The organism is Burkholderia sp. AU30280, from assembly GCF_020420125.1.
Taxonomy (GTDB): Bacteria; Pseudomonadota; Gammaproteobacteria; order Burkholderiales; family Burkholderiaceae; genus Burkholderia.
Map to the genome: position 1 here is coordinate 1 of NZ_JAIZRY010000010.1, position 56,526 is coordinate 56,526.

General features: G+C 65.8%; 54 protein-coding genes, 1 tRNA gene and 1 pseudogene (1 of these 56 only partly in view). 32 read left to right on the forward strand and 24 right to left on the reverse strand.

What is annotated here, in order from left to right:
- Positions 1-223 precede the first annotated feature (223 nt).
- The 4 genes from fusA to LGN17_RS22530 form a co-directional block, all read right to left on the reverse strand.
- Positions 224-2,335 carry an elongation factor G gene (gene fusA, locus LGN17_RS22515; protein WP_175950945.1) on the reverse strand — a complete coding sequence of 704 codons (2,112 nt, stop codon included), beginning with the start codon at positions 2,333-2,335 and terminating at the stop codon, positions 224-226.
- Positions 2,336-2,552: 217 nt separating this feature from the next.
- On the reverse strand, positions 2,553-3,053 hold the full coding sequence (locus tag LGN17_RS22520) for a DUF192 domain-containing protein (protein ID WP_175950946.1): 501 nt from the start codon (positions 3,051-3,053) through the stop codon (positions 2,553-2,555).
- 159 nt (positions 3,054-3,212) lie between these two features.
- Positions 3,213-3,428, reverse strand: a complete 216-nt coding sequence (locus LGN17_RS22525; RefSeq protein ID WP_011352970.1) for a hypothetical protein — start codon at positions 3,426-3,428, stop codon at positions 3,213-3,215.
- Positions 3,429-3,708: 280 nt separating this feature from the next.
- Complete coding sequence (locus LGN17_RS22530; protein ID WP_226198707.1) at positions 3,709-4,287, reverse strand: pseudouridine synthase; 579 nt, start codon at positions 4,285-4,287, stop codon at positions 3,709-3,711.
- 277 nt (positions 4,288-4,564) lie between these two features.
- Between LGN17_RS22530 and icd the strand changes: the two genes are divergently transcribed.
- Together icd and LGN17_RS22540 are read left to right on the forward strand one after the other, a co-directional pair.
- Positions 4,565-5,821 carry an NADP-dependent isocitrate dehydrogenase gene (icd, locus tag LGN17_RS22535; protein WP_006754594.1) on the forward strand — a complete coding sequence of 419 codons (1,257 nt, stop codon included), beginning with the start codon at positions 4,565-4,567 and terminating at the stop codon, positions 5,819-5,821.
- A gap of 280 nt (positions 5,822-6,101) precedes the next feature.
- The gene (locus LGN17_RS22540; protein WP_226198708.1) at positions 6,102-8,330 is read left to right on the forward strand and encodes an NADP-dependent isocitrate dehydrogenase; all 2,229 of its coding nucleotides are present in this window, start codon (positions 6,102-6,104) and stop codon (positions 8,328-8,330) included.
- 123 nt (positions 8,331-8,453) lie between these two features.
- On the opposite strand, the gene LGN17_RS22545 is transcribed toward LGN17_RS22540, so the two are convergent.
- Positions 8,454-8,678, reverse strand: coding sequence for a hypothetical protein (locus LGN17_RS22545; protein WP_006490888.1), 225 nt, complete (start codon positions 8,676-8,678; stop codon positions 8,454-8,456).
- A 669-nt stretch (positions 8,679-9,347) separates the two neighbouring features.
- Here LGN17_RS22545 and LGN17_RS22550 point away from each other — a divergent pair.
- Positions 9,348-10,955 carry a multicopper oxidase family protein gene (locus LGN17_RS22550; protein WP_226198709.1) on the forward strand — a complete coding sequence of 536 codons (1,608 nt, stop codon included), beginning with the start codon at positions 9,348-9,350 and terminating at the stop codon, positions 10,953-10,955.
- 182 nt (positions 10,956-11,137) lie between these two features.
- Here LGN17_RS22550 and LGN17_RS22555 read toward each other — a convergent pair whose 3' ends face one another.
- Positions 11,138-11,341: a cold-shock protein gene (locus tag LGN17_RS22555; RefSeq protein WP_006488945.1), complete on the reverse strand. Its 204-nt coding sequence runs from the start codon at positions 11,339-11,341 to the stop codon at positions 11,138-11,140.
- 545 nt (positions 11,342-11,886) lie between these two features.
- Between LGN17_RS22555 and clpS the strand changes: the two genes are divergently transcribed.
- The 4 genes and pseudogenes from clpS to LGN17_RS22575 form a co-directional block, all read left to right on the forward strand.
- Positions 11,887-12,201 carry an ATP-dependent Clp protease adapter ClpS gene (gene clpS, locus LGN17_RS22560; RefSeq protein WP_006398529.1) on the forward strand — a complete coding sequence of 105 codons (315 nt, stop codon included), beginning with the start codon at positions 11,887-11,889 and terminating at the stop codon, positions 12,199-12,201.
- Positions 12,198-14,498: an ATP-dependent Clp protease ATP-binding subunit ClpA gene (clpA, locus tag LGN17_RS22565; RefSeq protein ID WP_226198710.1), complete on the forward strand. Its 2,301-nt coding sequence runs from the start codon at positions 12,198-12,200 to the stop codon at positions 14,496-14,498. The genes clpS and clpA overlap by 4 nt, the downstream gene beginning before the upstream one ends.
- Before the next feature lie 104 nt (positions 14,499-14,602).
- The gene (locus tag LGN17_RS22570) at positions 14,603-15,982 is read left to right on the forward strand and encodes an amino acid permease (RefSeq protein ID WP_175024839.1); all 1,380 of its coding nucleotides are present in this window, start codon (positions 14,603-14,605) and stop codon (positions 15,980-15,982) included.
- Positions 15,983-16,144: 162 nt separating this feature from the next.
- Positions 16,145-16,357, forward strand: a pseudogene (locus tag LGN17_RS22575) (hypothetical protein); the annotation flags it as partial.
- A 47-nt stretch (positions 16,358-16,404) separates the two neighbouring features.
- Here the strand turns inward: LGN17_RS22575 and dut are convergent.
- From dut to LGN17_RS22600, 5 genes are all read right to left on the reverse strand, one after another.
- A complete protein-coding gene (gene dut / locus LGN17_RS22580; protein ID WP_175971213.1) occupies positions 16,405-16,851 on the reverse strand; it encodes a dUTP diphosphatase in 447 nt (148 codons plus the stop codon).
- Positions 16,852-16,905: 54 nt separating this feature from the next.
- A complete protein-coding gene (coaBC, locus tag LGN17_RS22585; RefSeq protein ID WP_175950955.1) occupies positions 16,906-18,117 on the reverse strand; it encodes a bifunctional phosphopantothenoylcysteine decarboxylase/phosphopantothenate--cysteine ligase CoaBC in 1,212 nt (403 codons plus the stop codon).
- Between the two features lie 67 nt (positions 18,118-18,184).
- Positions 18,185-18,685: a signal peptidase II gene (gene lspA / locus LGN17_RS22590; RefSeq protein ID WP_039368190.1), complete on the reverse strand. Its 501-nt coding sequence runs from the start codon at positions 18,683-18,685 to the stop codon at positions 18,185-18,187.
- 2 nt (positions 18,686-18,687) lie between these two features.
- Entirely contained in the window at positions 18,688-21,525 is a 2,838-nt protein-coding gene (gene ileS, locus LGN17_RS22595; RefSeq protein WP_226198711.1) for an isoleucine--tRNA ligase, read from the reverse strand.
- A gap of 105 nt (positions 21,526-21,630) precedes the next feature.
- Complete coding sequence (locus LGN17_RS22600) at positions 21,631-22,623, reverse strand: bifunctional riboflavin kinase/FAD synthetase (protein WP_096471573.1); 993 nt, start codon at positions 22,621-22,623, stop codon at positions 21,631-21,633.
- 122 nt (positions 22,624-22,745) lie between these two features.
- Between LGN17_RS22600 and purN the strand changes: the two genes are divergently transcribed.
- The 6 genes from purN (at position 22,746) to nadC (ending at position 29,741) form a co-directional block, all read left to right on the forward strand.
- Positions 22,746-23,408 (forward strand): phosphoribosylglycinamide formyltransferase, encoded by a 663-nt coding sequence (purN, locus tag LGN17_RS22605; protein WP_011352958.1) that lies wholly within the window; start codon positions 22,746-22,748, stop codon positions 23,406-23,408.
- Positions 23,405-24,670, forward strand: a complete 1,266-nt coding sequence (locus tag LGN17_RS22610) for an RsmB/NOP family class I SAM-dependent RNA methyltransferase (protein WP_175950959.1) — start codon at positions 23,405-23,407, stop codon at positions 24,668-24,670. Before purN ends, LGN17_RS22610 begins: the two co-directional genes overlap by 4 nt.
- 18 nt (positions 24,671-24,688) lie before the next feature.
- Positions 24,689-26,053 (forward strand): mechanosensitive ion channel family protein, encoded by a 1,365-nt coding sequence (locus LGN17_RS22615; RefSeq protein WP_226198712.1) that lies wholly within the window; start codon positions 24,689-24,691, stop codon positions 26,051-26,053.
- Between the two features lie 221 nt (positions 26,054-26,274).
- On the forward strand, positions 26,275-27,468 hold the full coding sequence (locus LGN17_RS22620) for an acyl-CoA desaturase (protein WP_175950961.1): 1,194 nt from the start codon (positions 26,275-26,277) through the stop codon (positions 27,466-27,468).
- Between the two features lie 255 nt (positions 27,469-27,723).
- Positions 27,724-28,860 (forward strand): quinolinate synthase NadA, encoded by a 1,137-nt coding sequence (nadA, locus tag LGN17_RS22625; RefSeq protein WP_226198713.1) that lies wholly within the window; start codon positions 27,724-27,726, stop codon positions 28,858-28,860.
- A complete protein-coding gene (gene nadC, locus LGN17_RS22630) occupies positions 28,857-29,741 on the forward strand; it encodes a carboxylating nicotinate-nucleotide diphosphorylase (RefSeq protein ID WP_226198714.1) in 885 nt (294 codons plus the stop codon). Before nadA ends, nadC begins: the two co-directional genes overlap by 4 nt.
- Positions 29,742-29,831: 90 nt before the next feature.
- Here the strand turns inward: nadC and nadB are convergent, their stop codons facing one another.
- The 4 genes from nadB to radC all read right to left on the reverse strand — a co-directional run bounded on the left by nadB (position 29,832) and on the right by radC (position 33,008).
- A complete protein-coding gene (nadB, locus tag LGN17_RS22635) occupies positions 29,832-31,418 on the reverse strand; it encodes an L-aspartate oxidase (protein WP_226198715.1) in 1,587 nt (528 codons plus the stop codon).
- A gap of 160 nt (positions 31,419-31,578) precedes the next feature.
- The gene (gene rpmG / locus LGN17_RS22640; RefSeq protein ID WP_006478046.1) at positions 31,579-31,746 is read right to left on the reverse strand and encodes a 50S ribosomal protein L33; all 168 of its coding nucleotides are present in this window, start codon (positions 31,744-31,746) and stop codon (positions 31,579-31,581) included.
- A gap of 17 nt (positions 31,747-31,763) precedes the next feature.
- The gene (gene rpmB / locus LGN17_RS22645; RefSeq protein WP_004186391.1) at positions 31,764-31,997 is read right to left on the reverse strand and encodes a 50S ribosomal protein L28; all 234 of its coding nucleotides are present in this window, start codon (positions 31,995-31,997) and stop codon (positions 31,764-31,766) included.
- A gap of 237 nt (positions 31,998-32,234) precedes the next feature.
- Positions 32,235-33,008 (reverse strand): RadC family protein, encoded by a 774-nt coding sequence (gene radC, locus LGN17_RS22650; RefSeq protein ID WP_226198716.1) that lies wholly within the window; start codon positions 33,006-33,008, stop codon positions 32,235-32,237.
- Here radC and LGN17_RS36545 point away from each other — a divergent pair.
- The 9 genes from LGN17_RS36545 to LGN17_RS22690 all read left to right on the forward strand — a co-directional run bounded on the left by LGN17_RS36545 (position 33,007) and on the right by LGN17_RS22690 (position 40,340).
- A complete protein-coding gene (locus LGN17_RS36545) occupies positions 33,007-33,132 on the forward strand; it encodes a hypothetical protein (protein WP_256093565.1) in 126 nt (41 codons plus the stop codon). The two genes, radC and LGN17_RS36545, sit on opposite strands and share 2 nt — an antisense overlap.
- A gap of 11 nt (positions 33,133-33,143) precedes the next feature.
- The gene (locus LGN17_RS22655) at positions 33,144-33,599 is read left to right on the forward strand and encodes an FKBP-type peptidyl-prolyl cis-trans isomerase (RefSeq protein ID WP_226198717.1); all 456 of its coding nucleotides are present in this window, start codon (positions 33,144-33,146) and stop codon (positions 33,597-33,599) included.
- Between the two features lie 2 nt (positions 33,600-33,601).
- The gene (gene ispH, locus LGN17_RS22660; RefSeq protein WP_011352949.1) at positions 33,602-34,582 is read left to right on the forward strand and encodes a 4-hydroxy-3-methylbut-2-enyl diphosphate reductase; all 981 of its coding nucleotides are present in this window, start codon (positions 33,602-33,604) and stop codon (positions 34,580-34,582) included.
- Between the two features lie 203 nt (positions 34,583-34,785).
- Positions 34,786-35,529 (forward strand): amino acid-binding protein, encoded by a 744-nt coding sequence (locus LGN17_RS22665; RefSeq protein WP_226198718.1) that lies wholly within the window; start codon positions 34,786-34,788, stop codon positions 35,527-35,529.
- A 211-nt stretch (positions 35,530-35,740) separates the two neighbouring features.
- On the forward strand, positions 35,741-36,691 hold the full coding sequence (locus LGN17_RS22670; RefSeq protein WP_011352947.1) for a branched-chain amino acid ABC transporter permease: 951 nt from the start codon (positions 35,741-35,743) through the stop codon (positions 36,689-36,691).
- Positions 36,692-36,709: 18 nt separating this feature from the next.
- Positions 36,710-37,879, forward strand: coding sequence for an ABC transporter permease subunit (locus LGN17_RS22675; RefSeq protein ID WP_226198719.1), 1,170 nt, complete (start codon positions 36,710-36,712; stop codon positions 37,877-37,879).
- A gap of 24 nt (positions 37,880-37,903) precedes the next feature.
- Entirely contained in the window at positions 37,904-38,680 is a 777-nt protein-coding gene (locus LGN17_RS22680; protein WP_011352945.1) for an ABC transporter ATP-binding protein, read from the forward strand.
- A complete protein-coding gene (locus LGN17_RS22685) occupies positions 38,680-39,396 on the forward strand; it encodes an ABC transporter ATP-binding protein (RefSeq protein WP_175971225.1) in 717 nt (238 codons plus the stop codon). The genes LGN17_RS22680 and LGN17_RS22685 overlap by 1 nt, the downstream gene beginning before the upstream one ends.
- Positions 39,397-39,668: 272 nt before the next feature.
- Positions 39,669-40,340 (forward strand): DUF2278 family protein, encoded by a 672-nt coding sequence (locus LGN17_RS22690; RefSeq protein WP_175950970.1) that lies wholly within the window; start codon positions 39,669-39,671, stop codon positions 40,338-40,340.
- A 24-nt stretch (positions 40,341-40,364) separates the two neighbouring features.
- On the opposite strand, the gene LGN17_RS22695 is transcribed toward LGN17_RS22690, so the two are convergent.
- The 3 genes from LGN17_RS22695 to LGN17_RS22705 form a co-directional block, all read right to left on the reverse strand.
- Positions 40,365-40,820 (reverse strand): GNAT family acetyltransferase, encoded by a 456-nt coding sequence (locus LGN17_RS22695; protein WP_226198720.1) that lies wholly within the window; start codon positions 40,818-40,820, stop codon positions 40,365-40,367.
- Between the two features lie 13 nt (positions 40,821-40,833).
- Positions 40,834-42,018, reverse strand: coding sequence for an acetylornithine transaminase (locus tag LGN17_RS22700; protein WP_096502305.1), 1,185 nt, complete (start codon positions 42,016-42,018; stop codon positions 40,834-40,836).
- Between the two features lie 293 nt (positions 42,019-42,311).
- The gene (locus LGN17_RS22705; RefSeq protein WP_039368138.1) at positions 42,312-43,343 is read right to left on the reverse strand and encodes a CDP-6-deoxy-delta-3,4-glucoseen reductase; all 1,032 of its coding nucleotides are present in this window, start codon (positions 43,341-43,343) and stop codon (positions 42,312-42,314) included.
- A 107-nt stretch (positions 43,344-43,450) separates the two neighbouring features.
- On the opposite strand from LGN17_RS22705, the gene LGN17_RS22710 reads away from it, so the two are divergent.
- Positions 43,451-44,488 carry an NAD-dependent epimerase/dehydratase family protein gene (locus LGN17_RS22710; RefSeq protein ID WP_226198721.1) on the forward strand — a complete coding sequence of 346 codons (1,038 nt, stop codon included), beginning with the start codon at positions 43,451-43,453 and terminating at the stop codon, positions 44,486-44,488.
- Here the strand turns inward: LGN17_RS22710 and LGN17_RS22715 are convergent.
- Both LGN17_RS22715 and LGN17_RS22720 read right to left on the reverse strand, forming a co-directional pair.
- Positions 44,471-44,659 carry a hypothetical protein gene (locus tag LGN17_RS22715; protein WP_226198722.1) on the reverse strand — a complete coding sequence of 63 codons (189 nt, stop codon included), beginning with the start codon at positions 44,657-44,659 and terminating at the stop codon, positions 44,471-44,473. The genes LGN17_RS22710 and LGN17_RS22715 overlap by 18 nt on opposite strands.
- A gap of 105 nt (positions 44,660-44,764) precedes the next feature.
- Complete coding sequence (locus LGN17_RS22720; protein WP_226198723.1) at positions 44,765-45,481, reverse strand: pseudouridine synthase; 717 nt, start codon at positions 45,479-45,481, stop codon at positions 44,765-44,767.
- 107 nt (positions 45,482-45,588) lie between these two features.
- On the opposite strand from LGN17_RS22720, the gene copC reads away from it, so the two are divergent.
- The 4 genes from copC (at position 45,589) to LGN17_RS22740 (ending at position 48,593) form a co-directional block, all read left to right on the forward strand.
- Positions 45,589-45,963: a copper homeostasis periplasmic binding protein CopC gene (gene copC, locus LGN17_RS22725; RefSeq protein WP_226198724.1), complete on the forward strand. Its 375-nt coding sequence runs from the start codon at positions 45,589-45,591 to the stop codon at positions 45,961-45,963.
- Positions 45,964-46,026: 63 nt separating this feature from the next.
- Positions 46,027-46,527, forward strand: coding sequence for a DinB family protein (locus tag LGN17_RS22730; protein ID WP_226198725.1), 501 nt, complete (start codon positions 46,027-46,029; stop codon positions 46,525-46,527).
- 183 nt (positions 46,528-46,710) lie between these two features.
- On the forward strand, positions 46,711-47,484 hold the full coding sequence (locus LGN17_RS22735; protein WP_226198726.1) for an SDR family oxidoreductase: 774 nt from the start codon (positions 46,711-46,713) through the stop codon (positions 47,482-47,484).
- 173 nt (positions 47,485-47,657) lie between these two features.
- Complete coding sequence (locus LGN17_RS22740) at positions 47,658-48,593, forward strand: LysR family transcriptional regulator (protein WP_226198727.1); 936 nt, start codon at positions 47,658-47,660, stop codon at positions 48,591-48,593.
- Between the two features lie 40 nt (positions 48,594-48,633).
- Here LGN17_RS22740 and LGN17_RS22745 read toward each other — a convergent pair whose 3' ends face one another.
- Positions 48,634-49,530: a LysR family transcriptional regulator gene (locus LGN17_RS22745; protein WP_226198728.1), complete on the reverse strand. Its 897-nt coding sequence runs from the start codon at positions 49,528-49,530 to the stop codon at positions 48,634-48,636.
- 106 nt (positions 49,531-49,636) lie between these two features.
- On the opposite strand from LGN17_RS22745, the gene LGN17_RS22750 reads away from it, so the two are divergent.
- Positions 49,637-50,527 (forward strand): alpha/beta fold hydrolase, encoded by an 891-nt coding sequence (locus LGN17_RS22750; RefSeq protein WP_226198729.1) that lies wholly within the window; start codon positions 49,637-49,639, stop codon positions 50,525-50,527.
- 148 nt (positions 50,528-50,675) lie between these two features.
- Here the strand turns inward: LGN17_RS22750 and LGN17_RS22755 are convergent.
- The 3 genes from LGN17_RS22755 to LGN17_RS22765 form a co-directional block, all read right to left on the reverse strand.
- Positions 50,676-50,760: transfer RNA gene (locus LGN17_RS22755), tRNA-Leu, on the reverse strand.
- Between the two features lie 96 nt (positions 50,761-50,856).
- Positions 50,857-52,014 carry an ABC transporter substrate-binding protein gene (locus LGN17_RS22760; RefSeq protein WP_226198730.1) on the reverse strand — a complete coding sequence of 386 codons (1,158 nt, stop codon included), beginning with the start codon at positions 52,012-52,014 and terminating at the stop codon, positions 50,857-50,859.
- A 64-nt stretch (positions 52,015-52,078) separates the two neighbouring features.
- Entirely contained in the window at positions 52,079-53,020 is a 942-nt protein-coding gene (locus LGN17_RS22765; protein ID WP_046544612.1) for a CysB family HTH-type transcriptional regulator, read from the reverse strand.
- Between the two features lie 215 nt (positions 53,021-53,235).
- Here LGN17_RS22765 and LGN17_RS22770 point away from each other — a divergent pair, with 215 nt between their 5' ends.
- The 4 genes from LGN17_RS22770 to cysD all read left to right on the forward strand — a co-directional run.
- Complete coding sequence (locus LGN17_RS22770; protein WP_175971236.1) at positions 53,236-54,915, forward strand: nitrite/sulfite reductase; 1,680 nt, start codon at positions 53,236-53,238, stop codon at positions 54,913-54,915.
- A gap of 25 nt (positions 54,916-54,940) precedes the next feature.
- The gene (locus LGN17_RS22775) at positions 54,941-55,483 is read left to right on the forward strand and encodes a DUF934 domain-containing protein (RefSeq protein WP_226198731.1); all 543 of its coding nucleotides are present in this window, start codon (positions 54,941-54,943) and stop codon (positions 55,481-55,483) included.
- Complete coding sequence (locus tag LGN17_RS22780; protein ID WP_226198732.1) at positions 55,480-56,226, forward strand: phosphoadenylyl-sulfate reductase; 747 nt, start codon at positions 55,480-55,482, stop codon at positions 56,224-56,226. Before LGN17_RS22775 ends, LGN17_RS22780 begins: the two co-directional genes overlap by 4 nt.
- A gap of 76 nt (positions 56,227-56,302) precedes the next feature.
- Positions 56,303-56,526, forward strand: the 5' end (the start) of a protein-coding gene (cysD, locus tag LGN17_RS22785; protein ID WP_226198733.1) for a sulfate adenylyltransferase subunit CysD. 739 nt of this gene lie beyond the right edge of the window; 224 of the gene's 963 nt are visible here — the first part of the coding sequence; it begins with the start codon at positions 56,303-56,305; its stop codon lies beyond the right edge, outside the window.

Genomic DNA, 56,526 nt, shown 5'->3' on the forward strand with positions numbered 1-56,526 from the left:
AACCCGTCCAGCAACCCAGTGCCTGAAGCGCCTTGCGATCGAGCAATTCTTCCTCCTGACCTCCTTAAAGTCAGGCGTCAGGTTACGCAATCGCTCTCAAACCCTCCACGATTTTCCGCGATGAACCTCAAAAAAGCCGCGTGTACGGCGCGCGCGAATGAAAAAAGGCCCGTCCGGGACCGGACGGGCCTTGCCTGCATGCGGCAGCGCGAGCGCGCCGCGCTTACTTCACTTTCGCGTTGATCACGCCTTCCGATACGTTGGCCGGCGTTTCCGCGTAGTGCTTGAACTCCATCGTGTAGGTCGCGCGGCCCTGCGTGGCCGAACGCAGCGACGTCGAATAGCCGAACATTTCCGCGAGCGGCACTTCGGCGCGCACGAGCTTGCCGCCGCCGCCCGCGATGTCCTCCATCCCCTGCACGATGCCGCGCCGGCTCGACAGGTCGCCCATCACGTTGCCCATGAAGTCCTCGGGCGTCTCGACCTCGACGGCCATCATCGGCTCGAGCAGCACGGGCTTCGCGCGGCGCATCGCTTCCTTGAACGCCATCGAGCCGGCCATCCGGAACGCGTTTTCGTTCGAGTCGACGTCGTGGTACGAGCCGAACGTCAGGTGCACCTTCACGTCGACGACCGGGTAGCCCGCGAGCACGCCGCTCTTCAGCGTTTCGGTGATGCCCTTGTCGACGGCCGGGATGAATTCGCGCGGAATCACGCCGCCCTTGATCTCGTCGAGGAACTCGTAGCCCTTGCCGGGGTTCGGCTCGAGCGTGATCACCGCGTGGCCGTACTGGCCGCGACCGCCCGACTGCTTGACGAACTTGCCCTCGACGTCGGACGCCGTCGTGCGCACCGTCTCGCGGTACGCGACCTGCGGCTTGCCGACCGTCGCTTCGACGCCGAATTCGCGCTTCATCCGGTCGACCAGGATTTCGAGGTGGAGCTCGCCCATCCCCGAAATGATCGTCTGGCCGGATTCTTCGTCGGTCTGCACGCGGAACGACGGGTCTTCCTGCGCGAGGCGGTTCAGCGCGAGGCCCATCTTTTCCTGGTCGGCCTTCGTCTTCGGCTCGACGGCCTGCGAGATCACCGGTTCCGGGAATTCCATCTTCTCGAGGATGATCGGCTTGGTCGGATCGCACAGCGTGTCGCCGGTGGTCGCTTCCTTCAGGCCGACGGCCGCCGCGATGTCGCCCGCGCGCACTTCCTTGATTTCCTTGCGCTCGTTCGCGTGCATCTGCAGGATCCGGCCGAGCCGTTCCTTCTTGTCCTTGGTCGCGTTGAGCACCGTGTCGCCCGATTCGACGACGCCCGAATACACGCGGAAGAAGATCAACTGGCCGACGAACGGGTCGGTCATGATCTTGAACGCGAGCGACGAGAACGGCTCGTCATCGCTCGGATGGCGTTCCGCCGGCTTCTCCGGATCGGCGAAGTCGTGGCCAAGGATGGCCGGCACGTCGACGGGCGACGGCAGGTAGTCGATCACCGCGTCGAGCATCGCCTGCACGCCCTTGTTCTTGAACGCGCTGCCGCACAGCATCGGCACGATCTCGTTAGCGATCGTGCGCTTGCGCAGCGCGGCCTTGATCTCGTCCTCGGTCAGCGATTCATGGTCGTGCAGGTACTTCTCGAGCAGTTCCTCGCTCGCTTCCGCCGCGGCCTCGACCATCTTCTCGCGCCATTCGTGCGCGAGCTCGACGAGATTCGCGGGAATCTCCTCGTACGAGAACTTCACGCCCTGGCTTTCGTCGTCCCACACGATCGCCTTCATCTTCACGAGATCGACGACGCCCTGGAAATGATCTTCCGCGCCAACCGGAATCTGGATCGGCACGGCGACGCCCTTCAGGCGCTCGCCGATCTGCCGCTGCACGCGGAAGAAATCGGCGCCGACGCGGTCCATCTTGTTGACGAACGCGATCCGCGGCACCTTGTACTTGTTGGCCTGGCGCCAGACGGTTTCGGACTGCGGCTGCACGCCGCCGACCGAGTCGTAGACCATGCACGCGCCGTCGAGCACGCGCATCGAGCGCTCGACTTCAATCGTGAAGTCGACGTGCCCGGGCGTGTCGATGATGTTGATCCGGTGCTCCGGATAGTTGCCGGCCATGCCCTTCCAGAAAGCCGTGGTCGCCGCCGACGTGATCGTGATGCCGCGTTCCTGCTCTTGCTCCATCCAGTCCATCGTGGCCGCGCCGTCGTGCACTTCACCGATCTTGTGGCTCACGCCGGTGTAAAACAGGATGCGCTCGGTCGTCGTGGTTTTGCCGGCATCGATGTGAGCGCTGATCCCGATATTGCGATAGCGCTCGATGGGGGTTTTGCGGGGCACGTGAACCTCCTTGGGTTCGGATCGTAAGCGGGCCGGCGGTGCCGGCCCGGGTGGACAAGCGAGACTTAAAGCATAGCGCTTGCGCGTGGCTTTTGCAGATGCGGCCGGCAATGGCGGAATCAAGCCGGGTGCCACCGCCGGCGGTCGAAAAAAAAGCCGGCGCGCAACGGGCGGCCGGCTTCGGTCGGTGCGCGGCGCGACGCCGCGGCGATGGCCGTTACTGGGCCTGCGGCAGGCCTTCGAGCTTCATGCCGGGCTTGATGCCCTTTGCCGCGAACCAGCCCTTGCTCATTTCGAGCGCATAGACGCCGTTGTTGCGCGGGCAGTGGTTGTCGGTCGTCTCGGCCTTCATCTCGTCGATGTCGGTAATCGTGCCGTCCGCGCGGATGAACGCGATCGACAGCGGGATCAGCGTGTTCTTCATCCAGAAGCAGTGCACCGCGTTCTCGTTGAACACGAACAGCATGCCTTCGTTCGGCGCGAGTTGTGAACGGTACATCAGCCCTTGTTCCCGATCGGGGTCGTTTGCAGCGACGGCCGCGTCGATCACGTACATGCCGGCGCGCAGCTTCACGCGCGGGAATTCGCTCGGCTGCTTGGCACCGGGCGGCATTTGCGCGCTGGCGGCCTGCATGCCGAGCGCCATGACGGCGAGCGCGGCGGGAAACACGGCGGCGCGCGCAAGGCGGCCGAGCGACGAACGCAGGGAGAATTGCACAGCAAGGCTCCTATCTGGAAAACAAGACCCGCATGGTACGCGATGCGCGCCGGCGGGCACAAAAAGAAAAAGGCAGATCGCCTTGCGGTGATCTGCCTTTCAACGCCGTAAGAACGGCAAGACTGCGTGTTCTTGACTGCGTTATTACAGCAAGCTTACTTAGTTCGAAGCAGCTGCCGGTGCTGCTGCGTCGCTTGCTGCAGCCTTCTTCGATGCCTTGTGGTGCTTCTTAGCTGCGTGGTGCTTCTTAGCAGCGTGCTTAGCCGGTGCCGAAGCAGCTTCAGCAGCAGCCGGAGCAGCTTCCGGAGCCGATGCTTGTGCGAAAGCAGCCGTTGCGAAGAGGCCAGCGACCAGAGCGGCGATCAGTTTGTTCATGTTGTGTTCCTCAGCTTTAGTTAATTAACCAAATGACCCGGCAATAGGAGTCATGTCGTCTAACGGTGCCATCCACCTTTCGGTTGACAGACGCTTCGAGAAATTTCTCATTGCGCTGCGGGCGCCGAATCGTATTCGATAAAAACGTCGCTTTCGTGACGCAAACACGGCTTCGGCTGCCAATGCCGGATAGCTAAGGTTGGCATCTGCGTGGTTTAACGCGCGATCTTCGCAGGCGGTTGACGAAAAAGATGACGAAAATTTGCCCGTCCCGAATTCGTCATCCGGCGGTCGCGAAACCGTCCCACGGCGCGCGCGGTGGCAGCGCGATTGTTTCTCCCGGTGCAATGCCGAGTGCGAATATATCCAGCGCGCCGACGCCGACGCGCACCAGGCGCAACGTCGGGAAGCCGACGGCCGCCGTCATTCTGCGCACCTGCCGGTTCTTGCCCTCGGTGATCGCAAGCTCGATCCACGTCGTCGGGATCGCGGCGCGGTAGCGGATCGGCGGATTGCGCGGCCACAGCGTGTCGGGCGGTTCGATGAATTCGGCGCGGCACGGGCGCGTCACATAGTCGCCGAGGTTGACGCCGCGCGCGAGCGCCTTCAGGTCCGCGGGCCCGGGCGCGCCCTCGACCTGCGCCCAGTAGCGCTTGACGAGCTTGTGGCGGGGCTCGGCGATACGCGCCTGCAGCGCGCCGTCGTCGGTGAGCAGCAGCAGCCCCTCGCTGTCCGCGTCCAGCCGGCCGGCCGCGTAGACGCCGGGCGTTTTTACCCAGTCGCCGAGCGATGGGCGCGTCTCGTGCGCGGAAAACTGGCAAATCGTGCCGAACGGCTTGTTGAGGGCGATCAGGTTCATGGCGGGGCGTCCGTCCGGCGCGCAGCGGGACGCGGCGGCGGGCGGTCTATGGCAAATGGCGGAATCTTAATGCATAATACGGAACGGCAAGTCCTCTGTCTTATATAAGACATAAGTGGGGTCTTGATACGCGGTGCCGCGCTTCGTGCCGAAGTGCCCGGTTGGGGCGCTAGAATAGCGGCTCGCTGTTGCCGTCACGGGGTGGCCATGCCGCGCCCCCGCCGCGCGCGCAGCTTCGACCAGCATCACCTGCTCAGCCACGTCACTGGAGTCGATCATGCCGTATCAGCACATCAAGGTTCCGGAAGGCGGTGACAAGATCACCGTCAACAAGGACTACTCGCTCAACGTTTCCGATCAGCCGATCATTCCCTATATCGAAGGCGACGGTACGGGCTTCGATATCACCCCGGTCATGATCAAGGTCGTCGACGCGGCGGTCGCGCATGCCTACAAGGGCAAGCGCAAGATCCACTGGATGGAGATTTTCGCGGGCGAGAAAGCGACGAAGGTGTACGGTCCGGACGTGTGGCTCCCGGACGAAACGCTGCAGGTGCTCAAGGAATACGTGGTGTCGATCAAGGGGCCGCTCACGACCCCGGTCGGAGGCGGGATCCGTTCGCTGAACGTCGCGCTGCGCCAGGAACTCGACCTGTACGTGTGCCTGCGCCCGGTGCAGTACTTCAAGGGCGTGCCGTCGCCGGTGCGCGAGCCGCAAAAGATCGACATGGTGATCTTCCGCGAGAACTCGGAAGACATCTACGCGGGCATCGAATGGGCCGCGGGCTCCGAGCAGGCGAAGAAGGTGATCAAGTTCCTGCAGGACGAGATGGGCGTGAAGAAGATCCGCTTCCCGGAAACCTCGGGGATCGGCGTGAAGCCCGTGTCGACCGAAGGCACCGAGCGTCTCGTGCGCAAGGCGATCCAGTACGCGATCGACAACGATCGCAAGTCGGTCACGCTGGTGCACAAGGGCAACATCATGAAGTTCACGGAAGGCCTGTTCCGTGATGCCGGCTACGCGCTTGCACAGAAGGAATTCGGCGGCGAGCTGATCGACGGCGGCCCGTGGATGCGCGTGAAGAACCCGAAGACGGGCAACGAGATCGTGATCAAGGATTCGATCGCCGATGCGTTCCTGCAGCAGATCCTGCTGCGCCCGGCCGAATACGACGTGATCGCCACGCTGAACCTGAACGGCGACTACATCTCCGACGCGCTGGCCGCGCAGGTCGGCGGCATCGGGATCGCGCCGGGTGCGAACCTGTCGGATTCGGTCGCGATGTTCGAAGCGACGCACGGCACCGCGCCGAAGTACGCGGGCAAGGATTACGTGAACCCCGGTTCCGAGATCCTGTCGGCGGAAATGATGCTGCGCCACCTCGGCTGGACGGAAGCCGCCGACACGATCATCGCCGCGATGGAGAAGTCGATCCTGCAGAAGCGCGTCACGTACGACTTCGCGCGCCTGATGGAAGGTGCGACGCAGGTGTCGTGCTCGGGCTTCGGTGAAGTGCTGATCGAGAACATGTAAGTCCCCTTCCGGGGCGGGCCGGCGCGTGTCCGGCCGCCCCGGCGCCTACTGCCGGCGCCGGAGCGTTTCGTGGATGGCAGGTTTGTTGGCAGGGCGGTCCGGCATGCGGGCCGCGGCGCCGCGATGCGGCCCGGAGCCCCTGCAAGGTAGAACATGACGGCCCTCGCAACACCACCGCCCGGCTGAGCCGGCGCGCCCCTTTCGCGACCGACCCGGTCGCTCCCCGCCGGTTACCGCCGGCGTCTCAGTCCAACAATCACGTAGCAATGCTTTGACCACCATGTCCACTTCGCCCAAGATCATCTACACCCTCACTGACGAAGCGCCCGCGCTCGCGACCTATTCGCTGCTGCCGATCGTCAAGGCCTTCACGCGCTCGTCCGGCGTCGCCGTCGAGACGCGCGACATCTCGCTCGCCGGCCGTATCATCGCGGCATTCGCAGACGCCCTGCCGCCCGAGCAGAAGGGTTCCGACGATCTGGCCGAACTGGGCCAGCTCACGCTGAAGCCGGAAGCGAACATCATCAAGCTGCCGAACATCAGCGCATCGGTGCCGCAGCTGAAGGCCGCGATCGCCGAACTGCAGGCGCAGGGCTACACGCTGCCGGCCTACCCGGAAGATCCGTCGACGGACGAAGAGAAGGCGGTCAAGGCCCGCTACGACAAGATCAAGGGCAGCGCGGTGAACCCGGTGCTGCGCGAAGGCAACTCCGACCGCCGCGCGCCGCTGTCGGTCAAGAATTACGCACGCAAGCATCCGCACAAGATGGGCGCGTGGCAGGCCACGTCGAAGGCGCACGTCGCGCACATGAGCGAAGGCGACTTCTATGGCAGCGAGAAATCGGCGCTGATCGCCGAGGCCGGCAGCGTGAAGATCGAACTCACGACAACCGACGGCGCGAAGAAGGTGCTGAAGGAAAAGACGGCCGTGAAGGCCGGTGAAGTGATCGACGCATCGGTGATGAGCCGCAACGCGCTGCGCAGCTTCATCGACGCGCAGATCGCCGATGCGAAGGCGCAGGACGTGCTGTTCTCGGTGCACCTGAAGGCGACCATGATGAAGGTCTCCGATCCGATCCTGTTCGGTCATTTCGTATCGGTGTTCTACCGCGACGCACTCGCGAAGCACGCGGACGTGCTGGCGCAGGTCGGCTTCAACCCGAACAACGGGATCGGCGACCTGTACGCGCGCCTGAAGGACCTGCCGGCCGACACGCGTGAAGCGATCGAAGCCGACGTCAAGGCCGAATACGCGGTGCGCCCGCGTCTCGCGATGGTCAACTCGGACAAGGGCATCACGAACCTGCACGTGCCGAGCGACGTGATCGTCGACGCGTCGATGCCGGCGATGATCCGCGAATCGGGCTGCATGTGGGGCCCGGACGGTGAGCTGTACGACGCGAAGGCCGTGATTCCGGACCGCTGCTACGCGGGCGTCTACCAGGCCGTGATCGAGGATTGCAAGCAGCACGGTGCGTTCGACCCGGTCACGATGGGCAGCGTGCCGAACGTCGGCCTGATGGCGCAGGCGGCTGAAGAATACGGTTCGCACGACAAGACGTTCCAGATCCCGGCGGACGGCGTCGTGCGCGTGATCGACGAAGCGGGCAACGTGCTGCTCGAGCACGCGGTCGAGTCGGGCGACATCTGGCGCATGTGCCAGACCAAGGACGCGCCGGTGCAGGACTGGGTCAAGCTCGCGGTGAACCGCGCCCGCGCGACCGGCGCGCCGGCCGTGTTCTGGCTCGACCCGGCGCGCGCGCACGACGCGCAGATCATCGCGAAGGTCGAACGCTACCTGAAGGATCACGACACGAACGGCCTCGACATCCGCATCATGACGCCGGTCGAAGCGACGCGTTTCTCGCTCGAGCGCATCCGCGCGGGCAAGGACACGATCTCGGTCACCGGCAACGTGCTGCGCGACTACCTGACCGACCTGTTCCCGATCATGGAACTCGGCACCAGCGCGAAGATGCTGTCGATCGTGCCGCTGATGGCCGGCGGCGGGATGTTCGAAACGGGGGCGGGCGGTTCCGCGCCGAAGCACGTGCAGCAGTTCGTCGAGGAAGGTTTCCTGCGCTGGGATTCGCTCGGCGAATTCCTCGCGCTGGCTGCTTCGCTCGAACACCTCGGCAACGCATACCAGAACCCGAAGGCGGTCGTGCTCGCGAAGACGCTCGACCAGGCGACCGGCAAGTTCCTGGACGAGAACAAGTCGCCGGCGCGCAAGGTCGGCGGCCTCGACAACCGCGGCAGCCATTTCTACCTGTGCCTGTATTGGGCGCAGGCGCTGGCCGAGCAGACCGACGACGCGGCGCTGAAGGCGCAGTTCGAAGGCGTGGCGAAGGCGCTGTCCGACAGCGAAGCGCGCATTCTGGAAGAGCTGGCGGCTGCGCAGGGCAACGCGCAAGCCATCGGCGGCTACTACCGTCCGAACGTCGACCTGACGAGCCAGGCAATGCGCCCGAGCGCGACGCTGAACGCCATCGTCGACGCAGTCGCCTGACGCAGGCCGCGCGATCGCGCGGGTCGATGCGTGTGCCGGCGTGGCGGGCAACGCTGCCTGCCGCCGGCCACAAAAGAACAACGCCCCGGACGCCCGGGGCGTTGTTCGTTGCGGGCTTGCCATTCAGACGTGAACGATTTCCCATTCGGCGATTTCGTGTGGCACTTCGAGCGTTGCCGTGTCCAGTTCGGACAGTTGTTCGCAGTCGCCGCGGGAGATGTGGTCGGCAGCCACTTCGGGGCACGAGAATGCGCCGAGCAGGGCGTTGCCGAACGTCGCTTCCCAGCCGCCGTTACCCGGCAGGATGTAGAACGACCCGAGCGCTGAACCAAAGCGAAATCCCTTCATTTCCGTTCTCCCTTTCTGATCACACGCGATTCTGTTGTGCCCTGCCGGTTCGGCCGGCGGTGGCCCGACTGGCTGCTTGCGCCGGCTTCCGTCTCGAACGTCGTGGCGAAGCGTCAGTGCATGGGACAAAGTCTACGTCCGCGACCCGCTCGGATGGTGCATGTAGAACGGCTTCACTAAACAAAAATTCTCTTTTAAAAACAAATAATTATTTTCTTCATTTTGTATTGCGGAACGTTTTTTGGCATCGCGAAACGGGAATTTTGTGCCCTGCACCACGAATTTTTACAACGCAGAGACTTGTTCCGCATTGTGAAATATTGGCGGATTTGCGGATCGGTGAAGCGCCGGGCGCCGCAGCGGAGCCGGACGGCAGGCGCGAGGCGACCGCTTCGGAACTGCCCGGGGCAGGGTTGAGTGGCGCTTCGGCCGCGAGTGAAAGGCCGTACGTCGTCGATCGACGATGCGGGTCGAGGCGTCCTGAATCGGGTGCGGCGTCGTCGAGCCCTGCGGCGTATCGCCGCCCGGCCGGCCGCGGCGTTTCTCGATTTGGGCCTGCGGTTATGATGACGCGGGCATCAGGATTTGCGTCGCGCATCGGCGCTTCAGCGGGCTGGCACGGGCGTCGTGGCGGCCGCGCGACCCAGCATGGATAACGAGGAACGATTGATGATACGGAGAACCTTCCTGTCGCGCGCCATCGGTGTCGTGGCCGCGTCGCTGTTCGCGCGAACCGCATGGGCGCAGCATGCAGGTCACGCCGGCATGGCCGGCATGGATTCGATGGACGACATGCCTGGCATGTCGGACATGTCAGGGATGGCGGGTCACGGGCAGCACGGTAAATCCGCACCGGCCGCGCTCGCGGCTGCCGATGCGCTGCCGGCCGGCGCGCCACTCGCGGCGCTGCGCACGCTCGCGAACGAAAGCCGCGAGCCTGGCACGTTCCGGGCCACGCTGGTGGCGCAGCCGGTGGCGCGCCCGATGCTGCACGGCGCACGGCCGACCACGTTCTGGCAGTTCGGTGCGGGCGCGCAGGGCCCCGTCGTCGGTCCGCTGATCGACGTGCGCGAGGGCGACACGGTCGAGATCAGGTTCGTGAACAAGCTGCCGCAGCCGTCGACGATCCACTGGCACGGCCTGCCCGTGCCGCCTGACCAGGACGGCAACCCTTCCGATCCCGTCGCGCCCGGCGCGTCGCGCATGTACCGCTTCACGTTGCCGAAGGGGAGTGCCGGCACCTACTGGTACCACCCGCATCCGCACATGATGACGGCCGAGCAGGTCTTCCGCGGGCTGGCCGGCCCGTTCGTCGTGCGCGCCGCGGACGATCCGCTGGCGGGCTGGCCCGAGCGCAACCTGTTCGTGTCGGACCTGAAGCTTGCGCGCGACGGCACGATTGCACCGAACGACATGATGGACTGGATGAACGGCCGCGAGGGCCAGTTCGTGCTGGTCAACGGCGCACGCCGGCCGCGGATCGACGTCGCGGGCGACGAGCGCTGGCGCGTGTGGAACGCGTGCAGCGCGCGCTACCTGCGCGTCGCGTTCGACGACGGCCGCGCGTTCGAGCACGTGGGCACCGACGGCGGGCTGTTCGACGCGCCGCGCCGCGTCACGTCGCTGCTGATCGCGCCGGGCGAACGTGCGGAGCTGCTGGTGCGCGCCGGCGATCGTGCGTCGCGCGCGGTGCTGCAGGCGGCCGAATACGACCGCGGCAAGATGTCGATGTCGCACGATGACGGACACGGCAGCCTGCCGCCCGATCCGGCGCTGGCCCTGGCTGACGTCGTATTCGCGCCGGCCGCCGCACGTGCGCTGCCGGAGACCCTGCGCGCGGTGCCGCCGCTGGGCGAGCCGGTCGCGCACAAGGAGGTCGCGTTCGGCGAAGAGATGGACATGGACGCGATGATGAAGGGCGCGGCGCACGGCCGCCCGGCGGGCATGCGCTTCACGATCAACGGTGACACCTACGCGCCGCATCGCGCGACGCTGACGAGCCGTCGCGGCGACGTCGAACGCTGGACGATCCGCAACGGCACCGACATGGATCACCCGTTCCACCTGCACGGCACGCAGTTCCAGGTAATCGAGCGCGCGTCGGGCGGCTCGCGTACAAGCGAACCGTTCCGCGCATGGCGCGATACCGTGAACGTGCGCAGCGGCGAAACCGTGACGATTCTCGTCACGCAAGACATGTCCGGCGAGCGCATGTTTCATTGCCACATTCTCGAACACGAGGATCTCGGCATGATGGGCACGCTGAAGGTCGTGTAACGAAGTGGCGATTATGTTTCACGTGCCGGACGAGTATCCGATTTGCACGCGAGACAAGACAATGTGTGTTCAATTATCGGGATTGAACGAAAAGGCCGGCCAATCGATAATCGATTGGCCGGCCTCGAATAAAAAGAAACCCGGCGCAATGCGCCGGGTTTCTTCGTCTGATATCCGGTGCCTTATACGGCCTGGATGTTCGACGCTTGCTTGCCCTTCGGCCCTTGGACGACGTCAAAGCTCACCTTCTGGCCTTCCTTCAGCGTCTTGAAGCCATTCATGGTGATAGCCGAGAAGTGCGCAAACAGATCCTCACCGCCCTCATCGGGAGTGATGAAACCGAAGCCCTTCGCGTCGTTGAACCACTTAACGATACCAGTTGCCATTTCCTACTTCCCCTGTCACACAGTCGCTGCTACTTACCACGAGCACGCTCGAAAAGCTAAACGACCGGAAAATGCAGCCGTTCCCCCCTCACAAGCTCACCTCGGCCTCTTTCATTTTGCCAACCGGCAAATTGAAAAAAGTGCCAGCTTGATTGTTGGCGCTCTTTATTGGAGTGTCAAGTGGAATTTTTAGACGTTTAGAGGGACGTTGTAAAGAACCCATTTTCAGGGTTTTTCCGGCTTTGCTTGGCAGCAGGCGGCCAAGCGCGAGATCTTGAAAAGCCGCATAATCGGCTCATATACCAGGCTCGAGTGACGCGCGTTCGGGCCGTCCCGGCTTGTGGGATACTGGATGCGGATACGACGTTCCGGTGCTGTTCCCCCAGACGGTTCGTGTTCCGCGCCACGCGTGAAAGCCGGCACCGCAGCCGGCTTTCGTATGGCGCGAAGAAGATCGCGTGTTCCGGGATACCGGGGAGGGCGCCGGCCGGTCGGTCGGGTAATGGCAGGATTGCGGGCCTGTCCGAGTTGTTTAGAATGGGTGTATGGCGATTATCCCGGACAAGCAGGACAGCACCGTCCTGGAACGCAAGCAGCAGAAGCTCAAGCCGCCTTCGATGTACAAGGTGGTGCTGCTGAACGACGACTTCACGCCGATGGAATTCGTCGTGATGGTGGTCCAGGAGTATTTCAAGAAGGATCGCGAGACGGCCACGCAGATCATGCTGAAGGTTCATCGCGAAGGGCGAGGGGTATGTGGGGTCTATACGCGGGACATCGCGTCGACCAAGGTTGAGCAAGTCGTTACCCATGCGCGGCAGGCCGGGCATCCGCTGCAGTGCGTGATGGAGGAAGCATGATTGCCCAGGAATTGGAAGTCAGCCTGCACATGGCGTTCATGGAAGCACGCCAGGCGCGCCATGAGTTCATTACGGTCGAGCATTTGCTGCTGGCCCTGCTGGATAATCCGACGGCAGCCGAGGTGTTGCGCGCGTGCGCGGCAAACATCGAGGACTTGCGTCAGAACCTGCGCAATTTCATCCACGACAACACACCTACCGTCCCGGGCACCGACGATGTCGATACCCAGCCGACGCTCGGTTTCCAGCGCGTGATCCAGCGCGCGATCATGCACGTCCAGTCGACGTCGAACGGCAAGAAGGAAGTTACCGGCGCGAACGTGCTGGTCGCGATCTTCGGCGAGAAGGATTCGCACGCCGTGTACTACCTGCAGCAGCAGGGCGTCACGCGCCTCGACGTCGTGAACTTCATTTCGCACGGCATCGCGAAGACGAACAACGGCGAAGCCGCGAAGTCGTCCGATGCGAACGCGGAAAGCGAAGACGCGAATGCGCAGAAGGAAACGCCACTCGCGCAATTCACGCAGAACCTGAACCAGATGGCGAAGGACGGCCGCATCGATCCGCTGATCGGTCGCGAGCCCGAGGTCGAGCGCGTGGTCCAGGTGCTGTGCCGTCGCCGCAAGAACAATCCGCTGCTCGTCGGCGAGGCCGGCGTCGGCAAGACCGCGATCGCGGAAGGGCTCGCCTATCGCATCACGCGTGGCGAAGTGCCGGACATCCTCGCGAACGCGCAGGTCTACTCGCTCGACATGGGCGCGCTGCTTGCGGGCACCAAGTACCGCGGCGATTTCGAGCAACGCCTGAAGACGGTGCTGAAGGAACTGAAGGAGCGTCCGCACGCGATCCTGTTCATCGACGAAATCCACACGCTGATCGGCGCGGGCGCCGCATCGGGCGGCACGCTCGATGCATCGAACCTGCTGAAGCCGGCGCTGTCGTCGGGCACGCTCAAGTGCATCGGCGCGACCACGTTCACCGAGTATCGCGGCATCTTCGAGAAGGACGCCGCGCTGTCGCGGCGCTTCCAGAAGGTCGACGTGACGGAGCCGACCGTCGAGCAGACGGTCGCGATCCTGCGCGGGCTGAAGTCGCGCTTCGAGGAGCATCACGGCGTCAAGTACTCGTCGGGTGCGCTGTCGGCCGCGGCCGAACTGTCGGCGCGCTTCATCACCGACCGTCACCTGCCGGACAAGGCGATCGACGTGATCGACGAAGCGGGCGCCGCCCAGCGCATCCTGCCGAAGTCGAAGCAGAAGAAGACGATCGGCAAGAGCGAGATCGAGGAAATCATCTCGAAGATCGCGCGCGTGCCGGCCCAGAGCGTGTCGCAGGACGATCGCAGTAAGCTGCAGACGCTCGACCGCGACCTGAAGAGCGTCGTGTTCGGCCAGGATCCGGCGATCGACGCGCTGGCCGCCTCGATCAAGATGGCGCGTGCGGGCCTCGGCAAGATGGACAAGCCGATCGGCGCGTTCCTGTTCTCCGGCCCGACGGGCGTCGGCAAGACCGAAGTGGCGCGCCAGCTCGCGTTCACGCTCGGCATCGAGCTGATCCGCTTCGACATGTCGGAATACATGGAGCGTCACGCGGTGAGCCGCCTGATCGGCGCGCCGCCGGGCTACGTCGGGTTCGACCAGGGTGGCTTGCTGACCGAAGCCGTCACGAAGAAGCCGCACTGCGTGCTGCTGCTCGACGAAATCGAGAAGGCGCATCCGGACATCTTCAACGTGCTGCTGCAGGTGATGGACCACGGCACGCTGACGGACAACAACGGCCGCAAGGCGGATTTCCGCAACGTCATCATCATCATGACGACGAACGCGGGCGCCGAGTCGATGCAGAAGGCGACGATCGGCTTCACGACGCGCCGCGAGACGGGCGACGAGATGACCGACATCAAGCGCCTGTTCACGCCGGAGTTCCGCAACCGCCTGGATTCGATCATCAGCTTCCGCTCGCTCGATGAGGAAATCATCATGCGCGTGGTCGACAAGTTCCTGATCCAGCTCGAGGAACAGCTGCACGAGAAGAAGGTCGACGCGCTCTTCACCGACGCGTTGCGCAAGCATCTCGCGAAGCACGGCTTCGACCCGCTGATGGGCGCGCGGCCGATGCAGCGGCTGATCCAGGACACGATCCGGCGCGCGCTGGCCGACGAGCTGCTGTTCGGCAAGCTCGTCAACGGCGGCCACGTGACGGTCGATGTCGACGAAAACGACAAGGTGCAGTTGTCGTTCGACAAGCTGGCGAATCCGCCGCACAAGCCGAACGAAGAGGCTGTCGAAGTCGAGTAAGCGATAATCGGGTAGTTCATGCGAACGGCGCGGGATGTTTTCCGCGCCGTTTCGTTTTATCTGGCGCCGGCGGCGCGATGGTGGTGCAGGGGAGTGGCAAGGCAGTGACACAACAACAACGGACGTTCGACGACATCGTCGCGCGCGAACAGGGTTTGCGCCATGCGCTGACGTCAGGGCAGATGGCGATGATCGCGATCGGCGGCGCGATCGGCACGGGGCTGTTCCTCGGCAGCGGGTTCGCGATCGGGCTGGCCGGCCCGAGCGTGCTGGTCTCGTATGCGATCGGCGCGCTGATCGCGCTGCTGCTGATGGGCGCGCTCGCGGAAATGACGGTCGCGCATCCGACGGCCGGCTCGTTCGGCGCCTATGCCGAGCACTATGTCGGCCCGTTGGCGGGCTTCCTGGTGCGCTATGCGTACTGGTTCGCGGTCGTGTTCGCGATCGGCACCGAGATCAGCGCGATCGCCGTGTTCATGAAGTACTGGTTCCCGGCCGTGCCCGGCTGGTACTGGGTGATCGGCTTCTCCGCGCTGCTGATCGCCGTGAACCTCGCGAGCGTCACGCTGTACGGCACGGTCGAATACGCGTTCTCGCTGCTGAAGATCGCGGCAATCGTCGTGTTCATCGTGCTCGGCGCATATCTCGTGTGGTCGGCGCCGGCCGCATCGGGTATCGGTTTCGCGAACTACACCGCGCACGGCGGCTTCATGCCGAAGGGGCCGTGGGGCACGTGGGTCGCGGTGATCGTCGCGATCTTCAGCTACATGAGCATCGAAGCCGTCGCGATCGCGGCAGGCGAGGCGCGCGATCCGCAGCACGCGGTCACGCGCGCGTTCCGCTCGACCGTGTTCCGGCTCGTGCTGTTCTATCTGTTGACGCTGTCGCTGATGCTCGCGATCGTGCCGTGGACGCAGGCCGGCACCGACGAAAGCCCGTTCGTGAAGGTGATGGCCGCGACCCACGTGCCGTACGCGGCGGGCGTGATCAATTTCGTGCTGCTGATCGCGGCGCTATCTGCGATGAACAGCCAGCTTTACGTGACGACGCGGATGATGTTCAGCCTGTCGCGCGCGCGGCTCGCGCCCGCGGTGTTCGGCCGGCTCGGCACGAACGGCGTGCCGCGCGCGGCACTGTGGATCTCGACGAGCGGCGTCGCCGTCGCGGCCGTGCTGGTCGCGCTGGCGCCCGACACGGCGTTCACCGTGATGATGGCGATCGCGATGTTCGGCGCGCTGTTCACGTGGCTGATGATCTTCGTCACGCACCTGCGCTTTCGTGCGCGGTATCGCGGCCCCGCGCTCGCGTTCCGGATGTGGGGGCACCCGTTCGGCAGCCTGCTTGGTGCGGGGCTCGTCGCGGCGATCCTGTTCACGACCGCGTTCACGCGCGAATTCCGGATGACGATGGTGGTCGGCGTCGTGTTCGTCGTGCTGCTGACGCTCGCGTACGCGCTGCATTACCGGCACCAACACGCGCGTTGATGGTTGCGGCGCGGCCGCCCACGGCATTTTCCCGCTCGCTAAGGGTCCGTTAAGCCCGCGGCGACAACATTCGATCCTGTCTGCAAGGCAGGCCGGCCCGCGCCGGCCTGCCGCTTTCCTGCAAAAAGGGGTTCGAATGAACAAACTTCCCGAAATCACGCCTGGGCCGCGTTCGTGCTGACGCGCCCGTTCGGTGCGACGGTCGGCGATCTGCTGACGAAGCCGGTCGCGAAGGGCGGCCTCGCGCTCGGCACGATCGGTTCGTCGGCCGTGCTGCTGGACGTGCTGGTCGCGTTGGTGATCTACGCGATCGCGACTCAATCGCGGCAGCGCGACCTGACGCCCGCACGGATCGCGCAACCCGTCGAGGAATGATGGGCGAGGAAAAAAAGGGCCGCGAGGCCCTTTTTTCGTTGTGTCGTTCAGTGGCGGCCAGTGCTGCCGAACCCACCCTCGCCACGATCGCTTTGCGCGAAGTCGTCGACGATGTTGAACTGCGCCTGCACGACCGGCACGATCACGAGCTGGGCGAGCCGCTCGAACGGATTCAGCACGAACTCGGTCTGGCCGCGATTCCAAGTCGAGATCATCAGCTGGCCCTGGTAGTCGGAATCGATCAGGCCGACGAGGTTGCCGAGCACGATGCCGTGCTTGTGGCCGAGGCCCGAGCGCGGCAGGATCAGCGCTGCGTAGCCGGGATCGGCGAGGTGGATCGCGAGGCCGGTCGGCACGAGCGTCGTTTCGCCCGGCTTCAGCGTCAGCGGCGCATCGAGGCACGCACGCAGGTCGAGGCCCGCGCTGCCGGTCGTCGCGTAGGCGGGCAGGTAGTCGCGCATGCGCGCGTCGAGAATCTTCAGGTCGAGTTTCATGCGGTCGTCGGATGGGGCGGGAAGGGCGCGGCAGCAACGCTGCCGCGCGGGAGATCAGATCAGGCGGTTGTCGGGCAGGCGCTTCGCGATTTCCGCGACGAGCGTGTGCGCGAGTTCGTCCTTCGGTGCACGCGGCAGGCGCGTGAGGCCGGCGGCCTCGAACAGCACGACTTCGTTGTCGTCGCGACCGAACGTCAGCGGGCCGAGGTTGCCGACGAGCAGCGGCACGTTCTTGCGTTTGCGCTTCTCGTCGCCGTGCACGTCGAGATCGCCGCTTTCGGCCGCGAAGCCGACGCAGAACGGCGGATCGGGCAGTGCCGCGACCGACGCGAGGATGTCGGGATTCTCGACGAACGCGAGCGTGGGCACCTTGTGGTCGGCCGTCTTCTTCATCTTGTGCTCGGCCGGCTGGGCGACGCGCCAGTCGGCCACGGCGGCCACCGCGATGAAGATGTCGGCATCGGCGACGGCATGCATGACCGCGTCATGCATCTGCTGGGCCGTCTGCACGTCCTGGCGGTAGACGCCCCACGGCGTGTCGAGCGCCACCGGCCCCGCGACGAGATGCACGTCGGCGCCGGCCTGCTGCGCGGCCCGCGCGAGCGCGAAGCCCATCTTGCCGCTCGAGCGGTTCGTGAGGCCGCGCACCGGGTCGAGCGGTTCGAACGTCGGGCCGGCCGTGATCAGCACGCGCCGGTGCGCGAGCACCTTCGGCGCGAAGTGCGCGACGATCGCTTCATAGATCGCCTCGGGTTCGAGCATGCGGCCGTCACCGACTTCACCGCACGCCTGCGCGCCCGAATCCGGGCCGAGCACCGACACGCCGTCCGCGCGCAGTTGCGCGACGTTGCGCTGCGTGGCCGGGTTCTGCCACATCTGGCGGTTCATTGCGGGGACGACGAGCAGCGGGCAATCGCGCGCGACGCACAGCGTCGACAGCAGGTCGTCCGCGAATCCGTGCGCGAGCTTGGCGAGGAAGTCCGTCGACGCGGGCGCGATCACGATCGCGTCGGCTTCGCGCGACAGGTCGATGTGCGCCATGTTGTTGTCGACGCGCGCGTCCCACTGGCTCGTGTAGACGGGCCGGCCAGACAGCGCCTGCATCGTGACGGGCGTGATGAACTGTGTGGCGGCTTCGGTCATCGCGACCTGTACGGTCGCGCCGGCCTTCGTGAGCAGCCGGGTGAGCTCGGCGATCTTGTAGCAGGCGATGCCGCCCGTCAGGCCGAGAACGAGGTGTTTTCCTGCGAGTTCTGCGTGTGCCAACTCAGGCCTCCAAGGGTCGAACGGAACGGCCGGCGCGAGGCCGGCCGTCGACGCCGAGTATGCGCGCTTAGCGCGAGCCGCGCACGCGACGCAGTTCGTCGTAGATCAGCAGCACTGCGCCAACCGTGATCGCGGAATCGGCGAGGTTGAACGCCGGGAAATGCCAGGCGCCGAGATGGAAATCGAGGAAGTCGATCACGTGGCCGTAGACGAGCCGGTCGATCACGTTGCCGAGGGCGCCGCCGAGGATCATGGCGAGCGACAGGCTGAACAGCCGCTGCTGGCCGTGACGCTTCAGCAGGAAGCAGATCACGAGCGTCGCGCCGATGCCGAGCGCGGTGAACGCCCAGCGTTGCCAGCCGCCTGCGGTCGACAGGAAGCCGAACGCCGCGCCGCGGTTGTACACCAGCACGAGGTTGAAGAACGACGTCAGCTCGTGCTGCGCGCCGTACGCGAACGTTTTCAAGATCGCGATCTTCGACAGCTGGTCGAACAGGATCACGATCAGCGAAATGCCGAGCCAGGGCGCAAGCGCGCCGCTGGCCGGTTTCGACAGGGTTTTCGCCATATTTAAGCAGCGCTCCGGATTTCGCCGTTTTCGAACAGGTTGGAGAAGCAGCGGCCGCACAGCGTCGGATGATCGGCGTGCGCGCCGACGTCTTCACGGTAGTGCCAGCAGCGCTCACACTTCTGGTACGTCGACGCGGCCACGTCGACGCTTTCCTGCGCTTCGTCGTCGACCTTGACGACCGTCGCCGCCGACGTGATCAGCACGAACTTGAGATCCTCGCCGAGGCTCGTGAGCGCGTCGTAGCGTGCGCCGCTCGCATGCACGGCGACTTCGGCCTGCAGCGACGAACCGATGCGGTTCGCGGTGCGCGCTTCCTCGAGCGCCTTCGTCACGTTGCCGCGCACATCACGCAGCAGCGCCCACTTCTCGATCAGCGCGGCCGAGCCGGCGACTTCCGGATACGCGTAGTAGGTTTCCGTGAAGATCGTGTCGCTGGCCGGCCGGAACACCTTCCACGCTTCCTCTGCCGTGAACGACAGGAACGGCGCGAGCACGCGCAGCAGGCCGTGCGTCAGGTGGTACAGCGCCGTCTGCGCGGAGCGGCGTGCGCGCGAATCGGCCGCGCTCGTGTACAGGCGATCCTTCAGCACGTCGAGGTAGAAGCCGCCGAGATCTTCCGAGCAGTACGTCTGCAGTTTCGCGACGACCGGGTGGAATTCGTACTTTTCGTAGTGGCCGAGCAGTTCCGTCTGCAGTTGCTGCGAGAACGCGACCGCATAGCGGTCGATCTCGAGCCATTCCTCGACCGGCACCGCGTGCTGCGCGAAGTCGAAGTCCGACAGGTTCGCGAGCAGGAAGCGCAGCGTGTTGCGGATGCGGCGATAGCCTTCGGTCACGCGCTTCAGGATTTCCTCGGAGATCGCGAGCTCGCCCGAGTAGTCGGTCGACGCGATCCACAGGCGGATGATTTCCGCGCCGAGGCGGTTCGCGACTTCATGCGGGTCGATGCCGTTGCCGAGCGACTTGCTCATCTTGCGGCCTTCGCCGTCGACCGTGAAGCCGTGCGTGAGCAGGCCCTTGTACGGTGCGCGGCCGTCGATCATCGATGCCGTGAGCAGCGACGAGTGGAACCAGCCGCGGTGCTGGTCCGAGCCTTCGAGGTAGAGGTCGGCCGGGAACTGCAGCTGATCCTTGTGCGAGCCGCGCAGCACGTGCCAGTGCGTCGTGCCCGAATCGAACCACACGTCGAGCGTGTCGCGGTTCTTTTCGTACAGGTTCGCGTCGTCGCCGATCAGCTCGCGCGGGTCGAGCGTCTGCCACGCCTCGATGCCCGACTGCTCGACGCGCTTCGCGACTTCCTCGAGCAGCTCGAGCGTGCGCGGATGCAGCTCGCCGGTTTCCTTGTGCACGAAGAACGCCATCGGCACGCCCCACTGGCGCTGGCGCGACAGCGTCCAGTCGGGACGGTTCGCGATCATGCTGAACAGGCGCTGCTTGCCCCACGACGGGTAGAACGCGGTCGCGTCGACGCCTTCGAGCGCCGTTTCGCGCAGTGTCTTGCCGCCGTCGCGCGGCGTGACGTCCATGCCCGCGAACCACTGCGACGTCGCACGGTAGATGATCGGTGTCTTGTGGCGCCAGCAGTGCATGTAGCTGTGCGTGTACTTCTCGCTGCGCAGCAGCGAGCCGGCCGCGTTCAGCGCGTCGACGATCTTCGGGTTCGCGTCCCAGATCGACAGGCCGCCGAACAACGGCAGCGATTCGATATAGCGGCCGTCGCCCATCACCGGGTTGATGAAGTCCGAGTCGGTCATCCCGTGCGCCTTGCAGGACATGAAGTCCTCGATGCCGTATGCGGGCGACGAGTGCACGACGCCGGTGCCGGTGTCGGTCGTCACGTAGTCGCCGAGGTAGACGGGCGCGGTGCGCTTGTAGCCGGGGTGGGCCGATGCGAGCGGGTGGTGGAAGCGCAGGTTCGCGAGCTTCACGCCCGGCGTGGTCGCGACGACGCGGCCGGTCAGCTTGAAGTCGGTCATGCATGCTTCGACGCGCTCTTGCGCGATGATCAGCAGCCCGCGCTCGGTGTCGACCAGCGCGTAGACGATTTCCGGATGGAGGTTCAGCGCCTGGTTGGCGGGAATCGTCCACGGCGTGGTGGTCCAGATCACGATGCCGCCCTCGGCGCGCGGCAGGGCCGGCAGGCCGAACGCCTGCGCGGTCTTTTCCGGTTCCGCGAACGCGAACATCACGTCGATCGTCGGGTCGGTGCGGTCCTTGTACTCGACTTCCGCCTCCGCGAGCGCCGAGCCGCAGTCGAAGCACCAGTTCACCGGCTTCAGCCCGCGATACACGTAGCCCTTCTCGATGATCTTGCCGAGCGCGCGAATCTCTTCCGCCTCGTTGACGAAGTTCATCGTCTTGTACGGGTTGGCCCAGTCGCCGAGTACGCCCAGACGCTTGAAGCCAACCTTCTGCTTCTCGATCTGCTCGGTCGCGTACGCGCGCGCCTTGCTCATCACTTCGGCGGCCGGCAGCGACTTGCCGAACTGCTTCTCGATCTGGATCTCGATCGGCATCCCGTGGCAATCCCAGCCCGGCACGTACGGCGCGTCGAAGCCGGCCATGTTGCGCGACTTGACGACGATGTCTTTCAGGATCTTGTTGACGGCGTGGCCGAGGTGGATGTCACCGTTCGCATACGGCGGGCCGTCATGCAGGATGAACTTCGGACGGCCTGCGCTGGCCGCGCGGATCTTCTCGTAGATGCCGCGCTCTTCCCATTCCTTGACCCACTGCGGCTCGCGCTTGGGCAGGTCGCCGCGCATCGGGAACGGCGTGTCGAGCAGGTTGACCGGATACTTGGCCTGCGGTTTCGAATCGGCTTTCTTGTTGCTCATGATGGGATCGCTATCTAAATCTCGGGGGACGCGCGAGCGTCGTGAATCGGGTATGCGCGCGATTGAGCGGCGCGAGGGTGCGGCGCGAAGGCGCCGCCATCCGGATCAGCTAATTCGATCGGTGGCCGACGTCGAGAAGCCCGTGGCGCGACTGCCCGGCGCACGGTCGCGCTCGATGAAATACGCACGCGCATTCGCGACGTCCAGTGCGATCGCGCGCGACAGCGCCTCGAGATCGTCGAATTTCGCCTCGTCGCGCAGCTTCTTCAGGAATTCGACGCGGATGAGCTTGCCGTACGCGTCGCCGTGCCAGTCGAGCAGGTGGACTTCGAGCAGCACGCGGCCCGAATCGTCGACGGTCGGGCGCAGGCCGAGGCTCGCGACGCCCGGCAGCGGGGCGGGGCCGAGGCCGTGCACCTGCACGACGAAGATGCCCGCGAGCGCCGGCCGCTTGTGTGCGATCGGCAGGTTCAGCGTCGGGAAGCCGAGGTCGCGGCCGAGCTTCAGCCCGTGCGCGACGTGGCCGCTGATCGCATAGCCGTGGCCGAGCGCCTGCGCGGCCGCATCGAGATCGCCGGCCGCGAGCGCGGCGCGCACGCCCGAGCTCGAGATGCGCGTGCCGTCGCTGCCCGCCACCGTGCCCATCTGCTCGACCTCGAAGCCGTATTGCTCGCCGGCCGCCTTTAGCGTGTCGAACGTGCCTGCGCGCTTCGCGCCGTAGCAGAAATCGTCGCCGACCATCATCCAGCGCGTGTGCAATCCGTTCACCAGCGTGCGTTCGACGAACGCCTGCGGCGACTGGCTCGCGAACGTGTGGTTGAAGTGCTCGACGACCACGCGGTCGACGCCGTGTTCGCGCAACGCCTCGAGCTTGTCGCGCAGCATCGCGATGCGCGGCGGCGCACCGGCTGGGTTGAAGAATTCGCGCGGGTGCGGCTCGAACGTCATCACGCACACGGGCAGGCCGCGCGCGTCCGCTGCCGCGCGCACGCGCGCGAGCAGGGCCTGGTGGCCGCGATGGACACCGTCGAAGTTGCCGATCGTCAGCGCGCACGGGGCGCGGCTCTCGGCGTTGGGCAGGCCGCGGAAGACTTTCACGATAGCGGATGCAGCGTCGGGGAATGGGCGGTGGGGTGCCGCAAAGCAGAAGATTATAAACGTTCGGGCGGGCCGGCGGCCGAGAAGGCGGGAAACGCGGGGGCGAATGGTAAAATTCGCGAATGAAAAAACTCGTGATCCTGATTTCCGGTCGCGGCAGCAACATGGAGGCCATCGTCCGCGCGTGCGCGCAGGAACGCTGGCCGGCCGAGATTGCTGCCGTGATCGCCAACCGGCCCGATGCGGCCGGCCTGGCTTTTGCCGCGTCGCACGGGGTGGCGACCGCGGTGGTCGACCACCGGTCGTTCGACGGCCGCGACAGCTTCGACGCGGCGCTTGCCGCCGAAATCGACCGCTTTGCTCCCGATCTCGTGGTTCTCGCCGGCTTCATGCGCATCCTCACGCCCGCATTCGTCAGACGATACGAGGGCCGGCTGCTGAACATCCACCCGTCACTGCTGCCGAGCTTCAAGGGCATCCACACGCACCAGCAGGCGCTGGATGCGGGTGTCGCGCTGCATGGCGCGAGCGTGCATTTCGTGATTCCCGAGCTCGACAGCGGCGCGATCGTCGCGCAGGGCGCGGTCCCGGTGCGCGCGGGCGACGACGCGGCCGCGCTCGCGCAGCGCGTGCTGACGGTCGAGCATGTGCTGTATCCGCGCGCGGTGCGCTGGTTCATCGAAGGCCGTCTGCGCCTCGAGAACGGCCGTGCAGTGGTCGCGCCGGAGGAGGCGCGCTGGATTTTCGCGGATCAACCGCATACCGAAACGAGTGAGGGCGTATGAAACTGCACGGATTCCTGATCGGCCAGACCGAGACTTTGCTGGCCGAGGTGCTGAAGTTCGCCGGCCCCGCCGATGCGACGACGAGCCGGTTCTTCCGTGCGCATCCGAAGCTCGGGCACGCCGAGCGCGGCGTGATCGCCGAGGCCGTGTTCGCGGTGCTGCGCCGGAAGATGGAGTTTTCGCACCTCGCCGAGAGCGGTACCGGCACGCCCGCGCGACGCCTCACGCTGCTCGGCCTGATGCAGACGGCCGGCCGCAATGCGCTGAAGCCGTTCCTGTCGGACACCGAGTCCGCGTGGCTCGAACACGTGTCGAAAATCGATCCGGCGAGCCTGCCCGTGCGCATTCGCACGAACCTGCCCGACTGGATTTACCAGGCGCTGTCGGCCCGTTTCGACGGCGAGGAGCTCGCTCAGCTTGCCGCCGCGCTGAACTACCCGGCGCCGCTCGACCTGCGCGCAAACGCGCAGAAGGCGACGCGCGACCAGGTGATCGAAGCGCTGCGCGTGAGCGGCATCGATGCGGGCGCGACGCCGTTCGCGCCGTTCGGCGTGCGCGTGGTCGGCAAGCCGGCGCTGACGCGCCTGAAACTGTTCGAGGAGGGTGCGATCGAGGTGCAGGACGAAGGCAGCCAGCTGCTGTGCTCGCTGGTCGCGCCGCGCCGCGGCGAGATGGTCGTCGATTTCTGCGCCGGTGCGGGCGGCAAGACGCTCGCGCTGGGCGCGATGATGCGCTCGACCGGGCGCCTCTATGCGTTCGACGTGTCGGAAAAGCGCCTGGCGAAGCTGAAGCCGCGCCTCGCGCGCAGCGGCTTGTCGAACGTGAACCCCGTGCTGATCGACAGCGAGCACGATGCGAAGATCAAGCGGCTCGCCGGCAAGATCGACCGCGTGCTGGTCGATGCGCCGTGCAGCGGCCTTGGCACGCTGCGCCGCAACCCGGATCTGAAGTGGCGCCAGACGCGCACGGCAATCGACGAGCTGACGCCGAAGCAGGCGTCGATCCTCGCGAGCGCCGCGCGCCTGGTGAAGAAGGGCGGCCGGCTCGTCTACGCGACCTGCAGCGTGCTCGACGCGGAGAACGAACGCATCGTCGAACAGTTCCTGGCCGACCATCCCGAGTTCGTGCTGGTGCCGGCGCAGAAGGTGCTGGAAGACCAGCGCATCGAGCTGGAGACGGGCGACTACCTGTCGCTGTGGCCGCACCGTCACGCGACCGACGGTTTCTTCGCTGCGGTGCTCGAACGGCGCGCGGCGCAATAACGGCAGGCCGGACGGACGATGGAGAATCTGCAGAGCCGCCTGCTGTCGCACCGGCTGGCCTCGGTCATCCGCGATTTCCACCAGCCGGTGATGATCTGGCAGGCGGCGATCCTCATCGGCGCGCTGTGCTTCGCATGGGTGGCCGCGCGCTTCGTGCACGGCCGGATCGATGCGCGCCGCCGGGCGGCCGGACGTGCGCCCGGGGCGGGCGCGCAAAGCCTGAAGCGCGCGTTGTTCCCGTTGTTCGGCAGCGTGTTCGTGGGCGGCGCGCAGCTTGCGTTCGACCCGTTCATGTCGACGTCGCTGCTGTCGCTCGCGCTCGTGCCGCTGTTCGGCATCGGGCTGATCTACGTGCTGTTCTTCTTTGCGCGGCGCGTGTTCGCGCGCGATGGCCACACGCATGCGTGGCTGTCGATCGTCGAGAAGATCGTGTCGACCGTCGTGTGGGCCGCGATGGTGCTGACCGTGCTCGGGATCCAGCGCGACGTGCTCGGCTGGCTCGACAGCGTGCAGTTCCGGGTCGCCAATGCGCACCTCACGCTGCTGTCGGTGATTTCGGGCGCGCTGTGGGTGTGCGTGACGCTGATGGTCGCGATGTGGCTCGGCTCGGTGCTCGAGGATCGTCTTACGCGGGCGACCACGCTCGACGCGAACCTGAAGGTCGTGCTGTCGCGGGTCGGCCGCGCGCTGCTCGTGTTCGCGGCGATCCTGATCGGGCTGTCGCTGGTCGGCATCGACGTGACGGTGCTCGGCGTGTTCGGCGGCGCGGTGGGTGTCGGCCTCGGTTTCGGGCTGCAGAAGATCGCCAGCAACTACGTGTCGGGCTTCATCATCCTGCTCGACCGCTCGCTGCGGCTCGGCGATGCGATCAGCGTCGGCGGGCTGCAGGGCGTCGTCACGCAGATCCGCACGCGCTACACGGTCGTGCGCGGCCTCGATGGCAACGAGACGCTGATCCCGAACGAAAAGCTGATCACCGACGTCGTGCAGAACCAGTCGTCGTACCTGACGCGTGGCTACGCGAAGGTCGCGGTGCAGGTCGCGTACACGAGCGATGTCGAGCACGCGCTCACGCTGCTCGCCGATGCAGCCAAGGACGTGCCGCGCGTGCTGGCGGAGCCCGCTCCGACCCCGTATCTGGTGGGTTTCGGTGCGGACGGGATCGACCTGGAGCTCGGTTTCTGGATCGAGGATTCGGCGAAAGGCACGTCCGGCGTGCGTTCGACCGTGAACCGCAACATTTGGCGCCTGTTCAGCGAGCACGGGATTTCGATTCCGTTCCCGCAGCGCGAAGTGCGCGTCGTCGGGTTGCCCGACGGCTTGTCCGCCGCGGGCGCGGTGGCCGGCAACGGCGCGGTGGACGGGCACGCGCCGGCTGCATGACGCGCGCCGGTCGCCAATCGTATCGACCCCGCGGCCGGAACCGGATCGCGGGCCTTTCCAAGTCCGCCCATGGACTGGGTTTGTTGCGTCAGGGCAAGAAAATGTTCATTTTTTACAAAGACTTGGAACGGTTGAAGTAGAATTCTGGTCTACACGCGGTATGCTTTCATTTTTCTGACGTCTGGCGCGGGCCGGCGTCGCTCTCATCACAGGTAACTGCCTTGTTGAATTCCCTGCTCGATTTTCTTTCCCACGGGCTCCTGCATTTTTCGTGGTGGCAGGTCGCGCTGTTCGCGCTCGCCGTCACGCACGTCACGATCATCGGCGTGACGGTCTACCTGCACCGCTGCCAGGCGCACCGCGCGCTTGAACTGCATCCGATCGCGAGCCACTTCTTCCGGCTCTGGCTGTGGATGACGACCGGCATGCTGACCGGCCAGTGGGCCGCGATTCACCGCAAGCACCACGCGAAGTGCGAGACCGAGGAAGATCCGCACAGCCCGCAGACGCGCGGCATCTGGAAGGTGTTCCTCGAAGGCGCCGAGCTGTATCGCGCGGAAGCGAAGAACGAAGAGACGATGCGCAAGTTCAGCCACGGCACGCCGAACGACTGGATCGAGCGCAATATCTACTCGAAGTACCCGATCCTCGGCGTGAGCCTGATGATGGTGATCGACGTCGCGCTGTTCGGCGTGCTCGGCCTCACCGTGTGGGCCGTGCAGATGGTCTGGATTCCGTTCTGGGCGGCTGGCGTCGTCAACGGCTTCGGTCACTTCTGGGGCTATCGCAACTTCAACTCGGCCGACGCGAGCACGAACCTGTTCCCGTGGGGCATCGTGATCGGCGGCGAAGAGCTGCACAACAACCACCACACGTTCGCGACGTCGGCGAAGCTGTCGAACAAGTGGTACGAGTTCGACATCGGCTGGATGTACATCCGCATCATGTCGGCGTTCGGTCTTGCAAAGGTGAAGAAGGTCGCGCCGACGCCGCGCCTGAACAAGCCGAAGACGGTGCTCGACCAGGAAACGCTGCAGGCCGTGCTGTCGAACCGCTACGAAGTGATGGCGCGCTACGGCAAGGCCGTGAAGCGTGCGTACCGTCAGGAGCTCGCCCACCTGAAGGAAATCGGCGGCGAGAAATACCAGATGATGCGTGGCGCGCGCAAGTGGTTCCACAAGGACGCCGACGGCCTCGACGAGCCGCAGAAAAAGCTGCTGCCGGAAATCTTCGCGAACAGCCAGAAGCTGCACACGTACTTCCAGCTGCGCCAGGATCTCGCCGCGATCTGGGATCGTTCGACCGCATCGCGCGAACAGCTTCTCGCACAATTGCAGGATTGGTGCCATCGCGCAGAACAAAGCGGCATCAAGGCGCTGCAGGAATTCGCGACGCGCCTGCGCCGCTACGCCTGATTCGAAATCGATTAGAATCTAAGGACGTCAAAAACCCCGCGTTGGCGGGGTTTTTTATTTGGTCCGCCGGTTTTTGAAGGGTGATCGGCAGGGCCGGATTGGTATGAGGCTTGGGGCAGCGTGGAAGTGTTGTTCCGGAGCGAGATCAGGGGATGGGATCGGCGTTGGCGCTAAAGCGCTGACTCGGATCGACCGTGAAGCATGGGATCAGAGTAAGCGCTAAAGCGCTAACTCTGATCGACAGGAGATATGGAGATGCAATCGACGATCAAACCCGTCGAGTATGACCGGCCCGTTGCAGCAGGGACCGTGTGCGGCGTGGGGCAGGCATGGGCCAAGGTGCCCGAGGCCCCGTCCGCCGAAGAGCGGGCTGCGCTCAAGGAGCGCATCAAGGCATTGCTCGTGCGTGAAAAGGCCGTGCTGGTCGCGCATTACTACGTCGACGCAGAGTTGCAGGAGCTCGCCGACGAAACCGGCGGTTGTGTCGCCGATTCGCTTGAAATGGCCCGCTTCGGCCGTGACCACGACGCGCAGACGCTGATCGTCGCCGGCGTGCGCTTCATGGGCGAAACCGCGAAGATCCTGAGCCCCAACAAACGCATCCTGATGCCCGATCTCGACGCGACCTGCTCGCTCGACCTCGGCTGCCCGGTCGACGAATTCTCGGCGTTCTGCGATGCGCATCCGGACCGCACCGTCGTCGTCTACGCAAATACGAGTGCCGCCGTGAAGGCGCGCGCGGACTGGATGGTCACGTCGTCGATCGGCCTCGAGATCGTGGCCGACCTGCACGCGCGCGGCGAGAAGATCATCTGGGCACCGGATCGCCATCTCGGTAGCTACATCCAGAAGAAAACCGGCGCGGACATGCTGCTGTGGCAAGGCTCGTGCCTCGTTCACGACGAGTTCAAGGGCATCGAGCTCGACCTGCTGCGCGCCGAGTATCCGGACGCGAAGGTGCTCGTCCACCCCGAATCGCCGGAAAACGTCGTCGCGCAGGCCGATGTGGTCGGCTCGACCACGCAGCTGATCGACGCGGCGGTCAAGTTCGACGCGACGCATTTCATCGTCGCGACCGATCTCGGCATCCTGCACAAGATGCAGCTTGCGGCGCCCGGCAAGACCTTCATCGCCGCGCCGACGGCCGGCAACAGCGCCACCTGCAAGAGCTGCGCGCACTGCCCGTGGATGGCGATGAACGGCCTCGCGAACCTTGCCGACGTGCTTGAGCGCGGTCACAACGAGATTTTCGTCGATCCGGCGATCGGCGAGCGCGCACGCCTGCCGATCGACCGGATGCTCGATTTCGCAGCCGCGCACAAGAAGCGCGTGCAGGCGAGCGGCGATCTGCAACGCGATCAGCAACTGTTTGCGAACGTGGGGGCTGCATGACGAGTTCGGCCGTATCCCCGCTGTTCAACATCGTCCGTGAGCAATACGGCGCGGCATTCGACGACGCGATCGCGCGCAACGTGGCCGATGCGATCGCGGAAGACGTCGGCACTGGCGACCAGACCGGGCGGCTCGTGCCGGCCGGCGAGCGTCGCCGTGCTCGCATCATCGTGCGCGAGGAAGCCGTGCTGTGTGGCGTGCCGTGGTTCGAGGCCGTGATCGCCCGGATCGATCCGGTGATCGCCGTGCAATGGCGCTATCGCGAAGGCGACCGGATGGCGCCCGATTCGACCGTCTGCGAACTCGACGGGCCGGCGCGCGCGCTGCTGACGGCCGAGCGCAACGGGCTGAATTTCCTGCAATTGCTGTCGGGCGTTGCGACCGCCACGCGTCGGTACGTCGATCGTGTGGAAGGCACGCGCACGAAGATCCTCGATACACGCAAGACGCTGCCGGGCCTGCGGCTTGCGCAGAAGTATGCGGTGCGCGTCGGCGGCGGCGAGAACCAGCGTCTCGCGCTGTATGACGGCATCCTGATCAAGGAGAATCACATCGCGGCGGCAGGCGGGGTCGGCGAGGCGCTCGACGCGGCGTTCGCGCTGGAGTCGGGCGTGCCCGTGCAGGTCGAAGTCGAGACGCTTGCGCAACTCGATACGGCGCTCGCGCATCGCGCGCAGTCGGTGCTGCTCGACAACTTCACGCTCGACATGATGCGTGAAGCGGTGCGCGTGGCGAACGGCAAGGCCGTGCTTGAAGTGTCGGGCGGCGTCAATTTGGATACGGTGCGTGCGTTCGCGGAGACGGGTGTCGACCGTATCTCGATCGGCGCGCTGACGAAGGACGTGCGCGCGACGGACTATTCGATGCGGATCGTCGACTGACCGAACGCCCGTCGATCAGACAAAAAAGCCGTTGGCGCGTAAACGCCAACGGCTTTTTTTGTGCGGCCGCCGCAGGGAAGGGCGTACCGCTCAGCGGCGCGCGCGCGGCGTGAGCACGCTCGGCAGCGCCTTCGGCAGCGAGTTAGGCCAGTCGCGGCTGTAGTGCAGCCCGCGGCTTTCACGGCGCGAGTGTGCGCTCTTCACGATCAGCGTCGCCACGTCGACGAGGTTGCGCAGTTCGAGCAGGTCGCGCGTCACGCGGAAGTTCGCGTAGTACTCCTGGATCTCGTCGCGCAGCAGCGACAGCCGGTGCTTTGCGCGCTCGAGGCGCTTGTCGGTGCGCACGATGCCGACGTAGTTCCACATCAGGCGGCGCAGCTCGTCCCAGTTGTGCGCAACGACGACTTCCTCGTCCGCATCCGACACGCGGCTTTCGTCCCAAGCGGGCAGCGTGGCCGGCGTTTCGGTATCGAAGCCGGCTGCCTCGATCGCCTCGGCTGCTGCGCGGCCGATCACGAGGCATTCGAGCAGCGAGTTGCTGGCGAGCCGGTTCGCGCCGTGGAGCCCCGTGTACGACGTTTCTCCGACCGCATACAGGCCCGCGAGATCGGTGCGCCCGGCGAGGTCGGTGACGACGCCGCCGCACGTGTAGTGTGCGGCCGGCACGACGGGAATCGGCTGTTTCGCGATGTCGATGCCGAATTCGAGGCAGCGCGCGTGGATCGTCGGGAAGTGTTCGCGCAGGAACGCTTCCGGCTGGTGGCTGATGTCGAGATACACGCAGTCGATCCCGCGCTTCTTGATCTCGAAGTCGATCGCGCGCGCGACGATGTCGCGCGGCGCGAGTTCGGCGCGCGGATCATGCGCGGGCATGAAGCGCGTGCCGTCGGGCAGCTTCAACAGGCCGCCTTCGCCGCGTACGGCTTCCGAAATCAGGAACGATTTCGCGTACGGATGGAACAGGCAGGTCGGATGGAACTGGATGAACTCCATGTTCGACACGCGGCAGCCTGCGCGCCACGCCATCGCGATGCCGTCGCCGGTCGCGGTGTCGGGGTTCGTCGTGTACAGGTAGACCTTGCCGGCGCCGCCCGTCGCGAGCACCGTATGCGGCGCCTCGATCGTGATCGTGCGGTCGTTGTCGACGTCGAGCACGTACAGGCCGTGACAGCGGCGGCCGGGCAGGCCGAGCCGGTCCGACGTGATCAGGTCGATCGCGTGGTGGTTTTCGAAGAACGTGATGTTCGGATGCTGGCGCGCACGCGCCGACAGCGTTGCGAGCACCGCATGGCCGGTCGCGTCGGCCGCGTGAATGATCCGGCGGTGGCTGTGGCCGCCTTCGCGTGTGAGGTGGAAGCCGAGCTCGGCCGCGTCGTCCTTCGTGAACGGCACGCCCTGCGAGATCAGCCATTCGATCGCTTCGCGTCCGTGCTCGACGATATAGCGCGTCGCGCCTTCGTCGCACAGGCCGCCACCGGCGACCAGCGTGTCGTTGACGTGGTTCTCGATACTGTCTGCCGAATCGAGGACTGCCGCGATGCCGCCCTGCGCGTTATCGCTTGCGCCCTCCATCATCGACCGTTTCGCGATCAGCGCGACACGTCGCGTGCTGGCCAGATTGAGTGCGACCGACAGCCCTGCCAGGCCGCTGCCGACGATCGCCACGTCGAATTTCATGCTGCATCTCCATCGTTGCGCTTTTGATCTTGTGCGTTCCGGCGGCCGTGGCCGCGGAAAGGGGAGAGCATACCGCGTCGGGCCCGAGCGTGCGCGCAAAACAAAAAGCCCCGCATGTGCGGGGCTTTTCGGTCGCCGTCAGGCTGGCAGAAACCGGAGATTACTTGATCTTGGTTTCTTTGTATTCCACATGCTTGCGGACGACGGGATCGAACTTCTTGATCGCCATCTTTTCCGGCATGTTGCGCTTGTTCTTCGTGGTCGTGTAGAAGTGACCCGTACCAGCGGTCGACTCGAGCTTGATCTTGTCGCGTGCGCCTTTTGCCATGATTGTGCTCCTTGGGCTTAGGCTTCGCCGCGTGCGCGCAGGTCAGCGAGCACGGAATCGATGCCGTTCTTGTCGATCAGGCGCAGGCCGGCGTTCGAGACGCGCAGGCGCACCCAGCGGTTTTCGCTCTCTACCCAGAACCGGCGGTTTTGCAGGTTCGGCAGGAAGCGGCGCTTCGTCTTGTTGTTGGCGTGGGAAACGTTGTTGCCGCTCATCGGCGCTTTCCCAGTTACTTGGCATACGCGTGCCATGAGAGCACTCCTAATACGCTAAATTCGGGGTTCGATCGCCGATGAAGGTTCCATCGTACCGCCACGTGATCCATGGCTGCACTCAGAACGCCGAAGCCCTTACAGACAAGGCCCTTCGATGGCTAGAACTGGTTGGAAAAAAGACAGACGGCGATTCTAGCAGAAAAAGTTCAGAAAAATCAAACCTAATTTCGCATCGCCGTTGCGGCGCCCTTGGGCGGGCCGCAACCGCACAGTCTACAGCCAACCGGCCCGTGCGAACGAAAAAGTATCACTGGTGCCGATTACGACGTGATCGAGCAGCCTGACATCGACGAGCGCGAGCGCGTCGTGCAGCACGCGGGTCAGGCGGCGATCTTCCGCGCTCGGCTGCACCGCGCCCGACGGATGGTTGTGCGCGACGATCAGCGCCGCGGCGTTGTGCACCATCGCGCGGCGCACGATCTCGCGCGGGTAGACGGCCATGCGCGTCAGCGAGCCGCGCGTGATTTCCTCCATGTCGATCAGGCCGTGGCGCGCGTCGAGGTATACCGCGGCGAACACTTCGTACGGGCGCGTGCCGATCTTCAGCCGCAGGTAGTCCTCGAGCGCGCCCGGCGAATCGATCTGCCTCTTCTCGTGCGCTTTCTCCCTCAGCATGCGACGCGCGATCTCGGTGACCGCAACCAGCCGCGCGGAGCGCGCGGGGCCGATGCCGGGGTGTGCCTCGAAATCGTCGGTGGTCGCCTCGAGCAGCCCGTGCAACGACTTGAACTGCGTGACCAGTGCGCGGGCAGTGACGAACACATCGTGTCCGGGCTTGCCCGTGCCGAGCAGCAGTGCGATCAGTTCGTCGTCGGTCAGCGCGGCCGGCCCGCGCTCCAGCAATCGCTCGCGCGGCAGCTCGGGCCGCCAGCCGCGCGGGCGGCGCTTGCGGCGGTGGATCGGGAGGACGCGGCCGGGCGGATCGGCAGGCAGGTCGGTGCTGTCGCGGCATTCGACGGGCGGCAGGGCTAGGCAGGGTGAAAGCATGCTCGAAACTCCGTTGGCGGCGGGCAGTGTGCGCGACGTCGTCGCACTTTCCGCCTTGCGCGCTCAGGTGACTTACAATATTGGCTTTGCGCCGGGCCTTTCGGCCGTATCGGGCGCCGACTGAACGAGTAATTCATGAGCCTCATCGATCTATCCGAAGTGAAGCCCGGTTCCCACGTCACGTTGCATTACCGGCTGGCATTGGCCGACGGCGCCGATATCGTCAACACTTTCACCGACAAGCCGGCCACGCTGCTGCTGGGCGCGGGGCAACTGGCGCCGTCGCTGGAACAGATTCTGCTCGGCCTCAGGATCGGCGACCATTCGACTTTTCAGCTAACGCCTGAACAGGGGTTCGGTCCCCGCAATCCCGACATGCTCCAGCGCGTCACGCTGTCGACGCTGCGCGAGAACGGGATGGTCGGCGACGATTTCACGCCGGGCGAACTGATCGAGTTCAACGCGCCGGACGGCGGCCGATACGCGGGGGTGCTGAAGGAAGTCGGCGAAACCTCGGCACTGTTCGACTTCAATCATCCGCTCGCGGGCCAAGCGCTCACGTTCGAAGTGAAAATCATCGGAATCCTGTAATCATGAGCACCACCGATACGCTGTCCGGGCAGACCGTCGCCGCCGATGCCGAAATCCTGCTGGCCCAGCCGCGCGGTTTCTGCGCGGGCGTCGATCGTGCGATCGAGATCGTGGAGCGCGCCATCGCGATGCACGGTGCGCCGATCTACGTTCGTCACGAGATCGTCCACAACAAGTACGTGGTCGAGGATCTGAAGAAGAAAGGCGCGATCTTCGTCGAGGAACTCGAGGAAGTGCCGGCCGGCAATACCGTGATCTTCAGCGCGCATGGCGTGTCGAAAGCCGTGCGCGACGAGGCCGATGTGCGCGGGTTGCGCATTTACGACGCAACCTGCCCGCTCGTCACGAAGGTGCACGTCGAAGTGGCGAAGATGCGCCAGGACGGCGTCGACATCGTCATGATCGGGCACAAGGGCCATCCGGAAGTCGAGGGCACGATGGGGCAGGTCGAGCGCGGCATGCATCTCGTCGAGAGCGTCGAGGACGTGCAGAAGCTCGAGCTCGCCGATCCCGAGCGCATCGCGCTCGTCACGCAGACGACGCTGTCCGTCGACGACGCAGCCGAGATCATCGGGGCGTTGAAGGCCAAGTATCCGAAGATCCGCGAGCCGAAGAAGCAGGACATCTGCTATGCGACGCAGAACCGCCAGGACGCCGTGAAGTTCATGGCGCCGCAGTGCGATGTCGTGATCGTCGTCGGCAGCCCGAACAGCTCGAATTCGAGCCGCCTGCGTGAAGTGGCCGAGAAGCGCGGCGTGGACGCGTACATGGTCGATGCGCCTGACCAGATCGATCCGGCATGGGTCGCGGGCAAGCGCCGTATCGGCGTGACGGCCGGCGCGTCGGCCCCCGAAGTGCTCGCCCAGGCCGTGATCGCGCGGCTGCGCGAGCTCGGTGTGCGCAATGTGCGCGCGCTCGACGGCATCGAGGAAAACGTGTCGTTTCCGCTGCCGCGCGGGTTGAACCTGCCGCCCGCTGCCTGATTGACGCATCGCACCTGCGGAACACCGGAGCGCGCCTTACGGCGCGCTTTTTTTTGCCTGTCGAAATGCCAATCGCAACCATTATTCGGATTAATGGTGCAACCAGGTTGCTCTGCGCGCTTTCAAGCGTCTCTCAAAATTGGTTGCAATGCAGGAAAACCCCATCGAATCAGGATTATTGGCGTCCTATAAATGGAGTTACAATGCGCCCGTTTTCAGGCCTGAATGGCTTTGAAATCGGGTTTTGGCAAGGCGCGGGAGACCACTCAATGCATGTGAAGTCGGCTTACGCCGTGTCCGTCGCCGCACCGGTTGCAATGCTTGCCGGCTGCAGCAAAAAGAGCGACGACGGGGCGGGGAGGGAGGCTGCGATATTCGCGGCACCGCCGACCCGCGGCGTGCGCGTCGCCGGAACCGGTCGTGCGGCACCGTTCGCGTGCTGCATCGCGCAATTGGGCAAGGACAAGGAAAACGGGGCACGTTTGGCGATCGAGGAAATCAACGCGCTTGGCCTGGCGAACGGCCAGGTTGCGGGCACGCAGGTTGCAGCACCGCAGGCCGCCGGTCGTCGCGTGACAGCGACCGTCCGCGCCGCTCGACGCAGGCCGGCCATGGCGCCCGGCGCTGCGGGCCGCGTGCCGATGTCGCCGGCCCCCTTTCATTTCGATTCGACGAAACAGCGCGTTGCCGCGAGCAGTGATGTCGCGGCGTGCGGTCTGGTTCGTACGATGGATTCCGACGCAGTCCTGACGAATGTCGGGCGCGGCGTTCACGCTGCCTTGCAAGGTGGCGCGGCACGGAATCCGATCTGCCCGCGTGCGGGGCTTGCCTCGCACCGGACGGGAAAAGGCACGGATGCCGGGCAACCGGACGATGGCCGTCTCGGCATGCTGCCCTACGACTTCAAGGAGGCCACGAACACCGTCCTCGACGTCGTGACGATTTAGCGACGGGACTCATGACGGCACCGGAACAGTGCGGTGCCGTTTTTGTATCCGCTCCGGCGGCAGGTCCGGCCGTACAGGCCGGGCGGCGCGCGCCGGGACGATCCACCCTTACCGGTATCGACTAGTACCCGCAGTGTCGCCGAGAAGGCGCGATTCCTCGCTTACCCGCGGGGCGCAACGTCCTCCGGCAGCACGGGCCAAGGAGCTTTAAATGGATATTTTCGTCCAGCAGGTTCTCAACGGGCTGGTGCTCGGCAGTGTCTACGCCATCATCGCGTTGGGCTATACGATGGTGTACGGCATTCTCGGCATCATCAACTTCGCGCATGGCGACGTGCTGATGATCGGCGCGATGGTCGCCCTGTCTGCCATCACCGTGCTGCAGAACCATTTCCCCGGACTCGGCAACGTCGCGACGCTGACGATCGGCCTGGGCATCGCCGCAGTCGTCTGTGCATTCGTCGGCTTCACGATCGAACGGGTCGCATACCGGCCGCTGCGTCGCGCACCGCGCCTCGCGCCGCTGATCACCGCCATCGGCGTGTCGATCCTGCTGCAGACCGCCGCGATGATCATCTGGTCGCGCAACCCGCTGCCGTTCCCGCAATTGCTGCCGACCGATCCGATCAACGTGATCAAGGCGACCGACACGACGCCCGGCGCCGTGATCTCGGTGACTGAAATCGTGATCATCGCGGTGGCGTTCATCGTGATGGCCGGCCTGCTGCTGCTCGTGCACAAGACCAAGCTCGGCCGTGCGATGCGCGCGATCGCCGAAAGCCCGAACACCGCGAGCCTGATGGGCGTGAACCCGAACTTCGTGATCTCCGCGACGTTCATGATCGGCTCCGCGCTCGCCGCGCTGGCCGGCGTGATGATCGCGTCCGAATACGGCAACGTGCACTTCTACATGGGCTTCATCCCCGGCATGAAGGCATTCACGGCCGCGGTGCTGGGCGGGATCGGCAACCTCGGCGGCGCGATGGTCGGCGGTGTGCTGCTCGGCCTGATCGAGCAGCTCGGGGCCGGCTACATCGGCAACCTCACGGGTGGCGTATTCGGCAGTAACTACCAGGACGTGTTCGCCTTCATCGTGCTGATCATCGTGCTGGTGTTCCGTCCGTCCGGCCTGCTGGGCGAACGTGTCGCGGATCGCGCGTAACGGAAGGGAGCAAACAACATGACATCCATTCAACCGATCGAATCCTCGACGTCGCTCGTCGAAGAGCGCAACACCGCCAAGACCGTCATCATCGGCCTCCTGACCGCGGTCCTCGTGATCGCGGCGCCGATCGTCATCGGCTCGGCCGGCGGCAACTACTGGGTCCGCGTGCTCGATTTCGCGATGCTGTACGTGATGCTCGCGCTGGGCCTGAACGTGGTGGTCGGCTTCGCCGGCCTGCTCGACCTCGGCTACATCGCGTTCTACGCGGTGGGCGCTTACACGGCGGCACTGCTGAGTTCGCCGCACCTGACCTCGCAATTCGAGTGGATCGCGGCGCTCGCGCCGAACGGCCTGCACATCCCGTTCCTGATCATCGTGCCGATCGCGATGGCGCTGGCGGCGACCTTCGGGATCCTGCTCGGCGCGCCGACCCTGCGCCTGCGCGGCGACTACCTGGCGATCGTGACGCTCGGCTTCGGTGAAATCGTCCGGATCTTCATGAACAACCTCGACCGTCCGGTGAACATCACCAACGGCCCGAAGGGGATCACGGGCATCGATCCGGTGCACATCGGCGACTTCAGCCTCGCGCAGACGCACTCGCTGTTCGGGATCCAGTTGCCGTCGGTCTACATGTATTACTACCTGTTCGTGCTGTGCTCGCTGCTGGTGATCTGGGTGTGTACGCGCCTGCAGCACTCGCGTATCGGCCGCGCATGGGCGGCGATCCGCGAAGACGAGATCGCGGCGAAGGCGATGGGCATCAACACCCGCAACGTGAAGCTGCTCGCATTCGCGATGGGCGCGTCGTTCGGCGGCCTGTCGGGTGCGATGTTCGGTTCGTTCCAGGGCTTCGTGTCGCCGGAATCGTTCACGTTCTGGGAATCGATCGTCGTGCTGGCCTGCGTGGTGCTCGGCGGCATGGGCCACATCCCGGGCGTGATCCTGGGTGCGGTGCTGCTCGCGATCTTCCCGGAATTCCTGCGCTCGACGATGAGCCCGCTGCAGCACGCGCTGTTCGGCCACGACGTCGTCGATACGGAAGTGATCCGTCAGGCGCTGTACGGCCTCGCGATGGTGGTCATCATGCTGTACCGCTCGGAAGGCCTGTGGCCCGCGCCGAAGCATGAGGACAGGATCGCGAAACTGGCGAAGCGCAACAGCAAGAAGCCGGTGCGCGCTTAACCTACGGACACTGGGGATACACACATGAGCGACAAACAAATCCGACTGTCCGTCAAAGGCGTGAACAAGCGCTTCGGTGGCCTGCAGGCGCTGTCCGACGTCGGCCTCGAGATCAAGGAAGGCGAGATCTACGGGCTGATCGGCCCGAACGGCGCCGGCAAGACGACGTTCTTCAACGTGATCACGGGCCTCTACACGCCGGACTCCGGCGAGTTCAAGCTTGACGGCACGGAATACAAGCCGACCGCGGTGCATCAGGTCGCGAAGACGGGTATCGCGCGCACGTTCCAGAACATCCGCCTGTTCGGCGGGATGACGGCCCTCGAGAACGTGATGGTGGGCCGCCACGTGCGCACCAAGCACGGGCTGCTCGGCGCGGTGTTCCAGACGCCGGCCGAACGCCAGGAGGAGCGCGAGATCAAGGAACGCGCGATCGAGCTGCTCGAATACGTCGGCGTGCTGCAGTACGCGGACTACACGTCGCGCAACCTGTCGTATGGCCACCAGCGCCGTCTCGAGATCGCGCGCGCGCTGGCGACCGATCCGAAGCTGCTCGCGCTCGACGAGCCGGCGGCCGGGATGAACGCGACCGAGAAGGTCGAACTCACGCGCCTGCTCGACAAGATCCGCTCGGACGGCCGCACGATTCTCCTGATCGAGCACGACGTGAAGCTCGTGATGGGGCTGTGCAACCGGATGACGGTGCTCGATTACGGCAAGGTGATCGCCGAGGGTCTGCCGCAGGACGTGCAGAAGAATCCGAAGGTGATTGAGGCATATCTCGGCGCAGGGGTGCACTGATGGCAGCGGCAATGTTGAAAATCAAGGGCTTGCAGGTCAACTACGGCGGCATCCAGGCCGTCAAGGGCGTTGACATGGAAGTTCGTCAGGGCGAGCTCGTGACGCTGATCGGCGCGAACGGCGCAGGCAAGACCACGACGATGAAGGCGATCACGGGTCTCAAGGCGTATTCGGCAGGGGACATCGAGTACGACGGCAAGTCGATCAGGGGCATTCCGACGCACGAGCTGCTCAAGCGAGGCCTCGCGATGGTGCCGGAAGGTCGCGGGATCTTCGCGCGGATGTCGATCATCGAGAACATGCAGATGGGCGCGTACCTGCGCAACGACACCGAGCAGATCAAGAAGGACGTCGACCGCATGTTCGGCTTCTTCCCGCGCCTGAAGGAGCGTGCGACGCAGCTCGCGGGCACGCTGTCGGGCGGCGAGCAGCAGATGCTGGCGATGTCGCGCGCGATCCTCTCGAAGCCGAAGCTGCTGCTGCTCGACGAGCCGTCGATGGGCCTGTCGCCGATCATGGTCGAGAAGATCTTCGAAGTGGTGCGTGAAATCTCGAAGGAGGGCATCACGGTGCTGCTCGTCGAGCAGAACGCGCGTCTCGCGCTGCAGGCGGCCGACCGCGGCTACGTGATGGATTCGGGCACGGTCACGATGGAAGGTGATGCGAAGCAGATGCTCGACGATCCGAAGGTGCGTGCCGCGTACCTGGGTGAATGAGTGAGTGAATGAGCGGGCCCGGTGGTGTGCGACGGCAGGTGCCGGGCACGCCGCACACGGGCTTTCGAAAGGCTGTCACGGGATGCCGTGACAGCCTTTTTTTCGTGTCATGAGATTCGGATCGAACTTGTGCGTGCGAGTGCGACTCCATTCGACTGGTGCGCCGCGCAAGCGGCGCGGGAACGATGGGGCGGCCGCCCGTTGCCGGTCGCCCGCAAACCGACACACGGGCCGTGTAGCATCGATGGCCCATCGGGACACGGAGAGCACGCATGAGTCTGGACTACGGTTTCGTGAAGGCGAAGGTGACATCGGTGGCGACGCTGAAGGGCTCGCCGCACGGCAGCGAGATCCAATATCACATCCACCTGACGCTGGCGTTGCCCGGCGGCGACTGGGACGTCGCGATCAACGTCGGCACCAACGACGCGGACGACCTGCTGAACTACAAGCTCGTCTACGATTTCCACCACCCGATCACGCAGACCCTCGCGGCCGCCGCCGAAGGCTATACGGACCTGACGGGGCAGGCCGCGCTGCCCGCGCTCGACTACCTGCGCAGCGACATCCTGAACGAAACGGGCGCGTGGCGCCCGAGCGCCGTGATGGACGGCACGGAGAATCAGGAGCCGATCCCGTCGCTGCTGCGGCTGGTGAACGCCGCGCAGTCGCAGGGGCTCGATGTCGTCGTGTTCGGCCGCTCGTATGCCGAAGGCAACGGCATCCACGACACGCACATGAACCAGGGTTCGACCGGTTCGACCTACCTGCATCGCGCAGGCGACGACCACAACGACCACAACGACATCTGGCAGGACGGAGCGCTGATCGTGCGCGTGAGCGACACGCAGTGGGCCGCGTATTTCGCCGCGTTCGAGCAGCAGGCCGTGCCGACCGACGCGCTCGGCAATCCGCTGCCGGGCGCGGGGCCGATTACCCGCTGAAGTGGCGGGCTGCCGGCCTTCGCTTCATGCGGCCGGCAGCGTCTTGCCGAACGAGATGCGTTCCTCGACGCGATAGCCGAGCGCCGCGTAGAAGCGGCACGCATCGTCGTTGCCGGGCAGGACCTGAAGATTGACCTTCAGGCAGCCGCGCGCGGCGAGCGCGCGTTCCGCATGCGCGATCAGTGCACGGCCGATGCCGAGCCGCCGCGCGTCGTTCGATACGCCGAACGAGTAGAGCCAGCCGCGATGCCCGTCGAAACCCGCCATCAGCGTGCCGACCACGCGTGCGCCGCTGGTCGCGACGAAGAACAGTTCCGGCTGCGTCGCGACCTTCAGCTCGATGGATCGCAGCGGATTGCGGTGCGGTGGCGCGTCGGCGTCTTCGTACTGCGGGAACGCGTCGCGCCATACCGCGAGCACTGCATCGGTGTCGGCGCGTTCGAACGGGCGGATGGCGACAGCATCGGCGACGGCATTCATTTGCGGGCTCTCCTTAGAGCGTGTCGAGAACCGACCGCAGCATCGCCATCATCTGGTCGATTTCCTCGGTCGTCACGTTCAGTGCGGGCATGAAGCGCAGCAGGTTCGGCCGCGCGGCGTTCAGCAGCAGGCCGTCGGGCTGCATGTCGCGCGCCTTCTCGACGATCTGCGGGCCGATGTCCTTGCCGAGCAGCAGCGCGCGCAGCAGGCCTTCGCCGCGTTCGCCTTCGAAGCCACGCTCTTCCGACAGCTCGAGCAGCTTGCGCTTCAGGTATTCGCTGCGCGCACGCACACCTTCGAGGAAGCCCGGCGCGACGAGCTGCGAGATCACCGAATAGCCGACCGCCGTCATCAGCGGGTTGCCGTTGTACGTGCCGCCCTGGTCGCCGGCCTCGAACACCGCGACCTCGGCCTTCGACAGAAGCGCGCCGAGCGGGGCGCCGCCGCCGATGCCTTTCGCGAGCGTCATGACGTCCGGCTCGATGCCGGACAGCTCGTATGCGAACAGCGTGCCTGCACGGCCGCAGCCGCTCTGCACTTCGTCGACGATCAGCAGCAGGTTGTGCTGCTTCGTCAGTGCGCGCAACGCCTGCATGAATTCACGCGTGGCCGGAATCACGCCGCCTTCGCCCTGGATCGGCTCGAGCATCACCGCGACGGTCTTGTCGGTGATCAGCTTCTCGACCGAGTTGATGTCGTTCAGCTCGGCCTTCGGGAAGCCCGGCACCTGCGGTGCGTAGATCGTGTCCCAGCCCGGCTTGCCGCTGGCCGACATCGTCGCGAGCGTGCGGCCGTGGAAGCTGTGGTCGAACGTGATGATCTCGTACGCGCCGTTCTTGAACTTGCGGCCCCACTTGCGTGCGAGCTTGATCGCGCCTTCGTTCGCTTCCGCGCCGCTGTTCGTGAAGAACACCTTGTCGAACACGCTGTGCTGCGTGAGCAGGCCCGCGAGCTTTGCCATAGGTTCGTTGTAGAACGCGGGAGACGGGTTCAGCAGCTTTTCCGCCTGCGTCTTCAGCGCTTCGACGATGCCTTCGTTGCAGTGGCCGAGGCTGTTGACGGCCCAGCCCTGGATGAAGTCCAGATAGCGCTTGCCCGTGTGATCGTAGAGCCACGAACCCTTTCCGTGCGTAAACACGATGTCGGGGCGGTTCGTGATGTACATCAGCGAGTCGATCGGATAATCGTTCAGGGGCATGGCAGCAGACTCCAGCGGAGGGTGGACGGAAAACGGGCAATAAAAAAGCCACGGAAGGCCGTGGCTGGTGGGTCGAACAGCTTGTGCGTAACCGGTGAAGCAGTGTGGGGGTTACGCGCGAGTCCGTGACGAGCCTGCGGCATCCGGGCGGAGCGGCGAGCGGCGACGTCGAAGGGCGGACAGGAAGCAGTTCATGTGCGCAAGCATAAGGCATCCCGCACCTGACTGTAAACCGCCGCGATGCCATGGATGTGACATCGCGGCGCGCAGTGCCGTACGCGGATGTGCGGGCTTTAGACCGGATGTGCGAGGTCGGCGGCGCTCGTGAACGAGTCCGCGTAGAACTCGTCGGCCGGCAGCGCGTGGTGTTGCGTGAAATCGCGCTGCGCGGATTCGACCATCACCGGCGCGCCGCATGCATACACCTGGTGGCCGGACAGATCGGGGAGGTCCTCGATCACCGCGCGATGGACGAAGCCGGTGCGGCCCGTCCACTGGTCGCCGGCGTCCGGCTCGGAGAGCACCGGCACGTACTTGAAGTTCGGAATCTCGCGCGCCCACTGCTCGGCGAGCTCGCCGAGGTAGATGTCCTTCTTGCGGCGCGCGCCCCAGTAGAGCGTCATCGGGCGCGTGATGCCCGTGTGCTTCACGTGCTCGATGATCGCCTTGATCGGTGCGAAGCCCGTGCCCGATGCGAGCAGCACGATCGGCTTGTCGGAATCTTCGCGCAGGAAGAACGTGCCGAGCGGGCCTTCGAAGCGCAGGATGTCGCGCTCCTTCATCGCGCCGAACACGTGGTCGGTGAACTTGCCGCCCGGCATGTGGCGGATATGCAGCTCGATCGGGCCCTCCTCGTGCGGCGCGTTCGCCATCGAGTAGCTGCGGCGCGAGCCGTCCTTCAGGATGAACTCGACGTACTGGCCCGCGAGATACTGCAGGCGTTCGTTGGCGGGCAACTGGAGCTTCACGACCATCACGTCGTCGGCCTTGCGCTCGAGTGCGGCGATCCGGCACGGCAGCTTCTTGACCTGCACGCCGTCGACGCCGGCGATCTCACGCACGTCGATCTCGAGGTCGCACTGCGCCTTCGAGCAGCACAGCAGCGCGAGGCCGCGCGTGCGCTCGTCGTTGGACAGTGCCGACGCGGCGTGCGGGCCCTGTTCGATCTGGCCCGACACGATCTGGCCCTTGCATGAGCCGCACGCGCCGTTCTTGCAGCCGTACGGCAGGTGGACGTTCTGGCGCAGCGCAGCGGCCAGCACGGTTTCGTCCGACTCGACCTGGAATTGCCGGCCGCTTTGCTTGAGAGTGACGTTGAATGCCATAGAACCAAACTAGAACAAAATGTGGGGACCGTGCATGTCGAGCACGGCAGCTACAATGCAAACCCGTTGCGCGTCGCGCAACGGTGGCTACTGATTTCGCAACCAACATGATCGCGACTCGAATCCTGCGCCGGCCGCGCGCACTGATCGTCGGCTGTGGCGACGTCGGCATGCGCTGCGTCGCGCAATGGCGCGACACGCGCCGCAACCTGCGGGTCTTCGCGCTGACGAGCCATCCGGCCCGCCGCGACGAACTGCGCGCCGCGGGCGCGACACCGATCGTCGGCGATCTCGACCGCCGGGCGACGCTCGGCCGCCTCGCGGGTCTGGCCCGCACGATCCTGCATCTCGCACCGCCGCAGTCCGATGGCCGCGACGACCGGCGCACACGTGCGCTGATCGCCGCAACGACCGTGCCTGCACGACGGCCACCGGTGCCGCCGGCACCGGCGGTCGGCCGGCTCCGAACGCTGCGCACCGCTGCCCGACAGGCCGGCGCGCCCGTTCGGGCAGCGCGTATTGTACCCGACGGCCTTTATGCGCCGAGGCTCGTCTACGCCAGTACGACGGGCGTTTACGGCGACTGCGGTGGCGCGCGCATCGACGAGACGCATCCGCTGCGCCCCGCGAATCCGCGCGCGTTCCGGCGCGTGTCGGCCGAGCGGCAACTGCGTGCGGCGACGGTGCGCGGCGTGCTGTCCGCACGCATCGTGCGCATTCCGGGCATCTACGCGGCAAACCGTCTGCCGGTCGCACGGCTCGAGCGCGGCACGCCGGCGCTCGAACCGGCCGACGACGTCTACACGAACCACATCCACGCGGACGATCTCGCGGCGATCCTGCGCCGCGCGGCCGAGCGGGGCAAGCCGGCGCGCGCCGTGCATGCGTCGGACGACAGCGAACTGCGGATGGGAGAGTATTTCGACCGGGTCGCGCAAGTGCTCGGCCTGCCGAGGCCGCCACGCGTCAGCCGCGCGGACGCCGAGCGTCAGCTCGAACCGACACTGCTGTCGTTCATGCGCGAGTCGCGGCGCCTGTCCAATGCACGGCTGAAGGCCGAATTGTGCGTGACGTTGCGCTATCCGACCGTAGACGATTTCCTTCAAACGCTCGCGCCGGGCAGCGCGTCAGGTCAGCGCCGGTAACGCCTCGATCAGCAGGAAGCACAACAGCGCGCCGATCAGCGCGCCAATCAGGTTCGGATGATATTTGTGCTTCAGGTGCATCGCGGCCAGCAGCCCGCCGATCACGATGACACCGACGACCGCGAACGCGATCGTCACGTACGACAGTTCAAAAGAATGGTTGATGTTCATGATGTCTCCCCTGCATCGCTGCTCGTACAGCTTGTGATTCGAGTATAGCGGGGGAACATGCGGCCGAGATGCGGCCGGACGTCGAACGGTCGTGCGGATTTTCCCTTACAGGGTTTTGACGGGATTGCGCAGCGCTGAAAGGTCGGCGCCATCGAGCCAGCGCCACGCACCCGGTGCAAGATCGCCCGGCAGCGCGAAGCCGCCGATGCTTTCGCGATGCAGCGCTTCGACGCGATTGCTCGCCGCCGCGACCATGCGCTTGACCTGGTGATACTTGCCTTCGAGGACGGTCAGCACGAGCGCGTGCGTGTCGCGCGCGTCGGCGGCGACCGCCGCGATCGGCTTCGGCTCGCCGTGCAGCTGCACGCCGGTGCGCAGCATGTTCAGCTGCGTGTCGTCGAGCGGGTGGCGCACGGTCGCCACGTAGGTCTTCGGCACCTTGCGCTTCGGCGACGTGTACGCGTGCACGAACTGGCCGTCGTCGGACAGCAGCAGCAGGCCCGTCGTGTCCTGGTCGAGACGACCGACGCACTGCACGCCGCGCGCGACGAGCGGCGCGGGCAGCAGGCTGAACACGCTCGCGTGGTGTTGCGGATCGCGCGAACACTCGTAGCCGGCCGGCTTGTTGAGCGCGAGATACGCGCGCGCGTGGAACGGCCACGCCGTATCGTCGACCGAGAATACGAGGCCGTCGGTATCGAAGCCGGCGTCGGGGTCGGTCGCGCTGGCGCCCGCCACGGTGACGCGGCCCGCTTCGATCAGGCCGCGGCACTGGCGGCGCGAGCCGAAGCCCTGGGTGTAGAGAATGCTTTCGAGATCCATAGCGCGCGCATTCTATCAAGCGATGGCGCGCGCCCGGCGTGAACGCGCATGCGCTGGTAAGCTGCCGGTACGCTGCGCGGCGCCCGTTCATTCTTCACGGAGAGTCCATGCCCTTTGCCACGTTCCCGTTCGGCCGCAAGGCGGCCGCCGTCATCGTTGCCGCGACCGTATCGTCGGCCGCGTTCGCGCACGCGCACCTCGCGAAGAGCGACCCGGCGGCGGGCGCGGCGGTGGATGCCGCACCCGCCGCCGTCACGATCGACTTCACCGAGCCGCTGGAGCCGGCGTTCAGCTCGATCGTCGTGGTCGACGGCGGCGGCAAGACGGTGTCGGACGGCCGCGCGCGCATCGACGCGTCGAACCGCAAGCGGATGACGGTGCCGCTCATGGCGGTCGGCACGGGCGCCTATACGGTGAAGTGGGTGGCCGTCGCGACCGACGGGCACCGCACGCAGGGCGCGTACGGCTTCAGCGTGAAGTGACGCAACGGCGGCGGCAGGCCCGTGCCAGGGCTGCCGCCGCTCCTATCCGACAGGGAGTCCCGCATGAATCCGACGACGCTCGACGCACTCGCCGATTTCCCCCGTCTGCTCGAAGCCCATTTCGCGGCCGTACCCGACGGCTACGCGCGCTGGACGCCCGACGACTGGGCCGGGATTCCGAGCGAGCATTTTTCGCCGCTCGGGCAGCTCTGCCACGTGCGCGACATCGAGATCGACGGTTATCACGTGCGGCTGCGGCGGATGCTCGACGAAGACCGGCCGCTGCTCGCGTCGATCGATGGCGACGCGCTCGCGATCGAGCGCCGCTACAACGACGCGTATGCGTCCGACGTGCTCGCGGCGATCCGCGAAGCGCGGCGCGAGACGCTGGAGCTCGTGTCGCGCCTCACGCCCGAACAGTTCGCGCGCACCGGGGTGTTCGACGGCTACGGTTCGCTGACCGTGCGCGGGCTCGTCCACTACCTGTGCAGCCACGACCAGCAGCATCTGGCCGGCATGCAATGGCTGCTCGGCAAGATCGACGCGACGCTGTACGCGCGCTGAGCCGGCCGGCATTGGCACAATTCATCGGTTGCAGATTCCGGCGCGATTGTCGGTGCGGCAGGCCGCACTGCCGCGCTTCGATTGGATCGTTTTTCTGGATAATCCATCCAGTCGCGACCGGCTGACCGGTGCGTCGCGCGTGCCTACACTCCAAGCTTCGTTCAACGAGAAAAGGAGTCAACCGTGGCAACTCATACGCTCGCAGGCAAGGTCGTCCTGATCGCAGGCGGCGCAAAGAATCTCGGCGGCCTGATCGCGCGGGATCTGGCGAGCCACGGCGCGAAGGCCGTGGCGATTCACTACAACAGTGCCGCATCGCAGGCGCAGGCCGAGGAGACGGCTGCCGCGGTGCGTGCGGCCGGCGCGGAAACCGCAACGTTCCAGGGCGACCTGACGACGGCCGCCGCGGTCGAGAAACTGTTCGACGACGCGAAGCAGCGCTTCGGCAAGATCGACATCGCGATCAACACGGTCGGCAAGGTGCTGAAGAAGCCGTTCACCGAGATCAGCGAGGCCGAGTATGACGACATGTTCGCGGTCAACAGCAAGTCGGCGTTCTTCTTCATCAAGGAAGCGGGGCGGCACCTCGAGGATCACGGCAAGCTCGTCACGCTCGTGACGTCGCTGCTCGGCGCGTTCACGCCGTTTTATGCGGCGTACGAAGGGTCGAAGGCGCCGGTCGAGCATTTCACGCGCGCGGCGTCGAAGGAATACGGCGCGCGCGGGATCTCGGTGACGGCCGTCGGGCCGGGCCCGATGGACACGCCGTTCTTCTACCCGGCCGAAGGCGCCGATGCGGTCGCGTATCACAAGACGGCGGCCGCGCTGTCGCCGTTCAGCAAGACGGGCCTGACCGACATCGAGGACGTCGTGCCGTTCATCCGCCATCTCGTCACCGACGGCTGGTGGATCACGGGCCAGACGATCCTGATCAACGGCGGCTATACGACCAAGTAACCGACCCGGCAACGGGCCGCGCGGCGCACCGCAATGGCGCGTTTGCGTGGACAATGGACGGGCGCGTGGCCTCGCGGCTGCGCGCCCGTTTTCTTGGTGCCACCGGACCTCGCCGCGACGCGCGACGCGCGACGGCTGGCGGCGGCATTCGTCCGAATCTACGTTCCCTGCCGATGGACAAGCTGGATCAGGTCAGAATCTTCCTGCAGGTTGCCGAGATGGGCAGCTTCATCAAGGCCGCGCATGCGCTCGACGTGCCGCGCGCGACCGTGTCGGCGGCTGTTCAGCAGCTGGAGACGGGGCTCGGTACACGTCTCTTGCACCGCACGACACGTCAGGTGCAACTGACCGCCGACGGCGCGCTGCTGCTCGAACGCGGCCGGCGCCTGCTCGCCGAGGCCGACGAACTCGATCGCCTGTTCCGCCGCCGCGACCGCGACGTGATCGGCCGGTTGAACGTCGACGTGCCGAGCCGGATCGCGCGCCGCGTGGTCGCGCCCGCGCTGCCGTCGCTGTTTCGCCGGTACCCGAAGCTGCAACTGTCGCTTGGTTCGACGGATCGTTCGATCGATCTCGTGCAGGAAGGCGTCGACTGCGCGATCCGCGTGGGGCGGCTTGCGGACAGCAGCCTCGTCGTGCGGCCGCTCGGGCAGTTCACGCTGATCAACTGCGCGAGCCCCGACTACCTGCGCGAATGCGGCGTGCCCGAGCATCCGGATGCGCTCGCGCGCGGGCACTGGGCGATCGGCTATGCGTCGCCGACGACCGGGCGCGAGCTCGGGTGGGAATACTGGGTGGACGGCGAGCGGCACACGCTGACACTGCCGAGCCGCGTGATCGTCAACAACGCCGAAACCTATATCGCCAGCTGTATCGCCGGGATGGGACTGATCCAGATTCCGCGCTTCGACGTCGAACATCTGCTCGACAGCGGCGCGCTCGTCGACGTGATGCCCGGCCACCGCGCCGAGCCGATGGACGTGTCGGCCGTGTACCCGCACCGGCGGCACCGGTCGCGCCGGCTCAATGCATTCGTCGATTGGTTCGGGGAACTGATGGCGGACGCGTTGACCGGGGCAGCGGCCGGGAAGGGCGCGGAAGGCGACTGATCGGGTCGGTTGATGTGCGCCGCATACCGACGCGCTTGTTTCAGTCTGCCGGCGCCGCGAACCGCCGGCTGCGCCCGGTTTCCCGCACCGCATCGATCAATGCCGCGCCGGCTCCGTCCGGTTTCGCCGCGAACGCGTAGAAGCGCGCGGCCGGCAGCGCCGGCAGACCGTCCTGTGGCCCGCATTCGCGCAGGCCGTCGCGCAGCTGGCTGCGCGCCAGTGCGGTGACCGCGAAACCCGCGAGCGCGGCCGACACGCAGCCGGCCATGCTGCTGCTCTCGAACAGCACGCGGAACGGCCGCAGTGCAGCGGCAAGTGCCGCGACGGCGGCCTCCCGATAGACGCATGGTTGCGGAAACAGCGCGAGCGGCACGTCGTCGCCGGCGTCGAGTGTGCGATCCGACGCGAACGCCCACACGAGCGGTTCTTCCCACAGCAGTTCGCCTGGCGTGTCGACCTGCCGGCACTGCTTGCCGAACACGACGTCGAGCCGGCCGAGCGTCTGCTCGCGCAGCAGGGACGCGGTGATGCCGACCTTCAGCTCGATCGACGTGCGCGGGTGGCGGTCGCGAAACGTGCGCAGCACCCGCGGCAGCCACGCGCCCGCGAAATCTTCCGACGCGCCGACCCGCAGCGGCCCGTGCGCCGGCGCGCCGCGCAGCCTCGCGCGCACTTCGCGCTCCATGTCGACGATGTTGCGCGCGTATGCGTACAGCGTGTCGCCGGCTGGCGTAAGCGCGACGCGGCGTGTCGTGCGCGCGAGCAGCACCGTGCCGGCCGCCTGTTCGAGCCGCTTGATGTGGCCGCTGACGGCCGACGGCGTCAGCGCGAGCCGTTCGGCGGCCGGCGCGAACCCGCGGCTGTCGACGACTTCGAGGAAGGTGCGCAGCAGCGTGATGTCGAGTGACGTCGACGCGGGATCAGTCAGCGGTTCCATGGATCGATTCAACGCCATATTCGAAGAATGAACAATGATACTCAATGAATCGTGATGAAAGACTGGCCTACCATCGTGTACTCGGATCGACCCCACGGAGTGCACGATGACGACCTATGCGCATGCGACGACCGCGTCGCTCGACATTGCCTATCTCGAATGGAACCCGCGCGGCGAACACGTGGCCGTGCTGCTGCACGGCTGGCCGGACAGCCCGGTCGGCTGGAACGCCGTGGCGGCCGCACTCGCTGCGCGCGGCTACCGGGTGCTCGCTCCCGCACTGCGCGGCTTTGCGCCGACCCGCTTTCGCGACGCATCCGCGCCGCGTAGCGGCCAGCTTGCGGCGCTCGGGCGCGACCTGCTCGACTTCGTCGATGTGCTTGGCATCGAGCGGCCCGTGCTGGTCGGGCACGACTGGGGCGCGCGGGCGGCCGCGAACGCGTGCGGGCTGCGCGATGGCGCCGCATCCCATCTCGTGATGCTGTCGGTCGGGTACGGCACCAACGATCCGGGGCAGCCGCTGTCGCTGCAGCAGGCGCGCAACTACTGGTATCACTGGTTCATGGCGACGCCGCGCGGCGAGCAGGCGTTGCGCGACGATCGTCGCGCGTTTGCCCGCTTGATGTGGGATACGTGGTCGCCGCCGGGCTGGTATCGCGACAGCGATTTCGAGGCGGCCGCCACCGCGTTCGACGGGCCCGACTGGCTCGACGTCGTCCTGCATTCGTACCGGCATCGGTGGGGATTCGCACCGGGCACGCCGGCCTATGCCGATGACGACGCACGCCTGAATCCCGCGCCGGTGCTGGCGCTGCCGACACTCGTGCTGCACGGCGGCGCGGACGCCTGCAATCATCCGGACAGCTCGGCTCGGCGCGAGCAGTTCTTCGCGGGGCGCTACGCGCGGCAGGTGCTGGACGGCGTCGGCCATTTTCCGCAGCGCGAGGCGCCGGCGGCGGTCGCCGACGCGATTCTCGGGTTCTGCGGGCAAGGCTGATGCGCGCCGATGTGGCCGGCGCGTAGCGGATCGGCAGCCGACACTGGGCGCGCACGCGCTGCGGCGCACACGGCAAAAACAAAAAACCCGCGAAGCGGCGAGCTTGCGCGGGTTTCGGGAGGCGCAGCGCGTCACGCTGCGAGAATGCTGGTGCCCAGGGCCGGAATCGAACCGGCACGCCTTGCGGCGGGGGATTTTGAGTCCCCTGCGTCTACCAATTTCACCACCTGGGCTTGATCCTGTCCGCGCATGCGATTGTGCGCGGCGAAACGCGGATTATGCCCGCAATTCCGACGCCGGGCAAGCTACCCGGTTGCCCGGCACATACGTCACTGGCTCAGGTAGACGAACCGGCCCTGCTTGACGATTCCCATCACGCTCGCGCGCTGGTCGAGCCCCACATGATCCTTGTCGCTCGTGTTGACGACGCCGTTCGGCACGACGAGCTCGTGCGCGCGTTCCAGCTCGCGCCGCAGCGCCGCGCGGAACGCGGGCGTGCCGGGCTGCGCTGCCTTCAACGCGCGGCCGACCGCGTCGGCGAGGCGCGGGTAGACGCCCGCGGCGTCTCCCGCGAACTGCGTGACCGTGCCGGCGCCGTACTTCGCCTCGTATGCGTCGACGAACGCGAGCGCCGCCTTGCGGGCCGGATGATCGGCCGGCAGCGTGCGCGCGACGACCACCGGCTGGGTCGGGAACAGCGTCCCGTCGACGTCCTTGCCGCCAAGCTTGATGAATTCCGGTGTCGCGATCCCGTGCGTCTGGTAGACCGGGCCCTTGTAGCCGCGTTCGATCAGCGTGCGTTGCGGCAGTACGGCCGGCGTGCCGGAGCCCGCGATCAGGATCGCGTCGGGCTTCGCCGCGATCAGCTTCAGCGCCTGGCCCGTGACGCTCGCGTCGGTGCGGTTGAAACGCTCGGTCGCGACGACGCGGATCTTGCGCAGGTCCGCGAAGCGCGTGAACTCGTTCAGCCAGCTGTCGCCATAGCTGTCCGCGAAGCCGATGAAGCCGACCGTCTTCACGCCGTGGTTGGCCATGTAGCGCGTCATCACGTCGGCCATCGCCCGGTCGCTCTGCGCCATCTTGAATGCCCAGGTCCGCGCGCCTTCCTGCGGCTCGACGATCGCGCCGGAGCCGACCAGCGTAATCATCGGCGTCTGCCCGGCGGCCACCGCATCGAGCGCCGCGAGCGCGGCCGGCGTGATGTTCGGCCCGACCACGACGTCGACATGATCCTCGTCGACCAGCTTGCGGATGTTGCGCACCGCGGTGCCCGGGTCGGACGCATCGTCGAGCACCGTCACCTGGACGGGCTGACCGGCGATCGTCTTCGGCCACATCAGGATCGCGTTCTTGCTCGTGATGCCGATCGCGGCGGCGGGGCCGGTCGACGACAGGTCGACGCCGACCTTCAGGTCGGCATGCGCGGTGGCGCAGGCCAGTACGAGGGCGCCGGCAGCGGCGCGGCGCAACAGGGCGGTAAGCGTCATGCGGAATTCTCCGTCGGACAGCAAAAAGGGGCGCGATGTGCGCCCCCGTGTTTATACACGCCGCTCAGAGTTCGTACGATTCGGATTCGCCCTTGAGCGCCTGCTCGATCAGCTTGCGGTTCAACGTCGGCGACAGCAGTTCGACGAGCGTATACACATAGCTGCGCAGGTAGGCACCCTGCTTGAGCGCGACGCGCGTCACGTTGCTGCCGAACAGGTGGCCGACCGGGATCAGCCGCAGGCTGCGGTCGCGCTCGGGATTGAACGCGATGTCCGCCATGATGCCGACGCCGAGGCCGAGTTCGACGTAGGTCTTGATCACGTCGGCGTCGATCGCCTCGAGCACGATGTCCGGCGACAGTCCGCGCAGCGCGAACGCATGGTTGATCTTCTTGCGGCCCGCGAACGCATCGTCGTACGTGATCAGCGGGTACTGCGCGAGATCGTCGAGCGTGACCGGCTTGCGTTCGAGCAACGGGTGGTCGGCCGGTACGACGGCCGCGTGGTGCCACTGGAAGCAGGGCAGCGACACGAGTTCCTTGTAGTCGGAGATCGCCTCGGTCGCGATCGCGAGATCGGCCTGGTCGTGGATCACCATCTCGGCCACCTGCGTCGGGCTGCCCTGCAGGATCGACAGGTGCACCTTCGGGAAGCGCTTCTTGAACTCGGCGATCGCGGCCGGCAGCGAGTAGCGGGCCTGCGTGTGGGTCGCGGCGATGGTCAGGTTGCCCTGATCCTGTGCCGCGTAATCCTTCCCGACCCTTTTAAGGCTTTCAACCTCCTGGAGAATCCGCTCGACCGACGCGAGGATGATCCTGCCCGGCTCGGTGAGCGAGCGCACGCGCTTGCCGTGCCGCGTGAAGATCTCCACGCCCAGCTCGTCCTCGAGCTCGATGATCGCCTTCGATACCCCCGGTTGCGACGTGTAGAGCGCCTTGGCGGCCTCGGTGAGATTGAAATTCTGCCGGACGGCCTCGCGCACGAAGCGAAATTGGTGCAGGTTCATTTATAACCCTTCCGCATATCAACAGAATTTTTTAGTCGTTTGAAATATAAGGCGAGTTTATTACGATTCACCGGAGTTTTTCAAATATGGATATCTGTTTTCGTCATTAGCAATCCACCCGGCAGCGGATGGCGGCAGTGACGACGCAACGGAGATTCGGGCGCGACGTGGCTAGGACGTCGCGCGGTCACCACGAAAACCCCTGGGGTCCCCGAATGTATCAGTACGACCAATACGACCAGACGATCGTCGACGAGCGTGTCGCGCAGTACCGCGATCAGGTGCGCCGCCGCCTGTCGGGCGAGCTGAGCGAAGACGAGTTCCGTCCGCTGCGTCTGCAGAACGGCCTGTACATGCAACGCCACGCGTACATGCACCGCATCGCGATTCCGTACGGCAACCTGCGCAGCGACCAGCTCCGGATGCTGGCGCGCATCGCCCGCGAACACGACCGCGGCTACGGCCACTTCTCGACCCGCTCGAACATCCAGTTCAACTGGATCCAGCTCGAAGACACGCCCGAGATCCTCGCGAAGCTCGCGTCGGTGCAGATGCACGGCATCCAGACCTCGGGCAACTGCATCCGCAACATCACGGCGGACCAGTTCGCGGGCGTCGCCCAGGACGAGGAGATCGATCCGCGTCCGTGGTCGGAAATCCTGCGCCAGTGGTCGACGTTCCATCCCGAATTCGCGTGGCTGCCGCGCAAGTTCAAGATCGCGGTGTCGGGCTCGACGCACGACCGCGCGGCCGTGCAGATCCACGACCTCGGCGTGTACCTGAAGAAGAACGCGCAGGGCGAGGTGGTCGCGAGCATCCTCGCGGGCGGCGGCCTCGGCCGTACGCCGATCATCGGCGCGGTGATCAAGGAAGACCTGCCGTGGCAGCACCTGCTCACGTATTGCGAAGCCGTGCTGCGCGTGTACAACCGCTACGGCCGCCGCGACAACCTGTACAAGGCGCGCATCAAGATCCTCGTGAAGGCGCTGTCGCCCGCGAAGTTCGCGCAGCAGGTCGAGGAAGAGTGGCAGCACCTGAAGGACGGCCCGTCGACGCTCACGCAGGCGGAAGTCGACCGCGTGTCGCAGTACTTCCAGCCGCCCGTCTACGAGAAGCTGGCCGATACCGACGCATCGTTCGAACAGCACCTGCTCGAGAACAAGGCGTTCGCGCGCTGGGTCGAACGTAACGTCGCGCCGCACAAGGTGGCCGGCTATGCAGCCGTCACGCTGTCGCTGAAGGATCACCGTGTCGCGCCGGGCGACGCGACCGACCAGCAGATGGATCTGGTGGCCGACTGGGCCGACGCGTACTCGTTCGGCGAACTGCGCGTGTCGCACGAGCAGAACCTGATTCTCGCGAACGTGAAGAAGCGCGACCTGTTCGCGCTGTGGGAAAAGGCGAAGGCAGCCGGCTTCGCGACGCCGAACATCGGCCTGCTGACCGACATCATCGCGTGTCCGGGCGGCGATTTCTGCTCGCTCGCGAACGCGAAGTCGATCCCGATCGCGCTGGCGATCCAGCAGCGTTTCGACGATCTCGACTATGTGTACGACCTCGGCGACCTGTCGCTGAACATTTCCGGTTGCATGAACTCGTGCGGTCACCACCACGTCGGCAACATCGGCATCCTCGGTGTCGACAAGGACGGCGCCGAGTGGTACCAGGTGTCGCTCGGCGGCGAGCAGGGCACGGGCCGGAACGGCGCGCGCCTCGGCCGCGTGATCGGGCCGTCGTTCTCGGCGGAAGAAGTGCCCGACGTGATCGCGAAGCTGATCGACACGTTCGTCGAATCGCGCATCGACGGCGAGCGCTTCGTCGAGACGTACGACCGCATCGGCATCACGCCGTTCAAGGAGCGCGTGTATGCGGCGCGCCAGGCAGTGAACGCGTAACCAACCGGGTACAAGGAATTAGCAGATGGCTTCGATTATCAAGAACCGTGCTGTGATCGACGATGCATGGCAGGTCGTGCGCGCGGCGGAAGACGGTGCACTGCCCGCGGTCGACGCGTTGCCGGCCGGCAAGGTGCTGGTGCCGTTCGCGTTGTGGCAGGCCGAGCGCGCCGCGCTCGTCGCCGCGAAGACGAAGGACGAGCTCGGCGTGTGGCTCGCGCCGGACAGCGAGCCGGCCGATCTCGCGGCCGATTTCGGTGCGATTTCGCTGGTTGCCGTCGACTTCCCGCGCTTCGCGGACGGCCGCGGCTACAGCATCGCGCGCCTGCTGCGCGAGCGCCACGGCTGGACGGGCGAGCTGCGCGCGATCGGCGACGTGCTGCGCGACCAGTTGCTGTACATGTCGCGCTGCGGCTTCGACGCATTCGCGGTGCGCGCCGACAAGGACATCCACGACGCGCTGAATGCGTTCACGGAATTCACGCAGCGTTATCAGGGCGCGTTCGACCAGCCCGAACCGCTGTTCCGCCGCCGCGCCGCGTCGGCAGAAGCGAAGGTGGGCGCATGAGCACCGCGACCGCCACCACGCTGACGCCGGAGCTCGCCGCGAAGGTCGAGCGCCTCGACGCGCTGCTCGCGCAGATCGGTGCCCGTCACGAGAAGGTGAAGTTCGCGAGCAGCCTCGCGGCGGAAGACATGCTGCTCACGCATGCGATCCTGTCGAAGGGCGTGCGAATCGGCATCTTCTCGCTGAACACGGGCCGCCTGCACGCGGAAACGCTCGGCATGATCGACCGCGTGCGCGAGCGCTACGGCTACGAGATCGAGCAGTTCCATCCGCAGCAGGATGCGGTCGACCAGTATGTTGCGGAGCACGGCCTGAACGCGTTCTACGAGAGCGTCGAACTGCGCAAGTCGTGCTGCCACATCCGCAAGGTCGAGCCGCTGAATCGCGCGCTCGCGGACGTCGGCGCATGGGTCACGGGCCAGCGCCGCGAGCAGTCGGTCACGCGTGCCGAGCTGCACGAGGAAGAACAGGACGAAGCGCGCGGGATCGCGAAGTACAATCCGCTCGCTGACTGGACCGAGAGCGATGTGTGGGCGTACCTTGAGGCGTTTGACGTGCCGGTGAACCCGCTGCATGCGCGCGGCTACCCGAGTATCGGCTGCGAGCCGTGTACGCGGGCGATCCGTCCCGGCGAGGACAGCCGCGCGGGCCGCTGGTGGTGGGAGTCCCGCGATACGAAGGAATGCGGGCTGCACATCACGACGATCACGCCGATTTCCGCGGAAGCCGGCGCCACGCACTGAAAGCCTGACAAGAAACTGACTATTGCGCCGCCTGCGACAGCGGGCGGCACGAACCCAGAAGAGAAGGACTGAAAACATGAGCACGACGCTCGAGCAATCCGCCTTTGCCCCGCCCGCCGGTGCCGACAGCCGCATGGGCCACCTCGACTGGCTCGAAGCCGAGTCGATCCACATCCTGCGCGAACTGGTCGCCGAATGCAGCAAGCCGGCGCTGTTGTTCTCGGGCGGCAAGGATTCGGTCGTCGTGCTGCATCTGGCACTGAAAGCATTCGGCCTCGGCGCGAACCGCAAGACGACGCT

Coding starts and splice junctions, on each gene's coding strand:
- LGN17_RS22525 (WP_011352970.1), bottom strand. CDS start 3,428: ATGAACAAACTGATCGCCGCTCTGGTCGCTGGCCTCTTCGCAACGGCT.
- LGN17_RS22530 (WP_226198707.1), bottom strand. CDS start 4,287: ATGAACCTGATCGCCCTCAACAAGCCGTTCGGCACGATTTGCCAGTTT.
- icd (WP_006754594.1), top strand. CDS start 4,565: ATGCCGTATCAGCACATCAAGGTTCCGGAAGGCGGTGACAAGATCACC.
- LGN17_RS22540 (WP_226198708.1), top strand. CDS start 6,102: ATGTCCACTTCGCCCAAGATCATCTACACCCTCACTGACGAAGCGCCC.
- LGN17_RS22545 (WP_006490888.1), bottom strand. CDS start 8,678: ATGAAGGGATTTCGCTTTGGTTCAGCGCTCGGGTCGTTCTACATCCTG.
- LGN17_RS22550 (WP_226198709.1), top strand. CDS start 9,348: ATGATACGGAGAACCTTCCTGTCGCGCGCCATCGGTGTCGTGGCCGCG.
- LGN17_RS22555 (WP_006488945.1), bottom strand. CDS start 11,341: ATGGCAACTGGTATCGTTAAGTGGTTCAACGACGCGAAGGGCTTCGGT.
- clpS (WP_006398529.1), top strand. CDS start 11,887: ATGGCGATTATCCCGGACAAGCAGGACAGCACCGTCCTGGAACGCAAG.
- clpA (WP_226198710.1), top strand. CDS start 12,198: ATGATTGCCCAGGAATTGGAAGTCAGCCTGCACATGGCGTTCATGGAA.
- dut (WP_175971213.1), bottom strand. CDS start 16,851: ATGAAACTCGACCTGAAGATTCTCGACGCGCGCATGCGCGACTACCTG.
- lspA (WP_039368190.1), bottom strand. CDS start 18,685: ATGGCGAAAACCCTGTCGAAACCGGCCAGCGGCGCGCTTGCGCCCTGG.
- ileS (WP_226198711.1), bottom strand. CDS start 21,525: ATGAGCAACAAGAAAGCCGATTCGAAACCGCAGGCCAAGTATCCGGTC.
- purN (WP_011352958.1), top strand. CDS start 22,746: ATGAAAAAACTCGTGATCCTGATTTCCGGTCGCGGCAGCAACATGGAG.
- LGN17_RS22610 (WP_175950959.1), top strand. CDS start 23,405: ATGAAACTGCACGGATTCCTGATCGGCCAGACCGAGACTTTGCTGGCC.
- LGN17_RS22615 (WP_226198712.1), top strand. CDS start 24,689: ATGGAGAATCTGCAGAGCCGCCTGCTGTCGCACCGGCTGGCCTCGGTC.
- nadA (WP_226198713.1), top strand. CDS start 27,724: ATGCAATCGACGATCAAACCCGTCGAGTATGACCGGCCCGTTGCAGCA.
- nadC (WP_226198714.1), top strand. CDS start 28,857: ATGACGAGTTCGGCCGTATCCCCGCTGTTCAACATCGTCCGTGAGCAA.
- nadB (WP_226198715.1), bottom strand. CDS start 31,418: ATGAAATTCGACGTGGCGATCGTCGGCAGCGGCCTGGCAGGGCTGTCG.
- rpmG (WP_006478046.1), bottom strand. CDS start 31,746: ATGGCAAAAGGCGCACGCGACAAGATCAAGCTCGAGTCGACCGCTGGT.
- rpmB (WP_004186391.1), bottom strand. CDS start 31,997: ATGGCACGCGTATGCCAAGTAACTGGGAAAGCGCCGATGAGCGGCAAC.
- LGN17_RS36545 (WP_256093565.1), top strand. CDS start 33,007: ATGCTCGAAACTCCGTTGGCGGCGGGCAGTGTGCGCGACGTCGTCGCA.
- radC (WP_226198716.1), bottom strand. CDS start 33,008: ATGCTTTCACCCTGCCTAGCCCTGCCGCCCGTCGAATGCCGCGACAGC.
- LGN17_RS22655 (WP_226198717.1), top strand. CDS start 33,144: ATGAGCCTCATCGATCTATCCGAAGTGAAGCCCGGTTCCCACGTCACG.
- ispH (WP_011352949.1), top strand. CDS start 33,602: ATGAGCACCACCGATACGCTGTCCGGGCAGACCGTCGCCGCCGATGCC.
- LGN17_RS22665 (WP_226198718.1), top strand. CDS start 34,786: ATGCGCCCGTTTTCAGGCCTGAATGGCTTTGAAATCGGGTTTTGGCAA.
- LGN17_RS22670 (WP_011352947.1), top strand. CDS start 35,741: ATGGATATTTTCGTCCAGCAGGTTCTCAACGGGCTGGTGCTCGGCAGT.
- LGN17_RS22675 (WP_226198719.1), top strand. CDS start 36,710: ATGACATCCATTCAACCGATCGAATCCTCGACGTCGCTCGTCGAAGAG.
- LGN17_RS22680 (WP_011352945.1), top strand. CDS start 37,904: ATGAGCGACAAACAAATCCGACTGTCCGTCAAAGGCGTGAACAAGCGC.
- LGN17_RS22685 (WP_175971225.1), top strand. CDS start 38,680: ATGGCAGCGGCAATGTTGAAAATCAAGGGCTTGCAGGTCAACTACGGC.
- LGN17_RS22690 (WP_175950970.1), top strand. CDS start 39,669: ATGAGTCTGGACTACGGTTTCGTGAAGGCGAAGGTGACATCGGTGGCG.
- LGN17_RS22695 (WP_226198720.1), bottom strand. CDS start 40,820: ATGAATGCCGTCGCCGATGCTGTCGCCATCCGCCCGTTCGAACGCGCC.
- LGN17_RS22700 (WP_096502305.1), bottom strand. CDS start 42,018: ATGCCCCTGAACGATTATCCGATCGACTCGCTGATGTACATCACGAAC.
- LGN17_RS22705 (WP_039368138.1), bottom strand. CDS start 43,343: ATGGCATTCAACGTCACTCTCAAGCAAAGCGGCCGGCAATTCCAGGTC.
- LGN17_RS22710 (WP_226198721.1), top strand. CDS start 43,451: ATGATCGCGACTCGAATCCTGCGCCGGCCGCGCGCACTGATCGTCGGC.
- LGN17_RS22715 (WP_226198722.1), bottom strand. CDS start 44,659: ATGAACATCAACCATTCTTTTGAACTGTCGTACGTGACGATCGCGTTC.
- LGN17_RS22720 (WP_226198723.1), bottom strand. CDS start 45,481: ATGGATCTCGAAAGCATTCTCTACACCCAGGGCTTCGGCTCGCGCCGC.
- copC (WP_226198724.1), top strand. CDS start 45,589: ATGCCCTTTGCCACGTTCCCGTTCGGCCGCAAGGCGGCCGCCGTCATC.
- LGN17_RS22730 (WP_226198725.1), top strand. CDS start 46,027: ATGAATCCGACGACGCTCGACGCACTCGCCGATTTCCCCCGTCTGCTC.
- LGN17_RS22740 (WP_226198727.1), top strand. CDS start 47,658: ATGGACAAGCTGGATCAGGTCAGAATCTTCCTGCAGGTTGCCGAGATG.
- LGN17_RS22745 (WP_226198728.1), bottom strand. CDS start 49,530: ATGGAACCGCTGACTGATCCCGCGTCGACGTCACTCGACATCACGCTG.
- LGN17_RS22750 (WP_226198729.1), top strand. CDS start 49,637: ATGACGACCTATGCGCATGCGACGACCGCGTCGCTCGACATTGCCTAT.
- LGN17_RS22760 (WP_226198730.1), bottom strand. CDS start 52,014: ATGACGCTTACCGCCCTGTTGCGCCGCGCCGCTGCCGGCGCCCTCGTA.
- LGN17_RS22765 (WP_046544612.1), bottom strand. CDS start 53,020: ATGAACCTGCACCAATTTCGCTTCGTGCGCGAGGCCGTCCGGCAGAAT.
- LGN17_RS22770 (WP_175971236.1), top strand. CDS start 53,236: ATGTATCAGTACGACCAATACGACCAGACGATCGTCGACGAGCGTGTC.
- LGN17_RS22775 (WP_226198731.1), top strand. CDS start 54,941: ATGGCTTCGATTATCAAGAACCGTGCTGTGATCGACGATGCATGGCAG.
- LGN17_RS22780 (WP_226198732.1), top strand. CDS start 55,480: ATGAGCACCGCGACCGCCACCACGCTGACGCCGGAGCTCGCCGCGAAG.